This window comes from Sneathiella sp. (assembly GCF_036960985.1).
In the GTDB taxonomy this organism is placed as follows: Bacteria; Pseudomonadota; Alphaproteobacteria; order Sneathiellales; family Sneathiellaceae; genus Sneathiella.
In genome coordinates this window covers 1-52,025 of record NZ_JBALWD010000031.1, presented here as the reverse complement: position 1 = coordinate 52,025, position 52,025 = coordinate 1, and the positions used below count along the sequence as shown (strand labels likewise).

Genomic DNA, 52,025 nt, shown 5'->3' with positions numbered 1-52,025 from the left:
GTCACCGGTCGTATTGAAAGCGGCATTGTGAATGTTGGTGAAGAAGTTGAGATCATCGGTATCCGGGATACAACGAAGACCACATGTACAGGTGTTGAAATGTTCCGCAAACTTCTGGACCGCGGCGAGGCTGGCGATAACGTTGGTGTTCTTCTTCGGGGTACGAAGCGTGAAGATGTTGAGCGTGGCCAGGTTTTGGCGAAGCCGGGATCGATCACACCGCATACGAACTTCAAGGCAGAAGCTTACATCCTGACGAAGGATGAAGGCGGACGTCATACGCCGTTCTTTACAAACTATCGTCCACAGTTTTATTTCCGGACGACAGATGTTACCGGTGTTGTTTCCCTGCCATCTGGTACGGAAATGGTAATGCCTGGCGATAACGTAACAATGGACGTTGAGTTGATTGCTCCGATTGCCATGGATGAAGGCTTGCGTTTCGCTATTCGCGAAGGTGGCCGGACCGTCGGTGCCGGTGTCGTAGCCAGCGTTTCTAAATAAGACTATTTTTGCAGCCCTTCGGGGCTGCTTTGTTTCTCTTCTGGAGTGACCAGAGTAATGGAAAACCAAAATATCCGCATCCGCCTAAAAGCGTATGATCATCGTGTTCTTGATGCATCGACAGGTGAAATTGTTAATACGGCCAAGCGCACTGGCGCCCAGGTTCGTGGTCCAATTCCGCTGCCAACGCATATTGATAAGTATACGGTCCTTCGTGGTCCGCATATTGACAAGAAATCACGTGAGCAGTTCGAAATACGGACACATAAACGTCTTCTGGATATCGTCGAGCCGACTCCGCAGACGGTGGACGCACTCATGAAATTGGATCTCGCCGCCGGTGTCGACGTATCCATTAAGTTGTTGGGGTAAGTCAGATGCGTAGTGGATTGATCGCAAAAAAATTGGGAATGACCCGTGTCTTTTCAGAAGATGGCATGCATGTACCATGCACTGTTCTTGAAGTTGAAAATTGTCAGGTCGTTGCTCATCGTAAGATAGAAACTCATGGTTATAACGCCATGCAGCTTGGTGTCGGCAAAGCCAAAGTAAAAAATGTCAACAAAGCAATGCGTGGACATTATGCGAAAGCTGAAGTCGAACCAAAAATGAAACTGGCTGAATTTCGTATTCAGGATGACGCCTTCGTCGACGTTGGATCCGAGCTAACAGCAGAACATTTTGTTGCTGACCAGTTTGTTGATGTCGTCGGTACAAGTATCGGTAAAGGTTTTGCCGGTGCCATGAAGCGGCATAATTTTGGTGGAATGCGGGCAACACATGGTGTGTCTGTTTCTCATCGAGCCCTTGGATCTACTGGACAATGTCAAGACCCGGGTAAAGTCTTCAAAGGTAAGAAGATGGCCGGTCATATGGGTGCAGTTCGGGTAACAACCCAGAACCTGCGGATCGTGCAAACGGATGTTGAGCGCGGTGTTGTGCTGGTTCGAGGCGCTGTACCCGGTTCAAAAGGCTCTTGGGTCTTTATCGCTGATGCAATTAAGAAAGCCCGTCCTGACAATGCGCCGTTTCCGGCCGCTGTCGCGACATCTACCTCCGAAGCAGCTCCTGCGGAAGATGTAGCGCCTGCGGATACGCCGGTTGAAGAAACACCAGCAACCGATACAACGGCTGAAGAATAGGGAACGTTGGAATGAAGGTGAATGTAATTAACCTCGACAACAAGAAGGCCGGTGATATTGAACTGGCTGACGAGGTTTTTGGTCTAGCTCCGCGTGCGGATCTACTCCAAAGAATGGTAAAGTACCAATTGGCTGGACGCCGGTCGGGCACCCATAAGATCAAGGGTGTCGCCGAAGTTTCCGGTACAGGTGCAAAGCCATTTGCTCAAAAAGGTACTGGCCGAGCACGTCAGGGCCAAAAGCGGGCGCCGCATCAACGTGGTGGTGGTGTTGCTCATGGTCCAGTGTTGCGTAGCCACGCAATTGACTTGCCGAAAAAAGTGCGGAAGCTTGCATTGAAAACGGCGTTGTCTGCGAAACAAGCTGAAGGCAAATTGGTTATCATTGATGAGCTGAAAGCTAAAGACGTAAAGACGAAGGTCATGGCCGGAAAATTCAAAACACTGGGTTGGGATTCAACGTTGATTGTTGATGGCCTGGAAATGGATAAGAATTTCGCATTGTCAGCTCGCAATCTTCCTCGGATAGATTTGCTGACGTCAAATGGGGCAAATGTTTATGACATCCTGCGCCGTGATGTTCTTGTACTAACGAAAAGTGCAGTTGAAACCCTGGAGGCACGACTGAAATGAACCAGGAAAACTTATATGATGTCCTGCTTGCTCCTGTGGTTACTGAAAAGTCCACAATGGGTTCAGAATTTAATCAGGTCACGTTTCGAGTTGCTCTCGATGCGACTAAACCTCAGATCAAACAAGCTGTTGAAAAGCTGTTTGATGTCAAGGTTATGAACGTTAATACCAACCGGACTAAAGGTAAGGTTAAGCGTTTTCGGGGTCGCCTTGGTAAGCGGTCTGATTACAAGAAGGCAGTGGTCACTCTCGCTGAGGGCCAGGCCATCGATGTGACGACGGGGATATAAACAATGGCGTTGAAGAATTACAAACCGACGACTCCCTCGCAGCGTGGATTGATCCTTGTTGATCGTTCAGACCTGCATAAGGGAAAACCGGTCAAAGCCCTTACAGAAGGACTTTCGAGCTCCGGTGGTCGGAATAACTATGGTCGTATTACAGCGCGTCGGCGCGGTGGTGGGCATAAACGGTCTTACCGTCTCGTGGATTTCAAGCGTCGGAAATATGGCGTGTCGGCGACTGTTGAACGGTTGGAATATGATCCAAACCGGACAGCCTTTATCGCCCTAATCCGTTACGAAGATGGCGAGCAGTCCTATATTTTGGCTCCGCAACGTGTTTCTGCTGGCGATAAAGTGATCTCGGGCGAAAGCGCCGATATCAAGCCAGGCAATGCAATGCCGATGAAAAATATGCCGGTTGGTACGATTATCCATAACGTGGAAATGAAGCCAGGCAAAGGCGGACAGCTAGCTCGGTCAGCTGGAACGTATGTTCAGTTGATTGGTAAAGATGCCGGTTACGCGCAGCTGCGTTTGGCCTCCGGTGAGCAACGGATTGTTCCCGCGGAGTGCATGGCAACTGTTGGTGCGGTATCGAACCCGGATCAGAAAAACATAAAGCTTGCGAAAGCGGGCCGGAGCCGTTGGCTCGGAAGACGTCCGTCTGTTCGTGGTGTTGCTATGAACCCGGTTGATCATCCACATGGTGGTGGTGAAGGCCGAACTTCTGGTGGTCGCCATCCTGTTACACCTTGGGGTGTACCAACGAAGGGCAAACGGACACGTTCGAACAAGTCTACGGATAAAATGATCACGCGGCGACGTCCGCAAAAGCGGAAGAAGTAGGAGCGCCTAATGGCACGTTCAGTATGGAAAGGTCCCTTCGTCGATGGATATCTGCTCAAGAAAGCAGAGACCGCACGCGACAGTGGCAGAAAACAGATAATCAAGACTTGGTCACGCCGGTCTACAGTCCTTCCACAATTTGTGGGTCTGACTTTTGGTGTTTATAACGGCCATAAATTCATTCCAGTTCTTGTGGACGAAGATATGGTAGGGCACAAGTTTGGGGAATTTTCTCCCACGCGGACATATTACGGTCATACGGCCGATAAAAAGGCTCGGAGAAGTTAATCATGGGTAAACAGTCTATTCAACGGCAACTGAAAGACACGGAAGCGCTTGCTATTGGCAATCGTATTCGGGTTAGCCCGCAGAAACTTAATTTGGTCGCCGGACTTATTCGTGGCAAATCTGCGGAAGCTGCGCTTTCTGAACTTACTTTCTCGAAACGTGCAATTGCACGTGACGTGAAGAAAATTTTGCAGTCTGCGATTGCCAATGCAGAAAACAACCATCAGCTAGATGTTGATCAATTGTTTGTTGCTGAAGCACATGTCGGTAAATCATTAGTTATGAAGCGGATGAGACCACGGGGTCGGGGACGTTCAAGCCCAATCCTGAAACCCTTCAGCAATATCACGATTATTGTGCGTGAACGCGAGGAGCAAGAATAATGGGTCAAAAAGTAAATCCAATTGGCCTACGGGTCGGGATCAACCGTACTTGGGATTCCCGTTGGTATGCAAATAAAGATTATGCACAGTTGTTGCACGAAGATGTTCGTATCCGCGCATTTCTCGAAAAACAGCTGGAGCAGGCGGGCGTCAGTAAAATCATTATTGAGCGTCCGGCTAAAAAAGCACGCGTAACAATTCATTCGGCTCGTCCTGGTGTTATCATTGGCAAAAAAGGCGCTGATATTGAAAAACTTCGGTCAGCCATTGCCAAAATTACCGCTTCTGATGTTCATTTGAATATTGTTGAGATTCGCAAGCCTGAAATTGACGCGAAATTGGTTGCTGAAAATATCAGTCAGCAGCTGACACGCCGCGTTTCTTATCGGCGGGCAATGAAGCGGGCTGTTCAATCAGCTTTGCGGCTTGGTGCGGAAGGTATCCGTATCAATTGTGCAGGTCGTTTGGGCGGCGCAGAAATTGCCCGGACGGAATGGTATCGTGAAGGTCGCGTGCCATTGCATACATTGCGTGCGAACATTGATTATGGAACAGCGCGTGCGTTGACAACATACGGGATCATCGGGATCAAAGTGTGGATCTACAAAGGCGAAATCATGGAACATGATCCAATGGCCCAAGACAAGCTGCAAGAAAAACAACAGGCCGGTGGCCGCCCAGCGGGTAATCGTCCCGCCGGACGTCCCGGTGGTCGTCGGAATTAAGGTAAAGGGGTGATCTCATGCTTCAACCGAAGCGCACAAAATTTCGTAAAGCGTTCAAAGGACGCTTGAAGGGAGTAGCAACTTCAGGTACAACGCTGAACTTCGGAGCGTTTGGTCTGAAAGCTATTGAGCCCGGACGTCTTACTGCACGACAGATTGAAGCGACTCGTCGGGCAATTACACGTCATATTAAACGGGCTGGTCGTGTCTGGATTCGGGTGTTTCCGGATATCCCAGTGTCGAAGAAACCGACAGAAGTTCGGATGGGTAAAGGTAAGGGGTCTCCAGAATACTGGATGGTCCGTATTCAGCCCGGAAAAGTAATGTTTGAACTCGATGGTGTGCCGTTAGAGCTTGCCAAAGAGGCCTTCGAAAGAGGTGCGGCGAAATTGCCGATCAAAACTAAATTTATTACCCGTCTCGGTGAAGGGGATTAGTGGTGAAAGCACAGGAATTACTCGGCAAGAGTGCCGATGAACTGAAAGACGAGTTGTTACAGCTCAAGAAAGAACAGTTCAATTTGCGGTTCCAAGCAGCCAGCGGGCAATTGGAAAATACGACGCGTCAACGCCAGGTCCGTCGCGACATAGCCCGTATTAAAACGGTTATGTCCGCGAACGCGGCGACATAGGAGAAGATAGCGATGCCAAAGCGTATCCTGCAAGGGACAGTTGTAAGCGACAAGAACAGTCAAACTGTTGTTGTTAAAGTTGATCGTCAAGTGATGCATCGGCTTTACAAAAAATACATAGGCCAGTCTAAAAAGTACCATGCCCATGATGAGAAAGATCAGTTTAAGCAAGGGGATGTTGTCCGTATTCAAGAATGCAGACCATATTCGAAGCTAAAACGATGGGAAGTCTTATACGAGGTCGCCTAATAATGCGAGTTTGTACCAAACAAAGGTAAACGACTATGATTCAAATGCAAACCAACCTGGATGTTGCCGATAATTCCGGTGCGAGACGGGTGCAGTGCATTAAAGTTTTGGGTGGCTCCAAACGTAGGACCGCTTCTGTAGGAGACGTTATCGTCGTTTCCGTCAAGGAAGCTATTCCGCGTGGCCGCGTCAAAAAAGGTGATGTCCAACGGGCTGTCATCGTGCGCACTAAGAAAGAAATCCGCCGTGCAGACGGCACAGCGATCCGTTTCGATAGCAATGCAGCTGTTCTTGTGAACAAGCAGGGCGAGCCCGTCGGAACTCGTATTTTTGGCCCGGTTACACGTGAACTTCGGGGCAAAAATTATATGAAAATCATTTCTCTTGCGCCGGAGGTCCTCTAATGGCTGAAAAATTTGCTGTGAAAAAGGGTGACAAAGTAATCGTTCTTGCCGGTAAAGATAAAGGCAAGTCAGGCGAAATCGTTCGTATTGTACGCGAAGATCGTCGTGCTTTTGTTTCTGGTGTGAATATGGTTAAACGTCATACGAAACAGAGCCAGACTGAAACAGGTGGAATTTTGGAAAAAGAAGCCTCAATTCATCTATCAAATATTGCTTTGCTTGACCCAAAAGATGGCAAGGCAACTCGTGTTGGCTATAAGCAACTAGATGACGGTCGGAAGGTTCGCTTTGCTAAGCGCTCCGGCGAAGTTATTGATAGTTAAAGGAAAAGTCGATGACAGCGCCAAGACTTAAAACACTATATAACGAGGAGCTTCGTACGAAGCTTCAGGAAAAATTCAGCTACGCCAATCTGATGGAAATTCCAAAATTGGAAAAAATCGTCATCAATATTGGCTGTGGTGAAGCGGTGGCTGATTCTAAGAAGATCAAATCTGTAGAATCTGAGCTTTCAAAGATTTCTGGCCAGAAACCCGTTGTTACGGTCGCCAAGAAATCTATCGCGACTTTTAAACTTCGTGAAGGTATGCCTATCGGCGCGAAGGTTACGCTGCGCAAGAATCAAATGTATGAATTTCTTGATCGGCTTGTGAACATTGCATTGCCCCGGGTTCGGGATTTCCGCGGTGTTTCACCTAAGAGCTTTGATGGTCGTGGCAATTATGCCATGGGTCTGAAAGAGCAAATTGTGTTTCCGGAAATCCACTATGACGATGTCACGGATGTACGGGGAATGGATATCGTGATCTGTACCACTGCGAAAACAGACGAAGAGGCTCGTGAGCTTCTGTCTGGTTTCAGCGTGCCGTTCAAGATTAATTGATCCTAGGAGTTAATTGAAATGGCTAAGAAAAGTGCTGTTGAGAGAGATCTTAAGCGTCGTCGTTTGATCGACAAATTTGCCGCTAAACGGGCAGAGCTTAAGGCCATCAGCAAAGACGAAAATCTACCAGGGGAAGAGCGCTTTGCAGCGCGTCTGAAGCTGGCCGCCCTACCACGTAATTCTTCGGCAACCCGTGCTCGCAATCGTTGCGAACTCACTGGTCGCCCTCGTGGTGTTTATCGTAAATTGAAACTATCCCGTATCGGTCTTCGTGACATGGCATCTAATGGCCAGATACCGGGCATGGTTAAGTCGAGCTGGTAGGGAGATACAGATATGTCAATGAGTGATCCTATCGGCGATATGCTGACCCGTATTCGTAACGGTCAGCAAGCCCAGAAATCTTCCGTTAAGAGCCCATCTTCTAAATTACGTGTGAACGTTTTGGAAGCGCTTAAGCGTGAAGGTTACATTCGTGGTTACGAAGTTTCAGAACCTGAAAAAGGAAAGCCTGAACTTTCAATCGAATTGAAATACTACCAAGGTAAAGGCGTTATCGAATATGTCAGCCGGGTGTCAAAACCAGGCCGCCGTGTTTATTCAGGCGTTAAAGATCTTCCGACAATTCGGAATGGTCTTGGTGTCGCGATTTTGTCCACACCTAATGGTGTTCTTTCTGACAACGAAGCTCGCGATGCCAATGTTGGCGGCGAAATTCTCTGTCAGTTGTACTAGGAGGAATTATGTCTCGTATTGGTAAACATCCCGTGACGATCCCTTCTGGTGTTGATGTACAACTCGCAGAACGGGATATCACTGTTAAAGGCAGCAAAGGCGTCTTGTCGATGACGTTTGTTGATGACGTCGTGGTCTCACGTGAAGACGATAAAATCTGGGTAAAACCGCGTAATGAAGGCACTCGAAGCCGTCAAATGTGGGGAATGCAACGGACGTTGCTGAATAACTTGGTTGAAGGCGTTTCAGAAGGTTTCACAAAGAAACTTGAAATTGTCGGCGTTGGTTATCGTGCGGCCGTTCAGGGCAAAAACCTCAAGCTAAACCTTGGGTATAGCCATGATGTTGATTTTGCTATTCCAGACGGTATTGAAATTAAATGCCCGACGCAAACTAGCATTGAAGTTTCAGGTGCAGATAAGCAAAAGGTTGGCCAAGTAGCTGCTGTTATCCGGTCTTACCGGAAACCAGAGCCGTACAAGGGCAAAGGTATCAAATATGCGGACGAGTTTATCTTCCGCAAAGAAGGCAAGAAGAAGTAGGAACGGATCATGTCAAGCACAAAACAATTGTTCGAACGCCGTCGGCAGAGAAACCGGACCCGACTTCGCAAAGTATCTTCTGGCAATCTTCGTTTGTCTGTTCATCGCACGTTGCAGCAGATTTATGTACAGGTTATCGATGATGCGGCGGGTACAACGCTCGCGTCGGCCTCCAGTTTGGAAAAAGATGTTCGCAGTTCGCTGAAAAGCGGCGGCAATAAAGACGCTGCTGCTGCAGTTGGGAAACTGATTGCTGAGCGGGCACTTAAAGCCGGTGTAAAAGAAGTCGCGTTTGATCGCGGCGGGTATAAATTTCATGGCCGGGTCAAAGCCCTTGCCGAAGCCGCCCGCGAGGGCGGGCTGTCCTTCTAGGGGAATTGACAATGTTGAGACCTGACCAAAATGATAAAGGCGATTCAGAATTCGTCGACAAACTGGTTCACATTAACCGTGTGGCTAAAGTTGTTAAAGGTGGCCGTCGCTTTGGCTTTGCAGCCCTGGTGGTTGCTGGAGATCAAAAAGGCCGTGTTGGCTACGGCCATGGTAAAGCACGAGAAGTGCCTGAAGCCATCCGTAAAGCAACGGAAGCTGCTAAGCGCAACATGATCCGCGTTCCTCTTCGGGAAGGCCGGACACTTCATCATGACGTTAAGGGACGTTTTGGTGCAGGACGTGTTGTTCTGCGGTCGGCGCCTGCAGGTACCGGCATTATCGCAGGTGGCCCAATGCGTGCGGTTTTCGAAACTCTTGGTGTACAGGATGTTGTGACGAAATCCATTGGAACGTCCAATCCATACAACATGGTCAAGGCTACTTTTGAAGCCTTAAAAGAAATGAACTCTCCGCGGATGGTCGCTGCAAAGCGCGGCAAAAAAGTCTCTGACGTTGTAGGCCGCCGTGCTTCTGACGCCGGTGCAGACGCTGGAAAGGAAAAGGTTGATGGCTAAGGCAACAATCAAGGTTACTCAAATCGGAAGCCCAATCGGACGGCACAAGTCACAAAGGGCAACATTGGTTGGCATGGGTCTGAACAAGATGCATCGCACCGTCGAACTTGAGGACACTCCGTCAATTCGTGGCATGGTCCGCAAAGTCAGTCATCTGGTACAAGTTGAGGAAGCGTAAAGCTGCCTCTTCTTGTTTCGTTTAAGGAATATTGAACATGCGTTTAAATCAAATTGCCGACAATCAAGGCTCGACGAAAAATCGGATGCGGGTTGGTCGGGGTATCGGTTCCGGAAAAGGTAAAACTTCTGGCGCCGGTCAAAAAGGTCAAAAATCTCGTTCAGGTGTTGCCATTAAAGGTTTTGAAGGCGGGCAGATGCCTATTCATCGCCGTTTGCCGAAGCGTGGTTTCAACAATATTTTCCGCAAGGAATTTGCTGTTGCCAACCTTGGTAGAGTGCAACAAGCCATTGATGCCAAAAAATTGAACGCGAAAGAAACCATCACAATTGCGATGCTTCAAGAAGCGGGCGTTGTTGGTAAAGTTGTTGATGGCGTTCGGTTATTGGCCAAAGGCGAGCTTACTTCGAAAGTCTCTTTTGAAGTATCAGGTGCGTCTAAGTCAGCAATCGAAGCAGTTGAAAAAGCTGGCGGAACGGTTACTTTAACAGCTACCGAAACCGCGAAAAGCGAATAACAAACACAAACAGGATAGCAAAGCGTATTTTGCTTAATCTGGAGTATCTCTAAATGGCGTCTGCAGCAGAACAAATGGCTTCTACCATGAGTTTCGGTGCCTTTTCGAAGGCGACGGAACTTAAGAAGCGGTTATGGTTCACGCTCTTTGCTCTGGTTGTGTACCGGGTCGGGACATATATCCCTATTCCAGGTGTCGATCCGACCATTCTCGCGGACGTCTTTTCTCAGAATTCCGGCGGTATTCTGGGAATGTTCGACGTGTTTGCTGGTGGCGCCCTCGGGCGGATGACAATTTTTGCCCTTAACATTATGCCGTACATCTCGGCTTCTATCATCATGCAATTGATGACTTCAATATCGCCGCAAATGGCACAGTTGAAGAAAGAAGGCGAGCAGGGGCGCAAGAAAATAAATCAATACACCCGTTATGGAACGGTATTGTTGGCGACGTTGCAAGGCTACGGTATTGCCGCCGGACTAGAAGGAATGTCTTTGTCCACCGGTCAATCAGCAGTGATTGATCCAGGTATGGATTTCCGGATTATTACGGTTATCACCCTGGTGAGTGGCACAGTATTCTTGATGTGGCTCGGTGAGCAGATTACAGCACGCGGTGTTGGTAACGGAATTTCGTTAATTATCTTTGCTGGTATTGTCGCGGAACTGCCGAGTGCCTTAGTTGGAACTCTGGAGTTGGGCCGGACTGGCGCGTTGTCTTCCATAGTTATCTTGGTTTTGCTGATTATGTCAGTCGCCGTGATTGCCTTTATCGTATTTATGGAGCGGGCGCAGCGACGGGTTCTTATTCAGTATCCGAAACGGCAACGGGGCAACAAGACGTATGGTGGTCAGAATTCACATCTGCCCTTGAAGCTGAATACCGCAGGTGTTATTCCGCCGATTTTCGCATCGTCACTTTTGTTGATGCCAACCACGGTGGCGAGCTTTAGTGCAGGCTCCGGCCCGGAATGGCTGAACACCCTCACGGCTATGGTTGGTCATGGGCAGCCGCTATATATGATGCTGTACATTGCCGGTATCGTCTTTTTCTGTTTTTTCTACACGGCCGTTGTCTTTAATCCAGATGACACTGCTGACAATCTGAAAAAACATGGTGGCTTTGTGCCCGGCATTCGGCCAGGTAAACGGACGTCTGAATATCTTGATTACGTCTTGACCAGATTGACTGTTGTTGGTGCAGCCTATTTGTCTCTGGTTTGTATCTTACCGGAAATTCTTGTTGCCCAGTGGTCCGTTCCTTTTTACTTCGGTGGTACGTCTTTGTTGATTGTCGTTTCCGTGACTATGGATACGGTTGCGCAGATCCAAAGCCATCTGGTTGCCCATCAATATGAAGGCTTGGTGAAGAAATCCAAACTTGGGGGTCGACGGAAATGATTCTCATTCTTTTGGGTCCTCCAGGAGCGGGTAAGGGAACACAAGCGCAACGTCTTCATGACAAGCATGGTCTTGTACAGTTATCGACTGGTGACATGTTACGTGCCGCTGTGGCCGCTGGATCTGAAGTTGGCTTGAAAGCTAAATCAGTTATGGAAAGCGGTAAGCTGGTATCTGACGATATTATGACCGGTATCATTTCAGATCGGCTCGACCAGCCAGATTGTAAAAACGGTGTAATTCTCGACGGCTTTCCGCGGACTGAAGCGCAAGCCGTTGCCTTGGATAAGATGCTGAAATCCAAGGGTCTTGAGCTAAATGCCGTAATTGAAATGAAAACAGACGACAATATACTTGTAGAGCGCATTACGGGTCGCTATACATGTGCGAAATGTGGTGCCGGATATCACGATAGTTTCTTGAAACCGGCAAAAGAAGGTGTTTGCGATAAATGTGGTGGCAATGAGTTTACGCGCCGCAACGATGATAACGCAGAGACAGTTACTTCAAGGCTTGAAGCCTACCACAATCAGACGGCACCCTTACTTCCTTATTATCGGGAAAAAGGTATTTTGAAACAAGTCGATGGCATGGCAGGAATTGACGAAGTGACACAGCAAATGGAAGCTGCGTTACAAGCAATCTAAAGTGTTGACTAGGTAATACAAAATTATATAATCGCGCGCTTCCCGCAAGCGCCGGAGACGACGGGTCAGGACGACCCGAATTAGGTGATGAGGAGAGACAAGCGTGGCTCGTATTGCTGGTGTAAATATCCCGACGAATAAGCGGGTTGTGATTGCACTAACTTATATTCATGGAATTGGACCTGCAAAGGCCAAAGAAATCTGTGATACAGTTGGATTGGCGTCTGAATTGCGTGTGAACGCACTTAGCGATGCTGAAGTGGTAAAAATTCGCGAAACTATCGATAGCGAACATCTTGTCGAAGGTGATCTGCGTCGTCAGACTTCGATGAATATAAAGCGTTTGATGGATCTCGGTTGTTACCGTGGATTGCGTCATCGTCGCGGTCTGCCCGTTCGCGGACAGCGCACGCATACAAATGCCCGTACCCGTAAGGGTCCGGCGAAAGCAATTGCTGGGAAGAAGAAGTAATATGGCTCGGGAAAAAATACGCGTTAAACGCCGCGAACGTAAAAATATTATTTCTGGTGTCGCTCATGTTAGTGCGACCTTTAATAATACCAAGATCATGATCACGGATGCGCAGGGCAATGCAATTGCTTGGTCATCTGCCGGATCACAAGGGTTCAAAGGTTCTCGTAAATCCACACCTTTTGCGGCACAGATTGCTGCAGAGGATGCCGGCAAAAAAGCCATGGATCACGGGATGAAAACACTTGAAGTCGAAGTCAAGGGCCCTGGCTCCGGACGCGAATCAGCGTTGCGGGCACTCCAGGCTGTTGGATTCAATATTACATCCATTCGGGATGTATCGCCAATTCCTCACAATGGTTGTCGCCCTCCAAAACGCCGTCGCGTTTGAGTGCTGTTTCCTTGTGAAAACGGACCGTTAAGTCCGTTACGTTGAAATGAAGAAGTCGCATGTCCATGGTGGGCCTGCAAAGCTATGAGGTCAATGCCGTGATTCAGCAAAACTGGAAAGACCTAATCCAGGCTAATCTCTCCGTCGAGCAAGGAGAGCAGAGCGATCGGGAAGCTACAATTATCGCCGAACCTTTGGAAAGAGGATTCGGTTTGACATTGGGTAACGCACTGCGCCGCGTATTATTATCAAGTTTGCAGGGCGCTGCGATTACTTCAATACAGATCGATAATGTATTGCACGAGTTTTCATCTATTGCCGGTGTTCGTGAAGACGTGACGGACATTGTTTTGAATTTGAAAACACTTGCTATCCGAAGCCATGCCGAAGGACCACAGCGAATGGTTCTTAAAGCATCAGGCCCATGTGAAGTAACTGCCGGTATGATTGATACAGGTGCAGATATCGAAATTATGGACCCGGATCAGATTCTTATGACTCTGGACGATGGTGCAACGATTTCTATGGAAATGAATGTAGAAACGGGTAAGGGATATGTTGCTGGTGCAACAAACCGTCCTGAAGATGCTCCCATTGGTCTTATTCCAATGGATAGCTTGTACAGCCCGGTTCGAAAAGTTTCCTACAAAGTTGAAGCAGCCCGCGAAGGCCAGGTTCTTGACTATGACAAGTTGACTTTGAAAGTTGAAACAAACGGTACTGTGACTCCGGAAGATTCCGTCGCATTTGCTGCGCGTATTTTACAGGAACAATTCCAATTGTTCGTCAACTTTGATGAGCCAGAAGAGATCGTGGTCAAGGAAGAGCGCGAAGAGCCAGAGTTTAATCGGAACCTGCTTCGTAAAGTGGACGAGCTCGAGCTTTCTGTTCGGTCTGCAAACTGCTTGAAAAACGACAATATTGTTTATATTGGCGATCTCATTCAGAAGACGGAAGCTGAAATGCTGCGGACACCGAATTTTGGCCGTAAAAGCTTGAACGAAATTAAGGAAGTACTGGCCCAGATGGGTCTGCACCTTGGAATGGATGTGCCGAATTGGCCGCCTGAGAACATTGAAGACATGGCTAAACGCCTGGAAGAACCTTTTTAGAACAGCACCCTTTGCTGTGGAGTAAGAAAAATGCGTCATCGTAAATCTGGGCGGAAGCTCGGCCGGACATCCTCTCATCGTAAAGCGATGTTTGCCAACATGGCAGCGTCTCTGATCAAACATGAGCAAATCCAGACAACTTTGCCAAAAGCAAAAGATCTACGCCCAATTGTCGAAAAACTGATTACCTTGGGTAAACGCGGTGGGTTGCATGCACGTCGGCAAGCTTTGGCGGAACTGAACGAAAAGTCAGCTGTTGATAAACTGTTTACGACACTCAGTGAGCGGTATGCTGATCGGGACGGTGGTTATACTCGGGTCTTGAAAGCGGGTTTTAGAACAGGTGATGCGGCGCCAATGGGCGTGATTGAACTTATGGACCGCGATTTGGAAGCGAAAGGCCTGGATTCAGGACCTGACCAAAATGCGGATGAAGAAGAAGTTTTGGAAGCTGAAGCCGTCGCGTAGGCTTTCCCTAAATGAATAGGAAAAGGCAGCCTTCTGGCTGCCTTTTTTTTCGCAATTTTTGGTGAAGAGATGCAATGAATTGGCGGGAACTTGAAAACTGCGTTAAAATATTCACCTTAATGGAGATAGGCATATAAACATTTTGCCAGAATAAGTCGGATAACATGAAAAAGATCACGATTAATGCCACGGGATTATGCCTAGCTATATCATTGATGAGCTTTGGACCTGTTCTCGGTTTTGCCGAAGATGTGGTGCCGACAAGTCAAACCGAGGTTATGCTGTCCTTTGCGCCTCTGGTTAAAAAGGCGTCGCCTGCCGTGGTCAATATTTTTACTAAGAAACGTGTTACGCAATCCCGCCCGACACTATTTGATGATCCATTCTTTAAACGGTTTTTTGGGAAAAACTTTGGCCCACAAAAAAACCGGGAACAGGTACAGAACGCTTTAGGCTCTGGCGTTATAGTTGATGCTGCCGGTATTATTGTTACAAACTACCATGTGGTCGCGGGCGCCGACGAAATTACTGTGGCCCTACAGGATCGCCGGGAATTTGATGCAAGACTTGTTGTCAAAGACGAGCGAACCGATCTTGCGATTTTGAAGATTGAGCCGGAAGAAACTCCTTTTCCCTATTTGGAATTTACAGATTCTGACACACTAGAAGTTGGTGACCTTGTTATTGCGATCGGTAATCCTTTTGGCGTCGGACAAACGGTGACCAGCGGCATTGTTTCCGCCCTCGATCGAAGTGCCGGTGTCAGCAATGATATTCAATCCTTCATCCAGACTGATGCGGCCATTAACCCGGGGAACTCGGGCGGGGCACTGTTGACGATGGACGGTAAGCTGGCAGGCATAAATTCCGCTATATTTAGTAAAAGCGGTGGATCTTTAGGAATTGGCTTCGCTATTCCGTCCAATTTGGTCAGGGCAGTACTGAAAAACGGTTTAGCAACAGGCAAAGTCACTCGGCCATGGCTCGGGGCAATGGGGCAGGCGGTTACCAGTGACGTCGCTGATGGTTTGGGGCTTGAGAAGCCGGGCGGTGTCCTCGTAAATCGTGTCCATCCGCTTAGCGCAGCTCACGCCGCTGGTTTAAGAGTAGGGGACGTCATAATCGCCATCGATTCAAAACCGGTTTATAATCTCGATGCTCTTATCTTCAGGATATCTTCGAGCGAGCTTGGCAAGCCGACGGTTTTGGATATTTACCGAAGTGGCAAGCTTACGGATGTCACCATGCTTTTGCAGCCGGCACCAGAACAGCCGTCGAAGAATATTATTACGTTAAGTGGGCCCCAACCCCTCGCAGGCGCTGTCGTCGGTAATCTTTCGCCGGCCTATGCAATCGAGCTGGGAATGCCAGCTTTTGCGGACGGTGTGGTGGTGACATCCGTTAACCGGGGGAGTATTGCTGAACGCTATGGGCTGAAACCGCGAGATATTCTCCTCGCAGTGAATGGCCAGAAGATTACAGGGGTAAAGCAAGCTCAATCTGTCCTTTTATCAGAGAAAGACACCTGGGAAATACAGATCCGTCGTAAGGGCCGTACTTTATCATTTCGGGTAAGTTCGTGAGCTCACTGTTCGAACAGGCTGGCGACAACAAGGATGTTGGCCGCCCGCTAGCCGATCGATTACGACCTGCAAACCTTAATGAAGTGGTTGGTCAGGATCATCTGCTTAAAGGGGATGCTCCGCTTCGCCGGATGCTGGAGGCTGATTGGCTGGCTTCAATAATATTCTGGGGACCGCCGGGGTGTGGAAAAACCACCATCGCTCGACTACTCGCCCAGGAAGTGGATTTACATTTCGAACAGATTTCAGCGGTTTTTTCTGGCGTAGCGGATCTTCGTAAAGCTTTTGAAGCTGCGAAAATTCGGCGCCATAATGGCAAGCGGACGTTATTGTTTGTTGATGAGATACACCGATTTAATCGGGCCCAGCAAGACGGGTTTCTCCCCTATGTTGAAGACGGCACGATCACTTTGGTAGGGGCAACGACCGAAAACCCCTCGTTTGAACTGAATGGCGCTCTTTTATCGCGGTGCCAGGTGTTAGTGCTGGAGCGACATAATTCAGACTCGCTGGCAGCGTTGTTGGTGCGCGCCGAGGGGTTGGAGGAAAAACCAGTACCCCTAACCAAAGAGGCGAAAGAAGCTCTTGTTCATCTTGCTGATGGGGATGGGCGGTTCTTTTTGAACATGGTTGAGGCTGTCTTTCGTTCAGGAGATACGGAACTGGATGTTGAGGGCTTATCAAAAGTTATCTCAAAACGGGCCCCAGCATATGACAAAGACCGGGACGGGCATTATAATCTGATCAGCGCCTTGCATAAATCGCTGCGTGGCTCCGATGTTGACGCCGCTCTGTATTGGTTCTCCCGTATGTTAGACGGTGGAGAAGACCCCATGTATCTGGCCCGCCGTCTAGTCCGGTTTGCCGTTGAAGATATCGGTATGGCCGATCCTAATGCTTTAGTGCAGGCAAATGCCGCGAAAGACGCGTTCCAGTTTCTAGGATCTCCGGAAGGCGAGTTGGCCATTGCGCAGTCTGTCATCTATCTGGCTACGGCACCGAAATCCAATGCGGGTTATGCCGCTTACAAATTGTCACGGACTGCCGCGCGCAAATACGGCTCCTATATGCCGCCAAAACATATATTAAATGCGCCTACGGGCATGATGAAGGATCTGGGCTACGGGGCAGATTACGCCTATGATCATAATTCCGAGGAGGGGTTCTCGGGCCAGAACTATTTTCCTGAGGAAATGCCGCGGGAGAATTATTACGTACCGGTTGAACGAGGGTTCGAACGGGAAATTCAAAAGCGCCTGGAATATTGGTCGCGTCTTCGAGCTAGAAAACAGGCGAAGTAGACAATAGTATGAATATGTTTTTATCAGTCGCCCTTGGTGGGGCAATCGGAGCATGCGCCCGCTACGGCGTCGCGCAGATTATGCTGCGTTATATGGGCCCGGGCTACCCCTATGGTACAGTGTTCGTCAACGTATTCGGCTCCTTGCTCATGGGCGTCTTGATTGAGCTGATGGTTCTTCGCTGGTCGCCTTCGCCGGAACTTCGAGTTTTCTTGGTCACAGGCCTATTGGGAGCCTTTACAACTTTTTCCGCATTTTCATTGGACGTCGCGCTCCTTATAGAAAAAGGAGCAACTTTGTCCGCCGTCGGATATATATTGCTTTCCGTCATTTTATCTGTTGCCGGACTATTTGCCGGCCTCCATTTAGTTAGGTTGGTTGTTACATGAGTCGCGTACAGCATTTAGTCGTATCACAAGGTGAAGCCGACTTGCGGATTGATCGCTGGTTTAAAGCTCATTTTCCCGGCATGACCCATGCGCAGCTTGAAAAGCATTTGCGCAAAGGGGATATCCGCATTGATAAAAAACGGGCCAAGGCAAATCAGCGGCTTGAAGAAGGGCAAACAGTTCGCATTCCACCGTTGGATGATAGTATTTACAAGCCAATGGCCGCGAATTTCGCGGCGAAGGCCCGTGATACCGGGCCTTCGGACCGGGATATCGCTGAAATACGTAAGATGGTTCTCCATATGGATGACAGTGTCATTGTCCTCAATAAGCCAGCGGGTCTCCCCGTGCAGGGAGGCAGCGGGCAAAGCCGCCACATCGATGGACTGCTCACTGGATTACAATATGATTATGAAGAGAAACCACGGCTTGTCCATCGATTGGATAAGGATACCTCTGGTGTTTTGGTTATTGGTCGTACGCGATTAGCCGCGAAGTTTTTAACGGAAGCTTTCAGAAACCGTTCGACACGAAAAATATATTGGGCATTGGTTGCAGGTGTACCGAGGCCGCATGAGGCGACAATATCCTATAGCCTGCGTAAGATTGTGACGGCGAATGGCGAAAAAGTCGTTGTCGATCGTGAGGGTCAAAAAGCTGTTACAGACTATTCCGTTATTGCTGTGGCGGGACAGACAACCTCCTGGTTAGCGCTAAAACCGGTCACTGGCCGTACCCATCAGCTGCGGGTGCATTGCGTGGCTATCGAGACCCCAATTGTCGGTGACGGCAAGTATGGCGGGCCAGAGGCATTTCTGGACGGAGCAGTAAGTAAGAAAATGCATCTTCATGCCCGCGAAATTACTATTAGCCATCCAAGTGGCGGTGAGTTGAGTATTACGGCACCCCTTAGTCAGCATATGGCGGAAACTTGGAAGCTGCTTGATTTTCATGAAAACGACTATGAAGATCCTTTTGTGGCGCATGGTTTATAAGGCATAAAACAAACCGGAAAGATGCTTTAAGCTTGACTAATAGAGCGTAATGGATAAATTTTCATTCATGACAAATACAAGACGACTTATTGGCCAGCGACTTATTGGCCCGGCACTCTGAAAATGGTGCCGGGGCGAACGAAGTCCTATTCCCTAATTTGTCAGGTAGTCTAATGTATTTAAACAAGACCTATGGGTCGATCATTTCAAGAAATCAGAACAGCGGTACGCAGGAAGATTTATGCCTTACTTCCGGGAGGCTCTCTCGACTTCCAAGCGGTCGCAGAATTTGAGTGGCCTCCTGCGACCGTAATTGAGCTGCATTAACAATGAGTGATGAATTCCGCGCTTACAGCGCGAGCAAGAGACAAGAGGAAATTGAAATGACGTTTTTACCTGGCGATAAATATAAATCGTTCGCCCCCATCGACTTACCAAACCGACAATGGCCGTCTGTGGTCATCGACAAGGCTCCCATTTGGTGCAGCGTAGATTTGCGCGACGGCAACCAAGCGCTGATTGAACCCATGGGTCATGAAAGAAAACTCCGAATGTTCCGCCATTTGGTAGAGCTAGGCTTCAAAGAAATCGAGGTAGGGTTTCCTTCTGCGTCGCAAACTGATTTTGATTTTGTGCGGTTCCTAATTGACGAGGGGGAAATCCCTGATGACGTTAAAATTCAGGTTTTGACCCAAGCCCGCGAAGAATTAATTCGCCGTACCTTCGATAGTATTCGTGGCTCTAAACAGGCGATTGTTCATCTGTATAATTCGACATCTACCTTGCAGCGCCGGGTGGTGTTCGATCTCGATAAAGTCGGTATCAAGCAAATCGCTATAGAAGGCACGAAATTGGTACGCCAGTTGGCGGACGAAATGCCGGAAACTTATGTGCAGATGGAGTATTCTCCGGAAAGTTTCACCCAGACAGAAATGGATTATGCCTGTGAAGTTTGTACGGCGGTGATGAATATCTGGAAGCCGACAGATGATAATAAAATTATCTTCAACCTCCCGGCGACAGTCGAAGTGGCCAGTGCAAATATTTACGCCGACCAGATTGAATGGATGCATCGCAATCTGCCAGACAGGCATTTGATTTTGTTGAGTCTGCACCCTCATAATGACAGAGGGACCGGTGTTGCCGCAGCGGAATTTGGTATCATGGCAGGTGCCGATCGTGTCGAAGGTACCTTGTTCGGTAACGGTGAGCGAACCGGCAATGTGGATGTGGTTAATATTGCCATGAATATGTATACTCAAGGCGTTGATCCGGAACTTGATTTCAGCAACATCAATGAAGTCGTCCGGACCGTTGAATATTGCAATCAGCTTCCGGTTCATCCTCGTCATCCTTATGGTGGTGATCTGGTATTTACTGCTTTTTCTGGATCCCATCAGGATGCCATTAAAAAAGGGTTTTCGGCGCTTAAGAAATCCAATAGCGAACTATGGGAAATTCCATATTTGCCAATTGATCCCGCAGATTTGGGGCGTAACTATGATGCGGTCATCCGGGTGAATAGCCAGTCAGGCAAGGGTGGTATTGCTTATCTTCTAGAAGAAGATTACGGCATCGAATTGCCGAAGCTTTTGCAGGTGGAAATGAGCAAGGTTGTTCAAGGGATTGCCGATGCGACTGGGAAAGAGCTTTCCTCGGCGTCAATTTTCGAAGTTTTTGAAAATGAGTATCTCAAAGCGGCAGGTGATATTGAATTCATTGATCATCAGACGACCGTCGATCCAAAAACACCGGAACGGCGCAAATTGTCGGCAACGATAAAGCATGCGGGCACTGAAACAGTCGTTGAAGGAGTGGGGACAGGTCCCATCGATGCCTATATGTCAGCTTTGACAGAAAAGTATAATCTTGATCTCAAAGTTAATGATTATCGCGAACACACCACAGGATTTGGCGCTGATGCCGTGGCCGTTGCCTACGTGGAAATGCGGGGCAGTACTGATGAGCCGATTTTCGGCGTTGGACGTCACGCCAATATTGTAACCGCTTCTCTCAAGGCGATCACCAGTGCGGTTAATCGCGCAGCAAACTAAAACTTTGGTCGGCGAACTTGTTTCGCCGGCCGTTTTTCTTTTTGGAATTGTCTGATGACGGATAAACCTACCGTGACCCTAGTCGTCTTCGATTGTGACGGTACGCTGGTCGATAGTCAGCACAACGTTGTTGCAAGCATGAATGATGCGTTTGAGGCGCAGGGAATGCCCGCGCCGGATGAGCATTCTATTCGTAACTGTATCGGGTTGAACATCGATGAAGCCATTCTGCAGTATTTACCAGATCCGGCGGATACCAAGCTCCTTCATGCGCTGGTCGATGCCTATAAGGCCGCATATTTTAGGCGCCGACAACTTCCAGATCACGATGAGCCCCTATACCGGGGTACTTTAGAGACAATCAGAATATTGCATCGGCGCGGTGTAAAAATGGCAGTAGCCACAGGAAAATCAATGCGCGGTCTGAATGCAGTTATCGATCATCATGGACTTGAGGGATTTTTTATCTCATTGCAGACACCAGATCATAATCCTGGTAAGCCACATCCCCAGATGCTTGAAAAAGCTATGCTAGACGCCGGTGCAGATCCGGCGCGTACCTTTATGGTCGGCGACACCAGCTACGATATGATGCTGGCGCGAAACGCTGGTTGCACCGCGGTTGGTGTTTCCTGGGGATATCACGACGACCGGGAACTTCAGGAAAGTGGCGCGGACTATTTGATCGATGACTTTGAAGAATTAATAAACATTGTTTTGCCGCAGTAAAACGCAGTGTTTTCTTGCATTTTCCGACATAGCCGTTATAAAACCTAACGACTGTTAGGTTAGAGATGAGTGCAGGCGAGTATATGAAACGTTTTTATGAAAATGTGACCGTAGACAAAGCGGAGGCAGGATACGCGATCCGCCTTGACAAACGGCCCATAAAAACACCGGCAAAGGCCCCAGTGTTTCTACCGACCGAGGCGTTGGCAGAAGCAATTGCCGATGAATGGCGCTCCCAAAAAGACAAAGTTGAGCCCGCCGCCATGCCGTTAATGCAGGCCGCGGCGACGGCGATTGACCGCGTGATGACACAACGACAAAAAGTCATCGACGATATCGTCGCTTATGGCGGAACGGATCTGATTTGTTATCGCGCAACCTATCCTGCAAGCTTGATTTCAAAGCAGTCCGACGCATGGGATCCACTCATTGACTGGATAAAATCGCGACACGGCGCGCACCTGAAAACAACAAGTTCAATTGCGCATATTACGCAAGATGAAAGGCAGTTGGAGAAGCTGGCAGCTATTGTCGACGCACAGGAAGACATGACGCTCGCGCCGCTCTATAATATTACGGCGCTTTGCGGATCTCTGGTTATTGGTTTGGCGGTATTGGACGGGCATTTGTCCGCAGATGAAGCATTTGACGTAAGCGAATTGGACGAAACGCATGCCATCGAAAACTGGGGTGCAGATGACGAGGCGTTAATCCGCCGTAAAAATAATAAAGAAAGCCTAATGGCAAGCACACGCTTTTTGAAATTAAGCGGTATTTTAGTCTGAGGAGGGATTATGCAGGACATTATTCAGCAGCTGGAGGAAAAACGCGCCAAAGCCCGGTTGGGCGGCGGCCAGCGTAGAATTGATTCACAGCATGGCAAAGGCAAGTTGTCAGCGAGAGAACGTATCTTGCTTCTTCTTGACGAAGACTCCTTTGAAGAATGGGACATGTTTGTCGAGCACCGCTGTACCGAATTTGGCATGGAAAATGAGCCGGTTATCGGCGACGGCGTCGTCACCGGCCATGGCACCGTCAATGGCAAGCTCGTGTTCGTTTTCAGTCAGGACTTTACGGTTTTTGGTGGATCACTTTCTGAATATCATGCAAAGAAAATTTGCAAAGTTATGGACAAGGCTGTTCAAGTCGGGGCACCGGTGATCGGGATCAATGATTCCGGAGGGGCTCGGATCCAGGAAGGTATCGACAGTCTGGCAGGCTATGCAGAGGTTTTTCAGCGCAACGTTATGGCATCTGGTGTCGTCCCGCAAATTTCAGTCATTATGGGCCCTTGCGCAGGGGGTGCGGTATATTCTCCAGCCATGACCGATTTTATCTTCATGGTTCGGGATAGTTCCTACATGTTCGTGACCGGGCCGGATGTTGTAAAAACGGTGACCAACGAAACGGTTACGGCAGAAGAATTAGGCGGGGCGGGAACTCATACCAGTAAATCCTCGGTCGCAGACAACGCCTATGACAACGATGTCGAAGTGCTCAATGAAGTTCGGCGGCTTGTAGATTTCCTCCCCTCCAGTAATCTGGAAACCTCACCGGTTCGCAAAAGTTTCGATGATCCGGACCGGCGGGAAGCATCTTTGGATACGTTGATCCCCAATAACGCCAATAAACCCTATGATATGATGGAATTGGTGGAGAAGCTGGTGGATGAGGGTGATTTCTTTCAAATCCAACCTGATTTTGCCAAGAACATCCTTACCGGCTTTGGTCGGATGGAAGGACAAACTGTTGGTATTGTTGCCAATCAGCCTATGGTACTGGCGGGCTGCCTTGATATTGACAGCTCTCGCAAAGCGGCTCGATTTGTCCGCTTCTGTGATTGTTTTAATATTCCCATCGTTACGCTGGTTGATGTGCCCGGATTTCTTCCCGGAACGTCACAGGAATATGGCGGGATCATCAAACATGGCGCCAAGCTTCTTTATGCTTATGCCGAAGCGACGGTGCCCAAAATTACGGTCATTACACGTAAAGCATATGGCGGTGCCTATGACGTGATGTCATCGAAGCATTTACGCGGGGATGTCAATTACGCATGGCCATCAGCTGAAATTGCGGTGATGGGATCGAAAGGTGCGGTGGAGATTATTTTCCGCGCAGAGATCGGCGATGACGAAAAAATCCAGAAACGAACTGATGAGTACCAACAGCGTTTCGCCAATCCGTTTATCGCGGGGAACCGGGGCTTTATTGATGATGTGATCATGCCCAATAATACACGGCACCGTGTCGCGTCCTCGCTTAGAATGCTGAAAAACAAGCAACTAGAAAACCCGTGGAAAAAACACGGCAACATTCCGCTTTAGGTCTGTAGGGAAAAGGGAAAACAAATGTTCAAAAAAATCCTTATCGCCAATCGCGGTGAAATAGCCTGCCGGGTCATTCGCTCAGCGCAAGAAATGGGTATCAAAACCGTTGCCGTCTACTCTGAGGCGGATGATGGTGCGGTTCATATGCGCATGGCCGATGAAGCCGTACATATCGGGCCAGCGGCGGCCGCGGAAAGCTATCTGATCATCGACAAGATTATAGATGCTTGTAAGCAAACCGGGGCAGAAGCTGTGCATCCGGGCTACGGGTTTCTGTCTGAGAATCAAGCTTTTGCGGACGCGTTGGATGAAGCTGGAATTGCTTTTATCGGACCGGGTCAGAAAGCCATTGCCTCTATGGGCGACAAGATTGCCTCTAAGAAGTTAGCGTTGGGAGCTGGCGTAAGCACGGTTCCGGGCAATCTGGATCTGATTGAAGATGCAGAACATGCGGTCAAGATTTCAGGTGAAATCGGCTATCCGGTGATGATCAAGGCGTCCGCTGGAGGCGGTGGTAAGGGCATGCGCGTTGCCAACGATGATGACGAAGCCCGCGAAGGTTTTCAGTCGGCGAAAAATGAAGCTATCAGCAGCTTCGGCGACGATCGGATCTTCATTGAAAAATTTGTCGTCGATCCGCGACATATCGAAATTCAGGTTCTTGCGGATAAACATGGCAATTGCATTTATCTGGGAGAGCGAGAATGTTCGATCCAGCGTCGCCATCAAAAAGTCATTGAAGAGGCTCCGAGCCCTTTTCTGGATGAAGAGCTTCGTAAAGCCATGGGAGAGCAAGCCGTCGCGCTGGCACGGGAAGTGGACTACCATTCGGCGGGAACGGTTGAGTTTATTGTTGGCGCCGATCGGAGTTTCTATTTTCTGGAAATGAATACGCGGCTGCAAGTTGAGCATCCGGTAACAGAACTGATCACCGGTGTTGATCTGGTGGAACAAATGATCCGCATTGCCTATGGCGAAAAGCTGGAACTCCAACAGGCGGATGTTACCTTAACCGGATGGGCCGTGGAAAGCCGCCTCTATGCAGAGGATCCTTATCGGGGCTTCCTGCCGTCAATCGGCCGCCTGCGTCGGTATACCATACCTAAGGGAGAAAATGTCCGGGTTGATACAGGCGTGACAGAAGGCTCAGAAATCACCATGTTCTATGATCCGATGATTGCCAAATTGGTGACATATGGCGACACCCGCGAAGACGCCATCGAAGAGATGGGGCGGGCGCTGGATGCTTATGAAGTAAAAGGGATCGCCCATAACGTCAATTTCTTGAATGCTGTCTGCAACCATCCACGGTTTAAATCAGGTAATTTGACCACCGGGTTCATTGCCGAAGAATATCCTGATGGATTTACGGGTGTCGAGCTGGAGTCGGACATATATGAGAAACTGGCCGCGCTGGCTGTCCTGGTGCAGCTGCGCCATAGCGCCAGATCAAAAAAGAAGGTAGCCGAGCGTATCGGAGACAGCTGGATCGTCAGTGAGGGCAAAGAAAAATCGCTGGCAGTTCATGTAGAAGATATCAAAGGCGGTATAGATGCCGAAATTAATGGCGCCATTATTGCTGTGCGCAGTAAATGGAAGCCGGGTAAGCGTTTTGTCAAAGCCGAAATTAATGGGCGCAAGATGATTGCCCAGCTGGAACTGTTCCGTGGGATCGTGCAGCTAACGCATGCTGGCGCCATTCTTAAATTTGCTGTCCAGAGGCCGGCCGTTGCGGAGCTGGCGAAACTGATGCCGATTAAAGTCGCTCCGGATATGTCCAAATATCTGCTGTGTCCGATGCCGGGCATGATCGTTTCCGTGCAGGTGGAAGAGGGCGAGGAAATCAAAGCAGGCCAGACACTGGCCGTTGTGGAGGCCATGAAAATGGAAAATATCCTCAAGGCTGAAAATGATGGTGTGGTGTCAAAAGTAAATGCCGGCGCCGGTGATACACTTGCCGTGGATGACATCATTCTCGAATTTGAATAAAGACAAGGGGTCTAAGGGGTGATCGTCCCCTTGGCCCCGTCTTTTAAAAATATCTTTTCAAAACTGCAGCGAAGTTCAATATCGAACTCCGGCATGCCGACCGGTATTCCAAGATCAACTAGAGACGTCACCCCATGCTCAGAAATGCCGCAGGGGACGATACCACTATAATGGGAGAGGTCGGGATCAACATTGACCGAGATTCCATGAAAACTGACCCAGCGCCGTACGCGAACTCCGATGGCGGCAATCTTGTCTTCGCGAAATCCCCGATCGACCCAGACGCCGACCCGGCCTTCTCTTTTTTCGCCCTTAATCTGATATTGCGCGAGCACGTCGACAATCCAGTCTTCCATATCCTGGACAAACGCCCGCACATCGGCATTTCGCTTTTTTAGATCCAGCATCACATATGCCACGCGCTGGCCCGGACCATGATAGGTATATTGCCCGCCGCGACCCGCGTTATAGACAGGGAACCGATCCGGCGTGATCAAGTCGGCGCTGTCAGCGCTTGTGCCGGCCGTATATAGCGGGGGATGTTCGATAAGCCAGATAAGCTCTCTCGCATTACCTTCACGTATTTCCTTAACCCGTTGTTCCATAAAAAATATTGCCTCTTCATAAGGCACCGGAGTATCAGATATTTTCCATTCGATATCATGCATGGCTGATTTATAGCAGATACATCCAAAACAACAACATCAGCACCTACCGATTTACCCGATTGAGCCATTTCTCTTAAGAGCTTATTAACCCTGATTGCGCATACTGGTCACCATTAGTAACGGATCAATATGTGGAAATGTGATGGAAGATAAGGCAATTGAAGGTGTGGACGTGGAAATCTCAGTCGTACTGGGAAAAGCTGTCATGCCCATACACCAGCTTTTGAAGATGGGGCGCGGAGCCGTCATTGAACTGGATGCCGGTGCAGATGATGATGCGGTCGTTCTGGCAAATAATAAGCCAATCGCCTATGGCGAAATTATTATTGTCGATGACAATATTGGGATTTCGATCACCGATAATGTGAAAACCAACGCCCAAGAATTTTAATTCGACCAAATAACGAATTCAGTTGTTGCACGGCGGCCAAACATTTGTTATTCCCGGGCACCATTGTGCGGCCGTGGCGGAATTGGTAGACGCGCAGCGTTGAGGTCGCTGTCCGGTAACACGGGTGGAAGTTCGAGTCTTCTCGGCCGCACCAATATTCTACCAGATGATCATTTGCGAAAACCCGGGCGTCAGGCGTTTTCCATAAATGACAAAAAATCATTTTTTCATTAAAGTGAAACAGACGGCCTGCAGGGCTGATTATTTCCATATAATACTGTTTTTTAATAGCAAATTGGCGGCTTCTTCGCTAAACCCTTAGTCTGTCGGTATGGTCGAAGGGGTAGGGGATGGCGAAGGATATTTATCAAAAGGCAATGGATTATCACCGGTTTCCCAAACCGGGAAAATTGACGATTACACCGACCAAGCCCATGGATACGCAAACCGATCTGGCCATGGCCTACTCGCCTGGAGTCGCCCATCCATGCCTGGCGATTGCGGAGGATCCAAATCAAGCAGCGGAGTTGACGGCGCGCGGTAACTTGGTGGGGGTGGTGACCAACGGAACCGCCGTACTCGGGCTTGGGGCGATTGGCCCGTTAGCCTCGAAGCCTGTTATGGAAGGTAAAGCGGTCCTGTTCAAAAAATTTGCCGGGATTGATGTGTTCGATATAGAACTTGCACAAACAGACCCGGAAAAGCTTGTCGATATTATTGCCGCAATGGAGCCGACATTTGGCGGCATTAATTTGGAAGATATCAAGGCGCCGGAATGTTTCATCGTCGAAAAGCTGTGTCGGGAACGGATGAATATACCGGTCTTTCATGATGATCAACATGGGACGGCGATCTGTGTTGCCGCGGCGGTATATAGCGCCCTTCGAATAGTTGATAAAGACATTAGCGAGGTCCGGCTGACGGCGTGCGGTGCTGGCGCTGCGGCGCTTGCCTGTTTAAACCTCTTGGTAAGCTTGGGCTTGACGAAGGAAAATATCACGGTTTGTGATATCCATGGCGTCGTCTATGTGGGGCGCGAAGTCGAAATGGATCCTTATAAATCCGTTTTTGCTGTTAATACGGACAAACGGACGCTTTCTGACGCAGTTGTCGATGCCGATATCTTCCTGGGGTGTTCTGGCCCGGGGGCGCTGAAGGCGGAAATGATCGCGACAATGGCGGAGCAGCCTATCATTCTGGCGCTGGCCAATCCGACACCTGAAATCCTTCCCGAAGAAGTGAAGGCGGTGCGGCCCGATGCGATCATCGCGACCGGTCGATCTGATTATCCAAATCAGGTGAATAACGTCCTGTGTTTTCCATATCTATTTCGCGGCGCCCTTGATGTTGGGGCGACGGAAATCAATGAAGAAATGAAGATTGCCGCGGTTAAGGCCATTGCCGATCTAGCACAAGCAGAACAATCCGATATCGTCGCCAAGGCTTATGGGGGTGCGCAGGCGAGTTTTGGTCCTGAGTATTTGATCCCGACACCTTTTGATCCACGGCTCTATCTTGAAGTCTCCTTCGCAGTCGCCAAGGCCGCTATGGACAGTGGCGTTGCCAGCCGACCGATTGAAAACCTCGATTTGTATTATCAGGAACTCTCGAATTTCGTTTATCGCACTGGTTTCGTCATGAAGCCGCTGTTCGATCGGGCGCGCCAGAATATTATGCGGGTGGCCTATGCAGAAGGCGAAGAAGAACGGGTTCTCTCGGCCGCGCAGACGGTTGTTGATGAGGGGCTGGCCACACCGATCCTGATTGGCCGCCAGAAAGTCATCGAATATCGTATCGAAAAACTGGGGCTTCGTATTCGCGAAGGAACGGATTTCGAAATTGTTGATCCCGAGAATGATCCACGCTACCGCGAATATTGGCAGGCGTATCACAAGTTGCGCGAACGCTTTGGCGTCGATATCGAAACCGCGAAGGCCCGTATTCGCACCAATACAACAATTATTGGCGCCATGATGGTTCATCTGGGCCATGCGGATGCCATGATCTGCGGAACCTTCGGAAAATATGACCAGCATTACCGCAGGGTCTCCGATATCATTCCGTTCCGTGAAGGGGTCCGGGATGCCTCTGCGCTACATTTGTTGATTTTAGCTGATCGAACCCTGTTCTTTACGGATACTCAAATCAGTCATGAACACACGCCAGAAGAACTTGCAGAACTGGCTATTCTGTCCGCAGATGAGGTGCGCCGGTTCGGCATAGAGCCAAAAGCGGCGTTGTTGTCCTATTCGAACTTTGGATCGACGGATATGCCATCGGCGCGGCGTGCCCGTAAAGCGCTCGCCATTATCGAGAAGCTGGCGCCCGAACTGGAAGTTGAAGGGGAGATGAAAGCAGATACCGCCTTGATTCCGGCGATCCGCGAAGCCATTTTCCCCAATTCAAGATTACAGGGACCGGCCAACCTTCTGATTATGCCCAATCTCGATTCAGCCAACATCAGCTATAACATCGCAAAAAGCATTGGTAAGGGGATCGCTGTTGGACCAATTTTGATCGGTATGTCCAAATCAGTCCATGTGGCGGCGGCGTCCATCACGGTTCGGGGCCTTGTCAATATGACTGCTATTGCGGCGGTGGATGCCCAAGATCATCTTGACGGAAAAATGATGCCCAGTCCGGTTGCTCGCAAACAGCGTCTCATTGATGAAAGCTGAAAATCATGAACGACGAGCCAGTAGAAAAACTACAGTCTCCTTCTGAAGACGCAGAGGACGTAGTTGGTCAGTACGGCCTCAATGATGAGCTTGTCGAGGAAATCCAAACTGCCATAGACGAAGATCGTGCGGATCATGTACGGGCGTTGGTTGCGGATTGGCATTCTGCTGATATTGCCGACCTGATCGAACAGCTAAAGGCGAAGGATCGTACAACTTTTCTTTTGATAATGGGCGGCGCGCTTGATCCGGACGTCTATTCGGATCTTGACGAAAATGTCCGCGATGATCTTGTCGACGATATGGAGCCGGCTGAGATTGCGGCTTTCATCACGGAGCTGGAAGTTGACGATGCGGTCGACGTTCTGGAAGATCTGGAGGAAGACGAGCAGCGCGAGGTCCTGAATGAAATCCCGGCAGAGGATCGGACTGCGCTGGAAGAGGGGCTGGGCTACGAAGAGGATAGTGCGGGCCGTCTGATGCAGCGCGATTTGATCGCTGTCCCCGAGTTTTGGACCATTGGTCAGACAATTGACTATTTACGCGATACCGATGACCTGCCTGACGAATTTTATGAAATATTCGTGGTCGATCCAAGGCATTTCCCGATCGGTACCGTCCCGCTGGATCGCGCCATGCGCAGCAAACGCGATGTTAATGTCCGTGACATTATGGATACCGAGCAAAAACTGATTCCGGTCGATATGGATCAGGAAGAAGTGGCCTATCTATTCCAGCAATATCGCCTTACCTCAGCGGCCGTGATCAATCCCAGCGGCATGCTGATCGGGGTGATTACGGTTGACGATATTGTCGATGTTATCAGCGAAGAGGCCGAAGAAGATCTGTTGCTGCTGGCTGGTGTGTCGGAGGATGATCTCTTTGAAAATGTCCTATCGACAGCCCGTACCCGCTTTCCCTGGCTAATGGTCAATCTGGTCACGGCTACGTCTGCTTCGGTCGCCATTAGTATGTTTGATGCCACCATGGAAGCCATCATCGCGCTGGCTGTGCTGATGCCCATCGTCGCCAGCATGGGCGGCAATGCAGGCACGCAGACCCTGACCGTGGCTGTGCGTGCTCTGGCGACTAAGGAACTGACATCTGCCAATATGTGGCGTATCCTCGGCAAAGAGATGTTTGTCGCCGCCTTGAACGGATCTTTTTTCGCCGTCATGATCGGACTAATCACCTGGGGCTGGTTTGGAAACCCCCTTATCGGCATGGTGATCGCCATCGCCATGGTCACAAACATCCTTGTGGCTGGGACGGCCGGAATGCTGGTCCCCGTTACTTTGGACAAGCTCAATATCGATCCAGCGGTTGCCTCCAGTGTGTTTGTGACAACAACAACGGATATTATCGGGTTTGTTGCCTTCCTGGGCCTGGCGACTTTTGTCCTGCTTTAGCGGGCCCAATCCAGATTTTTTGCGGCTGTCCGGGCAGGACGCCATTCATTGCTCGCGGCGAAAAGCCGGAAAGACTGGATCAATTCATTATCGCGGGTGCCGTACCAGATAAGCCCAATAGTCCGTCCGATGTTTATCCCGTCGACCGGAACCTGAACCACATCCGGCGCCACATGTATATCCGGCATCATGCAAAGACCAAGACCGGCTCCGATCAGGGACAAGGCTTTGTTGTCTTGATCTGTTCGAAAAACGATATGCGGATTGACGCCGGCACTGACAAAGGTCCGGGTTAAATCTGTTCCGCTTTCGCAATGCGTGCGGTGAATAAAATCCAGCCTGTCCAGTCGCTTAAGGGGAACGGAGCTGCGGTTGGCGAAAGTATGGTCTGCTGGTACAGACAACAAAAATTTCCAACTGTAGAGCCGCTCAAACTCGCCCCCGTGCCCTTCATCCGGCGGGGTCGAAAAGGCAATATCGATGCGCTGTTCATCAAGCCATGAGTGCAATTGGGTCAGTGTCCCTTCTTTCAGGGAAGCTTGTACATCCGGATGTGATTGATTGAAATCGCGTAATAGCTTTGCCAGCCTGTTGGTGGGGAGCCCACGTAGAACGCCAATCTGCAATCGAAGAACCGGCGTCTTTCGGTTCACTTCCTGCTTTGCCGCGTTTACCTCATGAATGATGGTTCTCGCCCGTGGCAGAAATCGATGCCCGGCTTCCGTCAGGGTAATGGTGCGGGATTCTCGACTAAAGAGCTTCAGTCCAAGTTCTGTCTCCAGTTTTTTGATACCCGTCGACAACGTAGGCTGGCTGACGAAAGCCCGTTCCGCTGCCCGTGAAAAGTTATTTGTCTCGACCAGAGCGAGAAAATATCGAAGCTGATAAATATCCATACTATTGATACTATCAATACTTGCGATCGAAACAAATCATTTTATCTATCACTATTTTAGCCGTATATTTTATAAAACTAAAAGGAGAAGCTGATGTCTTATGAAGCCGTAGATTTTGACCTTAAAGGGAATGTTGCCGTTATCACCATGAACAGACCGCAAAGCGCCAACGCTTTGGATATGACCATGGGGAAAGAATTGATGGAATTGTCGATTGAATGCGATGAAAACCCAGAAATTCGCGCGGTTATTCTGACGGGGGCGGGTCGGTTTTTCTCCGCAGGGGGCGATTTATCAGGCTTTTCAGATGCCGGTGACAATATGTCCAAGATATTGAAAGAGCTGACCGTTTATTTGCATGCGGCCCTGTCGCGGTTCGCAAGAATGGATGCTCCGTTGATCACGGCGATCAATGGCATGGCGGCAGGCGCTGGTTTCAGTATGTCTGCCTGCGGTGATCTGGGGATCGCTTCGGAGGACGCGAAATTCACCATGGCCTACACGAAAGGCGGATTGGTACCGGACGGAAGCTCAACCTATTATGTGGCGCGCCATATCGGTTTGCGCCGGACGCAGGAATTGATGTTCACAAATCGTGTGCTTACCGCGCAAGAAGCTCTCGACTGGGGGTTAATCAACCGGGTCGTTCCGGCTGACAAGGTAATGGACGAAGCCATGAGCCTGGCGACTGATCTTGCGAACGGGCCGACAAAAACATACGGCCTTGTTAAGGATCTGCTTTTGAATACTTTCAGTGACAGCCTTGAAACGCAGATGGAAAAAGAAGCCAGAGGTATCGGCGCTGCGAGCCTGACAGAAGATGGCCGGGAAGGGATTACAGCCTTCCTTGAAAAACGCGCCCCGGTGTTCAAGGGAAAGTAGACGGATGACGATCGTGCAGGCCCAGAATCCAGAGTTTGATAAGGTGGTTGCCGACAGCTTTGCACGGCAACCTTTTATGCAAACCATCGGCGCGAAGATAAGCGCATTGGAGCCGGGAATTTGCGAAGTTAGCATGGATAAGAAGGACAACCTGACACAGCAACATGGTTTCATCCATGGTGGGCTTGTGGCGGCCGTTGCAGATTCTGCCGCCGGGTATGCGGCTTATTCACTCTTTCCCGCCGACAGCACCGTGCTGACCGTGGATTATAACGTAAAGTTTTTACGTCCGGCAAATGGCGCTAAGTTACGGGCACGGGCAGAAGTGGTGAAACCTGGAAGTTCTTTATATGTCGTCAAAGCCGATGTTTATGTGGGCGATGGCGCCAACGCGAGTCACTGCCTGACAGGACTTTTTACCATGATGTGCCTGATGGGTAAGCCGGACGCACAAAATCTCGGGCGGGAGCCCCATAAGATGTCGACGGATGCGAGATGAAGTACCATATAAATACCATACCACTCAATTGGCGAGCGCAAGCCAGATTACGAAGGACCTAGTATGTCAGCAATTCATTTTCCCAATTTGAACTTCGGTCTCGGGGAGACCGCCGATATGATCCGTGACACAGTCGCCAGTTTTGCTGAAGCTGAGCTCGCACCGCGCGCGGCGGAAATTGATGAGACCAATGAATTCCCGATGGATATGTGGGAAAAAATGGGATCGCTGGGCTTGCTTGGAATTACGGTAAATGAAGAATATGGCGGGGCCGGGCTCGGTTATCTGGAGCATGCCGTTGCCGTCGAGGAATTGAGCCGTGCTTCCGCGTCCGTCGGTCTGTCCTATGGCGCGCATTCAAACCTTTGTGTCAATCAGATACACCGCAATGGCACCGAGGCGCAGAAAACTAAATATCTCCCTAAGCTGATTTCCGGGGAGCATATCGGCGCGCTCGCCATGAGCGAACCGGCGGCTGGATCTGACGTCGTTTCCATGCGGCTTCGGGCGGACAAAAAAGGTGACCATTATATCCTCAACGGAAATAAATTCTGGATCACCAATGGGCCGGATGCGGATGTTCTGGTGGTCTATGCCAAAACAGTGCCGGACGCCGGCCCCCGCGGGATAACGGCCTTTATTATCGAGAAGGGGTTTAAAGGATTTTCGACGGCTCAAAAACTCGATAAGCTAGGTATGCGGGGGTCCAATACCTGCGAGCTGGTGTTTGAAGATTGTGAAGTGCCAGTCGAAAATGTAATGGGTCCGCTGAATGAGGGCGTTCGCGTCTTGATGAGTGGATTGGATTATGAGCGCGTTGTTCTGTCAGGTGGTCCGCTCGGGATTATGCAGGCCTGTCTGGACAATGTGATACCATATATTCATGACCGGGAACAATTTGGCCAGCCGATTGGAACTTTTCAGTTAATGCAGGGTAAAGTCGCGGATATGTATTCGACCATGAACGCTTGCCGTGCTTATGTTTATACTGTTGCGAAAGCCTGTGACCGCGGTGAGACCACGCGCAAAGATGCCGCGGGGGTTATCCTCTATGCCTCCGAGAAGGCGACCTTGATGGCGCTGGAAGCAATTCAAGCTCTGGGGGGCAATGGATATATCAATGATTACCCTACCGGGCGTTTGTTGCGAGATGCGAAGCTATATGAAATCGGAGCCGGAACCAGTGAAGTTCGTCGGATGTTAATTGGCCGAGAGCTTTTTAATGAAACATCTTAATAATAATAAATAACCTATTGAAAAATGGAGAATAATAATGAGTGATGATCCTATTGTAATTGTCGGTATGGCCAGAACACCGATGGGTGGTTTCCAAGGCGACTTGTCAGATGTTAAGGCAACGGAACTTGGCTCCATAGCCATTAAGGCGGCCCTGGATCGCGCGGGTGTGGCGGGCAGCGATATTGACGAAGTTATCATGGGCTGCGTGTTACCAGCTGGCTTGGGCCAGGCGCCGGCCCGACAGGCCTCTTTCGGTGCGGACATTCCAGACAGCGTTGGCTGTACAACGGTCAATAAAATGTGTGGCTCCGGCATGCGCGCCGCCATGTATGCATTTGACGCCATCAAAGCGGAAAGCAGTGACGTGATGGTTGCCGGCGGTTTTGAGAGCATGACCAATGCGCCGTATATTTTGCCGAAAGTTCGGGATGGATTGCGCTTAGGGCACGGGACTGTAAAGGATCATATGTTTCTGGATGGGCTGGAAGATGCCTATGAAGAAGGCCGTTTGATGGGCAGCTTTGCCGAAGAAACGGCGGGCCTGTACCAATTTACCCGCGAAGCGCAAGATGCTTACGCCATTGAATCTCTCGCGCGCTCCAAGAAAGCAACGGAAGACGGTAGTTTTGAAGCAGAAATTACACCGGTTACTTTTAAAACCCGCAAAGGCGATGTGACGATCGACAAGGATGAGCAACCCTTAAAAGGTAATCCGGAAAAAATCCCGACATTGCGCCCGGCGTTCGCCAAAGACGGCACTGTAACGGCGGCTAATTCTTCTTCCATTTCCGATGGAGGCGCCGCGCTGGTTATGATGAAACAAAGCGAAGCAGAGAAGCGCGGATTGAAGCCAATTGCCAAATTCCTGGCCCATTCAACCCACGCCCGCAAGCCGTCTGAATTCACCATGGCGCCTATCGACGCGATCCAGAAGGTGATGGATAAGGTCAACTGGACCAAAGACGATGTTGATCTGTTTGAAATCAATGAGGCGTTCGCCGTAGTTACCATGGCCGCAATGAAAGATCTTGGCCTGGATCACGACAAGGTCAACGTTCATGGCGGCGCCTGTGCATTGGGTCACCCTGTTGGCGCGTCCGGTGCCCGGATCGTTGTCACTTTGCTGTCGGCACTACAAAAATATGGCAAGAAGCGCGGTGTCGCAGCCCTTTGTATTGGCGGTGGTGAAGCAACGGCTATGGCGCTGGAACTATCTAGCTAAGGAAATCGGCAGGGATGCCAGACGAGGAGGGTGTGATATGATTTTATCGGAAGAACAGGCAATGATCCGCGATATGGCTCGGGATTTTGCTGCCAATCGTCTGGCCCCTAATTCTCTTGATTGGGAGGATTCACAGTCTGTTCCAGCTGAGGTATTTCAGGAAATGGGCAGTCTTGGCCTGATGGGCATGACGGTACCGGAAACTTATGGGGGGGCGGAAACCGACTTTATTTCCTACGCCCTGGCCCTGATGGAAATTGCCGGCGGAGATGGGGCCATCTCAACCGTCATGAGCGTCAATAACTCCCCCTGTTGTGCGGCCATCCTGAAAGATGGGACAGAAGCACAGAAGCAGGAATTTCTTGTTCCTCTTGCAAAAGGGGAAATGATTGGCGCTTTCTGTCTGACAGAACCGCAAGCGGGGTCGGATGCCTCCGCGTTGAAAACCAAAGCCCGTCGGGACGGTGATCATTTTGTAATCAGCGGAACCAAGCAGTTTATAACGTCCGGCAAAATTGGCGGCTTGGCGCTGGTCTTTGCGGTAACGGATCCGGCTGCGGGTAAGAAAGGCATCAGCTGTTTTATTGTCCCCACATCAACCGAAGGATATCGCGTTGTGTCGGTTGAAAAGAAACTGGGTCAGAAAGCCTCCGACACATGCCAAATCGCCTTTGATGACATGCGGATACCCGCCGCGAACATGCTGGGAGCAGAAGGTGCTGGTTACCGGATTGCGCTGGCCAATTTAGAGACAGGGCGTATCGGCATTGGCGCACAGAGTGTTGGTATGGCGGGGGCAGCGCTTGCCGCCGCTCTGGAGTATTCGAAAGAACGCAAGACCTTTGATCAACCGATAATCAATCATCAAGCCGTGGGCTTTCGATTGGCGGATATGGCCACAAAACTGGAGGCTGGCCGGCAAATGGTTCTGCATGCGGCCAGTTTGAAAGATGCGGGTTTGCCGTGTTTGACAGAAGCCAGCATGGCCAAACTGTTTGCCTCCGAAATGGCAGAGGAAGTTTGTTCTGGTGCAATCCAGACACTGGGCGGCAACGGCTATATCGCAGAGTATCTTGTGGAAAAGATTTATCGGGATGTGCGCGTCTGTCAAATATATGAAGGCACCTCGGATATCCAAAAACTGGTAATCGTCCGCAATCTGGCCGCGGCTTAAGGTAGATGGACTTGCCCACGCCCATCGACTTCTATTTCGATTTTTCGTCGCCTTATGCGTATCTTGGCAGCCATTTGATTGGCCCGGTTGCAAAGAAACATGGCCGTGATGTGCAGTGGCATCCGTTTATGCTGGGCGTGGCTATGAAGGGCGAGAAGACCTTTCCGCTGACACAGTATCCCAAGAAGGGTGAGTATTCGCGCATAGATTTTGACCGGACTGCCCGGCGCCACAATATTCCGTTCAATATGCCGACAGATTTCCCCAAGGCTACATTAGCGGCCTCCCGTGGATACCTGTGGATTGCGCAGGACGACGAGGCGGTTGCGGTAGCGTTTGCACAGAAGGTCTTTGCGGCCTATTTCGCGGAAAACCACGACATTTCTGATCCAGAGATCGTCGCGGATATCGCCAGCGATTGTGGTGTCGACAGATCGGCATTTCTAGAGGCTATTCAAAGCCCTGCCATCAAAGACGCGTTCAAGAATTCAGTCGAAGAGATTGTGTCCGGCAAGAAGGTTTTCGGAGCGCCATATTTCGTCGTTGATGGCGAAGCTTTTTGGGGAGCGGACCGGGTTGGCCAACTGGATGACTGGTTGGCGGAGGGGGGATGGTGATGCGCTCTGTTAATCTCAAGAAGATTTCCAGCTCCGGTTTCCCGAAGCTGGAAGCAGGTTGCGCACTAGAACAGGAAATAACCGCCGTCGATCAGGAAGCTGTCACCCGTGTGATAGGAACTGGCGTTGGACATGATATAAACCGCAATGGCGCCGAAATCTTCGGGCTGTCCCCAACGTTTTGCTGGAATGCGGGGTTTGACCGCATCCGAAAACTTTTGCCAGCCGATGGCATTTTCGGTCATCGCCGTTTCGATCCAGCCGGGCAGAATGGCATTTGCTGTAATACCTTTTCCGGCGAATTCAACGGACAGGGCACGGATCATGGATATGACGCCACCTTTGGTCGCCGCGTAATGTTCGTTCCGCGCGGCACCCGAAATCGCCGCCAGACTGGCCGTTGCAACAAGGCGCCCACCAGCATCGCCATTTTCGGCGCGCTCGACCATATGGCGCGTCGCTGCCTGAAGTGTGTAGTAGACACCATCAAGATTGACACCCAACATGCGATGCCATTCTTCGTCATCAATATCCAGAAAGGATTTTTTGCTGGAACTGATACCAGCATTGGCGAAACATCCGTCGACCCGTCCATACTGGGACAGGGTTTCGGCGAAGCAATCCTTGACTTCTTTTTCATTGGCGACGTTGCACGTCAAGGACGACACCTTCGTGCCATGTGCTTTCAGCTGTTCAACCGCCGCGGCATTTTTGGTCTCGTTAGTACCCCAAATGCAGACGTCGCCGCCGGCTTGTGCAATGGCGTCCGCCATACCAAGGCCAATGCCGCCATTGCCACCAGTGATGAGAGCGACCTTGCCGGTCAGGTCAAATGCGTTATAGGCCATTCCTGGCTCCTTCTTAATTTTTTGATCGGAACCAGATCCGTAACATACTGCAATTCAATCTCCAAGAGATCGATTGCAAAAATTGGGTTGTGTTCGCAGAACCCATCGACACTGATTTTTACTTGAAAGAGGGAAACACAAGTAGATGCCTGTTTTAAAAAGTAATTTGAATACGCGAAGCGATGACTTCAAGGCCAATGCGGCCCATATGCAATCACTTGTCGATGACTTGACCGACAAAGTGAATGTTATCAAGCAAGGTGGCGGCGAGCGGGCGCGTGACAAGCATTTGTCTCGCGGTAAGCTATTGCCTCGAGAGCGGGTCCGCAAACTTTTAGATCCGGGTTCGCCCTTTATGGAATTCAGTCAGATGGCCGCGTGGGACATGTATGGCGGTGATATCCACTCTGCTGGTCTGATTACTGGTATTGGTCGCGTTTCGGGCCGTGAATGCGTCGTTATCTGTAATGATGCAACGGTGAAAGGCGGAACGTATTACCCGCTTACTGTCAAGAAGCAGCTTCGAGCGCAGGAAATTGCCCAACAAAATCATCTTCCCTGTATTTATCTGGTGGATTCTGGCGGCGCAAATCTTCCCAATCAGCAGGATGTCTTTCCAGATCGGGAGCATTTCGGACGGAGCTTCTATAATCAGGCAAATATGTCGGCAATGGGCATTCCGCAAATTGCCGTCGTGATGGGGTCCTGTACAGCGGGTGGCGCCTATGTTCCGGCCATGTGTGATGAGAGTATTATTGTTCGTAATCAGGCGACGATCTTCCTTGCGGGACCGCCCTTGGTGAAAGCGGCAACGGGTGAAATAGTTTCTGCTGAGGACCTGGGCGGCGGCGAAATGCATTCCCGGACTTCTGGGGTGACGGATCATCTGGCTGAAAACGATACTCATGCGTTGGAAATTGCTAGAAATATTGTCGCTAATTTCAATCGTCCGAAACCCATGCCATTAGAAATTCGGACTCCGAAAGAGCCTCTTTATGATCCGAAAGAGATATATGGACTGATACCACCGGATATGCGGACACCCTTTGATGTGCGGGAGATTATTACCCGTTTGGTCGATGGCTCCGAGTTTGATGAGTTCAAGAAGAATTACGGTACGACGCTGGTGACTGGTTTCGCCCATCTGCATGGATATCCCGTTGGCATCATTGCAAATAACGGTATTCTTTTCTCAGAATCTTCGCTGAAGGGAGCTCATTTCATTGAGCTGTGTTGCCAGCGAAATATCCCGCTTCTGTTCTTGCAGAATATTACCGGGTTTATGGTGGGACAAAAATATGAAGCAGGGGGTATTGCCAAAGATGGCGCGAAGCTTGTGACGGCTGTGGCCACGGCTAAGGTCCCGAAATTCACCATGATATTTGGAGGCTCTTTTGGCGCTGGTAACTATGGCATGTGCGGCCGCGCTTATAGCCCGCGACTTTTATGGATGTGGCCCAATGCTCGCATTTCCGTTATGGGCGGCCCGCAGGCGGCCTCCGTTCTGGCGACCGTCAAGCGGGACGGCATGGAAGCACGAGGTGAAACCTGGAGTGCCGAGGAAGAAGCAGCATTTAAAACGCCTGTTGAAGAGCAATATGAGAAAGAGGGTCACCCGTATTTTGCGAGTGCCCGTGTCTGGGACGACGGTATCGTCGATCCCGCCCAAAGCCGGAGAGTATTTGGACTTGGTTTGTCCGCCTCCCTTAACGCCCCAATAGAGCCGACGAAATTCGGCATGTTCCGGATGTAGGAGAAAATTATGAGCGAAGAATCAGCAGTCCTCCATTTTTCAATAGATGGCATTGCCACTATCACCTTAAACCGCCCAGAGGTTCATAACGCCTTTAATGAGGAATTGATCGAACGCCTCGGCGACATGTTTGAAGATGTTGGAAAACAAGATGGAGTTCGGGCCGTGGTGGTTGCGGCCGCCGGGAAAAGTTATTGCGCAGGCGCAGATTTAAACTGGATGAAGCGCGCAGCCGGCTTCACAGAAGAAGATAACCGTGAAGACAGCCTCGCTTTAGGAAGGATGCTGAAAAACCTACATGCCATTCCCAAACCAACTATTGCCCTTATACAAGGACCAGCCTATGGCGGCGGCCTCGGGCTTGTTGCTGCGTGCGATATAGCGATCGGTGTCACGGCCGCGAAGTTTTGTCTCTCGGAAGTGAAGTTGGGCTTATTGCCGGCGGTGATTTCGCCTTATGTGGTTGAAGCCATTGGCATTCGGGCGTGTCGGCGGTATTTCCTGACAGCGGAAGTTTTCGACGCTGAAGAGGCCTATCGATTGGGATTGCTTCATGTCCTCGTAGACGATGTCCATAAACTGGCCGAGGCTCGAGATGTTATTTTGGCCCAGATTGGTGGTAATGCTCCTGGAGCGATGGCCGATACTAAGGATCTGATTTATACGGTGGCAGGGCGGCCTATTGCCCAAGAGGTCATTAATGAAACGGCTCACCGGATAGCGGCACGCCGAAAAACGGATGAAGCACGGGAAGGCATTGAAGCTTTTCTTGAAAAACGCAAACCCTCCTGGAAACTTTCCTAAAGAAGCGAGTAACTGCATCGTGTTTGAAAAAATTCTTATAGCAAATCGCGGCGAAATAGCCTGTCGGATCATAGATACAGCCCGTGCCCTTGGTGTTAAAACTGTGGCGGTCTATTCCGAAGCAGATGCGATGGCTCGCCATGTTGAAATGGCTGACGAAGCCGTGCTGATTGGCCCGGCAGAAGTTTCACAAAGCTATCTTAAAGCCGAGACCATCTTGGAGGTAGCGCGGAAAACAGGCGCTCAAGCTGTTCATCCGGGATACGGATTCCTATCGGAAAATGCGGATTTCGCAGAAAAATGCGCTGCCGCGGGTATTGCCTTTATCGGACCTCCGGCATCTGCCATTCGCGCGATGGGATTGAAAGATGCCGCAAAGGCCATGATGGTTGAAGCTGGAGTTCCGGTTGTTCCGGGTTATCATGAGGAAAGTCAGGATCCAGATCTGCTCGCCGCGGAAGCGGAGAAAATAGGTTATCCCGTATTGATTAAGGCCGTTGCTGGTGGGGGCGGTAAAGGCATGCGTCAAGTCGATCGGGCGGAAGAGTTCCCCGCAGGTCTGGCGTCAGCTATGCGGGAAGGGCAGTCAGCGTTCGGGGATGCGCGGGTGTTAATTGAAAAATACCTGACCAAACCGCGCCATATTGAAATTCAGGTCTTTGCAGATAGCCATGGTAATGCGGTGCATTTGTTTGAAAGAGATTGCTCGCTGCAACGGCGGCATCAGAAAGTTATCGAGGAGGCGCCTGCGCCAGATATGCCGCTCGCGATGCGAGAAGCGATGGGAGCCGCTGCTGTTGCGGCGACTAAAGCGATTGGATATGTCGGGGCCGGAACCATCGAATTTATCGCTGATGTTTCAGATGGTTTAAAGGAATATGCCTTTTATTTCATGGAGATGAACACGCGCCTACAAGTAGAACATCCAGTTACGGAAATGATCACGGGACAAGATCTTGTGCAATGGCAACTGCTGGTTGCCGCCGGAGAAGAACTCCCCTGTCGTCAGGAAGATCTCGGTATCTCCGGTCATTCCTTTGAAGTCCGGTTGTATGCGGAAGATCCGGCAAATGATTTTCTACCGGCCACCGGTACGTTGGTTCGCTTGCAGGAACCGTCAACAAATAAGACGGTTCGTATTGATACCGGCGTCCGTCAAGGGGATGTGATTAGTCCCTTTTACGATCCGATGATCGCGAAGCTGATTGTTTGGGATGAAAATCGAGATAAAGCCTTGCGCAAGTTGAGGTTGGCTTTGGCTGATTATCAAGTGGCGGGTGTTGCGACCAACCTGGATTTTTTGTCGAAAATATCCGCTCATCCGGCTTTCGCCGCAAAAGAACTCGATACAGGTTTTATCGATCGATTCAAAGAAGACCTGATACCAGGTCAGCCGTTGCCAACCGATGAGGATTTTGCACTGGCTGTCTTGCATATTTTGCTGACCCGGGATGCTGTCTCTTTACGTGAGCTTGCCGAGAGTTCCGATCCATATTCTCCGTGGAACGATCTCCATGGCTGGCGGCTCAATGACACGGGGCATGATGATTTTGTATTTAGTGTCGGAGATGAAGAGATCTCCCTCATTGTTTATTATGAAAAGACCGGGTTTCGACTGGCTTTGCCGTCGGGAGATTTGCAGGTTTCCGGATCCCTCCAACGAGACGGTACTCTTACGGCAATCATTGGTGATCACAAACTCACGGCTGCAGTTGCCGCCGTTGGATCAAAGCTCATTGTTATGCAGGCGGGTCGTCAGGTGGAAATAGTGCAGGTTGTTGATGACTTCGAAAATACTGGTTCTGAAGTCGGGGCTGGCGTTGTGACAGCACCAATGCCCGGAAAAGTCATCCAGCTTTTTACAGAATCTGGCGCCGCCGTCGCGAAAGGGGATCCCTTGATCGTCATGGAGGCCATGAAAATGGAACATACGCTTGTGGCTGCCGCAGACGGTGTAATTACCGACATTTTTCATGAGATCGGCGATCAAGTCGATGAAGGCACTTTATTGATTAGTATTGAAGTCGAGGGCGCGGAATGAGCTATCCAAGTCAAGTGAGGATTTTCGAAGTGGGGGCCCGGGATGGTCTTCAAAATGAAAAACAGATTGTGTCCGCAGATATAAAAGTGGAATTGATTGAGCGCCTTGTTGATGCGGGTGTTTCCGCTATCGAAACTGGCAGCTACGTGTCGCCAAAATGGGTGCCGCAAATGGCCGACACGGCGGAGGTCATGGCAAAACTAACCCGCCGCGTCGGGGTGACCTATGCTGTGCTTACGCCCAACATGAAGGGGTATGAAGGTGCTGTCGCCGCGAATGCCGATGAAATTGAGATTTTTAGTGCGGCCTCTGAAACTTTTAATCAGAAGAACATCAATTGCTCCATTGCAGAAAGCCTGGAGCGATTTGTACCGGTCACGGAGGCGGCACAGGCTCAAAATATTCCATACCGGGCGAGTGTTTCCTGCGCTCTTGGCAGCCCGTTTGGTGAAGAAATTTCGCCGCAAGCTGTCGCGGACGTATCTAAGAAACTCTACGATATGGGGGCGTATGAAATTTCCATTGCTGACACCATTGGCGTCGGCACCCCCGTAAAAACCCGACAAGTTCTGGAAGCTGTTGCACAGGTTATTCCGATAGACGTAATTGGCGTCCATTTCCATGATACATATGGACAAGCACTGGCCAATTACCACGCCGCATTGGAAATGGGCATATCCCGCCTTGACAGCTCCGTCGCCGGCCTTGGAGGATGTCCCTACGCCCCGGGTGCGACTGGGAATGTTGCGACTGAGGATGTCGTCTATATGTTGGACGGGATGGGCATCGAAAGCGGGATCGAATTACCCAAATTGGTCAAAACGGCTTGGTTTATTTCAGATCATTTAGGGCGGCCGCCCGTCTCCAGTGTGGCGCGGGCACTGAAAGACAAGATTCACTAGTTTTCAGCCATTGCTGGACAAATGGGGTCATAACAGGGTATTAGAACCCATGTCTGTAAATTTATTAATTGTAAGCGTCGGTATTACAACCGTCGATCAACTCCGGTCGAACCAATCCCGAAGACTTATCGCCGGGCCGCTTTGCCATGTGACAAAGCAGCGTCCCCAGCGGGAAGCAGAACTTCTGGATGGCGGATCTGTCTATTGGATTATCAAGGGCCATATTGCCGCCCGTCAAAAAGTTGTTGAACTGGAACGGTTGTTTGACCATGAAGGTGAAAAATGCGGCGTTATCCTGGATTCCGAATTAATTGAAACAGAGCTATTCTCCCGCGGTCCGCACCAAGGATGGCGGTATCTCGAAGTGGAAGACTCTCCACGAGATTTACGGGATTTAGTTGAAGAAGCCGAAAATGATGACGACAGCGAAGGTGAACTCTCCGAGGAGATGGCGGCCGAGCTTAAGTCATTGGGACTTCTTTAAATCTAACTACTTTCTGCTTTGATCCAAACCGCCGTGTCATGGAATACGGCGCCGCCAGCTGGTTTTCCAGCTTCGGAACTTACCAGAAGATTTATTCCAACTTTTTCAATAAAGAATTTGTTGGGCCAAATACCTTCAACGATCACTGTCCCCGGCTGTAATCCGTCAAATATCTGCACGTGAATAAGCAACGATCCCAACTGATTGCCCACGCGGACAATGGCACCTTCTTCTGTACCGATTTCTTCCGCCTGATCACTGCGCAGCATAATCGTTGGCCGTTTCTCTTTTTTCAATGATGACGGTGTTGCTGTAAATGAACTGTTGAGAAAATTTCGTGCAGGAGCCGTGACAAGACGGTAGGGATGCTCGGCGTCGGCCGTATCTATGACATCCCAATGATCGGGGAATTTCGGCATTCCGTGATGGTTCTTTCCAGCTTTTGCCCAATTTGGCGAGAAGTGGAATTTACCGTCACTATGACCAAATCCGTTTAGGAAATGAGCTTCTTCAAACGGGATCTGGCAATCATGCCATTTACTTTGTGTCAGGCTTTCCGCGTCCGGCCAGCCAGAATCTTTTAATTCGTGGTCGATCAGTTCCATAGCGGACATCGTAAATGAAGGGTGCTTTGCGCCAAGACGTTCCGCCAATGCCGAAATTACGTCATGGTTGGATCGGCATTCTCCAAGGGGCTCAATTATCTTAGGCCCCATATTAATGTGGTTTTGCCCGCCCGCCTGGTAAAAATCATCGTGCTCGACAAAGGTTGTCGCCGGTAAAACGATGTCTGCCATTTTGGCGGTTTCAGTCATGAATTGTTCATGAACACAGACAAATAGATCCTCGCGAGCAAACCCTTTATGAACCTTTCCCAGGTCTGGCGCGACATCCATTGGATTGGTATTTTGAATAAACAAAGCGGTCACAGGTGGACCATCCCCTAAATCGTCTTTGTCGCCCATCAGAACCGGCCCGATACGCGATTGATCTAGCTGTCGGACAGATCGATCCTTCTCATCCAGTCCTTCAATAAGCGTTTTGTTCCAGTGAAAAATGCCACCGTTCGTATGGAATGCACCGCCACCCTCATATTGCCAGGCACCAGTGACGGCCGCGAGGCAACTGGCGGCATGCATATTTACCGACCCGTTGCGACCTCGGGCGAACCCATATCCCAAACGCAAATAGGATTTCCTGGTTTGGCCATATAATCTGGCGAAAGCGTATATTTCTTCTACGTTTAATCCTGTTATCTCAGACGCCCATTCGGGTGTCCGGATTTGTAAATGTTCTTCAAGCCCTTCGAAATCATTCGTATATTTTGCCATATAGTCACGGTCTGCCATGCCTTCTGCGAACAGGATATGCATGACAGCGCAAGCCAAGGCGCCATCTGTTCCCGGCTTTACAGTCAAATGCATGTCGGCGGACATCGCTGTGGCATTTTTATAAGCGTCAATGACGACAATTTTTGCGCCGCGTTCCTTGCGTGCTTTCGTCGCATGGGTCATGACGTTGACCTGGGTATGAACGGCATTGGTTCCCCAAATGACAACCAGATCAGATTTTGCCATTTCACGTGGATCCGCGCCATGGAGGGCGCCGGCGCCAACCATCCAGCCTGTGCGTGCCAATGTTGTACAGATTGTTGAATGCTGGCCTGAGTATTTTTTTACATGGCGCAGACATTCGATTGAATCCCGTTGCAGCAAACCCATTGTGCCGGCGTAGTAATAGGGCCAGATGGTTTCAGCTCCATATTCCTTCTCTCGCTTCAAAAGCTCCGCAGCGACATGATCGAGTGCTTCATCCCAGGAGATGCGCTTCCATTGACCTGAACCTTTGGCTCCAACGCGCTTTTGTGGATACATCAGGCGGTCGGGATGATGCGTCCGCTCCGCATAACGTGCGACTTTTGCGCAAATAACACCAGCTGTATAGGAATTGCCTTCTGCACCTCGAACGCGACCAATTTGCTGCGGGCCCAATTTTTCGATTTCAAGTGAACAAGTTGATGGACAGTCATGGGGGCAGGCGGAGGCTTTTATTTCGATCACAGGTGCTGAAGACATTGGCTCACTATTTCTTTGCTGGATATAGAAGAGGTGGGTCGCGCCACTTGATTTGCAATGTAAGGTAATAAGTTAATGCATTTATCGCAATTCAAATAATAGGAAAAAACGCAGTTTTAAGCCAATTAGGTGTTTGCGCTATCGGATTTTTGGCAATTACGCTGGAATTGACATCAAGGGCAAGATATATCGGGTGATACATGCGGTTGCGGTTAGGTTTTGATGAATTGTCTGTAGTTAAAAAAATATTGAAAAGTAATGGGGCGAAAGCGTTTATAAGTTTCGTTGCTGCGGGCTATATCTGGCTTGTCTATCTAACCAGCCGATGGCAGGTGATAAACGGGGAGGAGCCACATCGCCTTATGACGGATAACAAGCCGTTTATTGCGGCTTTCTGGCATGGCCGGTTGTTAATGATGCCCTTTTCCGTACAGAAGACGACTAAAGTACATACCATGATTTCACATCACGGCGACGGAGAAATTATTTCCCGAACCATTAAACATTGGGGGCAGGATAGTATTCGTGGATCAGCGTCAAAGGGTGGAAGTTCAGCTATTAAACAAATGCTGAAAGCCCTCAAATCCGGTGAGGCTGTTGTGATTACGCCGGATGGGCCGCGCGGCCCGAGAATGCGAGCCCATGAAGGAGTTGTCAGATTGGCGGCAATGTCGGGTGTGCCCGTCTTTCCCATTAGTTTTTCTGCGACACGAGGAAAGATATTGAACAGCTGGGACCGGTTTTTTGTTGCGGCACCGTTTAGTCGCGGTGTCGTGGTATGGGGGGATGCCATTCACGTACCGCGGCGGGACGAGAACGGGGCGTATGAAAAGAGCTTGTCGGAAATTGAAAATGGAGTAACAGCTGTTACTCATAGAGCAGATGAGCTTTGTGGCCGAGAAACCGTGCAGGCTGAAAGTCGGGACAAGCCCGTGAAACCTCATAAAAAGCAGACAGAAATCTGATGTATATGTCGCTTTACAATGGCGTGCTTTGTCTCGCCAGTCCGGTAATCTCGCGGCACATGAATAAGCGCCTGCAATCTGGCAAGGAAGACATAGCGCGCTATGGTGAACGCCTTGGAACGCCGTCTATCGCGCGGCCGGAAGGCGAGCTGCTCTGGATACATGCCGCGTCAGTGGGAGAAGCGATTTCTGCTCTTTCGTTGGTTGCCGGCTTACTGGAATCGGCGCCCGATCGGTATATTTTGGTGACAACGGGAACGCGCACCTCCGCCGAGATTATGCGCGAGCGGTTACCGGCACGCGCATTTCATCAGTATGTGCCGATCGACAAAAAGGATTATGTGAGCCGTTTCCTCGACTATTGGCGACCGGATATCGGGTTGTGGATGGAATCGGAAATCTGGCCCAATCTAATTCGAGAAACGGCGGCGCGCCAGATACCCAGCATGCTTGTGAATGCGCGGATAACCGAAAAATCCTTTAAGAACTGGCGACGGTTTAGCGGTCTCTCCAGGTTGCTGTTTGGCAGCTTTGATAGTTGTACAGCGCAATCGGAAGCTTCTGCGACGCGGCTGCGCTCTTTGGGTGCGCGCGAAGTGGACTATTTGGGAAACTTGAAATTTGCAGCCGATCCTCTGCCTGTCGATGTAAAGGCGTTGTCTGCTTTGACTGAAGCTACCCAGGATCGCCAGATCTGGCTCGCGGCGAGTACCCATCCAGGCGAAGATGAAAAAATTGTCGAAGTTCATAAAATACTGTCTCAGGTCATGTCGGATCTATTGACTATAATTGTCCCGCGCCATCCTGAACGCGGGGATGACATTAAGAAGATGGCAGTCCGGGAAAACTTCAATGTTTCGGTGCGATCTAAAGACGAGAAGCTGACCGTTGCCACGGATATCTATGTTGCAGATACCTTATCGGAGCTCGGGCTTTTCTATCGGCTTGTAGATGTTGTCTTTATTGGCGGGTCGTTTGTGGAAAAGGGCGGGCAAAACCCGATGGAAGCCGCGCGGTTGGATTGCGCCATTTTCTTTGGCCCGCATATGGAGAATTTTTTAGAAGTTGCGGAAGAATTTAAATCGGAAGCTGGCGCCATTGATGTGAAGAATGCTGCGGAACTAGCTCAAGCCGTAGCGAAATATCTTTCCAATAAGGCAAAGCGCGAGAAAATTGCCGGGAACGCCAAGAATGTTGTTTTCAAAGGGAACGAGATTTGTGCCGCTATAATTACCAGGGTCAATGAGCTCCTGAAAGCGAGGGCCTCTTGAAAGCTCCGGATTTTTGGCGTGACGATGCGAAGGCCAGCTTGATGCCGGCGTTATTAACACCTGTTAGTTGGCTGTATCGCGTTATCGATCAGATGAACCGCGGTTTTCAGACCACAAAACAAGTGAGCATCCCGGTTATCTGCGTGGGGAATGTTGTCGCAGGCGGAGCGGGGAAAACGCCGGTTGCCATCGCCATTGCAAAATTCTTTCTGAGTAGGGGGCTGAAGCCGCATTTTCTCTCCAGAGGGTATGGCGGACGATTGCGCGGTCCGATACGGGTTGTTCTGGATGTCCATACATACGCAAATGTCGGCGATGAGCCGCTTCTTCTCGCAGAGACGGCACCGGTCTGGGTTTCGCGCGATCGGGGAAAAGGCGCTGAAGCCGCTGAAGCCGCTGGCGCCGATCTTCTTATCATGGATGACGGGTTTCAAAATCCCGGCCTTCAAAAAGATTTGTCCTTGCTTGTGATTGATGGTGACTATGGGATCGGGAACGGAAGGTTATTGCCAGCCGGTCCTTTGAGAGAGCCGATCGATAATGCGCTGGCGCGGGCGCAGGCAGTCGTTCAAGTCGGCGGGGCCGCAGACTCTCTTGCGGCCCTTGGTATAAAGCAAGATCTGCCGTTGTTCAAAACCCATCTCGTGCCGGATCCAAAGGCAAAGGTCATAACTGCCGACCGCGTTGTCGCTTTCGCCGGCATTGGACGGCCAGAAAAGTTCTACGATAGTTTGCGACGTTCCGGCTGTGAGTTGATAGAAAGCTTCAGCTTTGCCGATCATCATGTTTATACTGCCGACGAATTGATGAAAATGGTAGAGGCGGCGACATCCCAGGATGCCGCCCTTGTCACAACCCGAAAAGATTATGTCCGGCTGTCCAGCGAGGCGAAAATGATGGTCGCTGTATTTGACATTGAACTCAATGTTGAAGCGCCAGATGCGTTTCAGCAATTTTTATTGTCAATTATTCCGAAGGCGCCTTAATACATGGAAAATATTTCCCTGCGGTATCGGGTTGAATATGCGGCGCTGCGGTCCGTGTTTTGGATCTTTGAACGATTGGGGCAGAAAAAAGCCTCGACTTTCGGTGGGTGGCTTGCCCGCAAAATCGGAACGCGCCTTTCTGTACATCAGCTTGCCTATGATAACATGAAACAGGCATTGCCAAATCTCAGTGAAACCGAACGGCAAGTTGCCTTGGTGAAAATGTGGGATAACCTGGGGCGCAATATTGCGGAAATACCCTATTTGCAATCCCTTCTGGATAATCCGGAAGCAGTTGAGATTGTCGGGGCTGAATTTATGGATGCGCAAGTGGCCAGCGGAAAATCAGCATTTTTTGTGACGGCACATTATGGACCTTGGGAATTGGTTCAAGTCGTCGGAAAACACATCAAGAACCATTCGGTTGTTTTGTATAGGGCGGCAAACAACCCGTTGGTGGAAGCGTATTTCCAGGCTATGCGCCTGGATCCAGACAATCAGTTTTACTCAAAAGGGCGGGAAGGGGCCAAGGCAATGTTGCGGGCCGTCCGAGATGGCCGCGCCATTGGGTTGCTCAATGACCAGAAGCTCAATGGGGGTATTGCCGTTCCTTTTTTCGGGCGGGACGCCATGACGGCGCCGGCGATTGCTGAAATTGCCCGTAAAATGGAAATCCCAATTTATCCGATGAAGGTTGAACGGTTGGAAAATGGTCACTTCAGGGCGACCGTTTCGCCGGCTCTGGAATTGTCAAAAACCGATGATCGGGATGCCGATATCTATGAGATCTTGAAGCAAATAAATGAAGTCTACGAAGACTGGATAACGGAACGCCCTGATCACTGGTTCTGGGTTCATAATCGCTGGCCATAAGACCGGGACTAGCGGCAGGCGTGTTAGCCTGCCATCGCCAGTTGACTATTCTCGATTTTCACTTTTTCGATGCGCTCAATGGCAATACGATCGGCAACATCTGCCGTCGAAATATTTTGCTGCTCCGCCCGTTTGAAGATCTTGATCGACGTATCATAGATGCCGGCGATGTCCTTCATCGCCTTCTTCTTATTGTAATCCGGCCCTTCGTGACTGATGACGATAATCCCGCCGGCGTTGATCGCGTAATCCGGGGCGTAAAGAATGCCTCTGTTCATCAAGTCCGATGCATGGCGGGCTTCGGCAAGCTGGTTGTTGGCGGCGCCCGCAACAACCTTTGCCTTCAGTTTGGGGATCGTTTGATCATTGAGAACAGCCCCAAGTGCACATGGCGCAAAAATATCGACGTCTTGATGAAAGATATCATCACTATAAACCGCTTTGGCGCCGAGTTTCTGGACGGCCTTCTCAACAGATGGTCCATGGATATCCGTAACAATGAGCTCTGCACCGGCCTTGGCAAGATGCTCGCATAATCCGTAACCAACATTTCCCAAGCCTTGTACGGCTACCTTCAGGCCATGTAGCGTATCTTTTTTGTATCTGTAATGAGCCGCTGCTTTTAGTCCGTTAAAGACACCCCACGCCGTCGCTGGGGAGGGGTTGCCAACGTTTCCTTCGCTGATACCGGCAATATGGGGCGTTTCCCGCCGAGCGATTTCAAGATCTTCGACCGTTGTTCCCACATCTTCGGCGGCAATGTAACTGCCGTTGAGTTGGTGAACAGCACGACCGAAAGCCACAAATAAATCTTCAGACTTATGCTCTCGGGCGTTGCCAATGATGACAGATTTTCCGCCGCCGAGATTAAGGCCAGCCAACGAGGATTTGTACGTCATGCCGCGTGAGAGACGTAAAACGTCATCAATGGCGTCTTCTTCGCTGGCATATTCCCACATCCGGGTGCCACCAAGAGCAGGACCTAAAGTAGTATCGTGAACGGCAATGATGGCTTTTAAATTTGATTTTTTGTCATGGAAAAACAGGACGCTTTCATGATCGTCAAATTCTCGAGGAGTAAAAATTGCCATATCAATTCCTATTTCTTTCAATTGCATAATAGACCGTTAATAATGAATTTTTCCTAAATACGAGAAAAAGCAATTCAAATTTGACGTGATTTTGAAATTCGCAGGATACTTGCGTGGAACCCTGGTTGCGTGGAAAAAACACGTCAAATAATGGCTTGCTCACGCAATAAAAATTCCAGGATAATTTAGGACCGGAGCGGAATTATTCGCATTTCGGCGATTCAGAGGCGGTTCGACTTAACCAATAGATCCGTTACGACGTCGCCAATTTTCAAACTGGAAGTAAGACCTGGGCTTTCCATTCCGAACAGATTAACAAGGCCCGCCAAGCCGTGAATATGCTCATCCTCAATTTGAAAATCTTTCATTCCATCTGTTGGAGATTGGGTTTTCGGCCGGATGCCAGCATAGGCGGGAATGAGACTATTAACAGGAAGTGCTGGCCAGTATCGCCGGATCGCATCATAGAAACCGTCGGCCCGAGCGGGATCAACTTCGTAGTCAATA

The 52,025-nt window shown here is 50.0% G+C and carries 61 protein-coding genes and 1 tRNA gene; 56 read left to right on the top strand and 6 right to left on the bottom strand.

Annotated features, from left to right (window positions below; translation table 11 throughout):
* From V7723_RS15800 to V7723_RS15620, 37 genes are all read left to right on the top strand, one after another.
* Positions 1-504 (top strand): EF-Tu/IF-2/RF-3 family GTPase (locus V7723_RS15800; protein WP_335685451.1); only part of this gene is annotated, 504 nt, incomplete at its 5' end.
* A 57-nt stretch (positions 505-561) separates the two neighbouring features.
* The gene (gene rpsJ / locus V7723_RS15795; protein ID WP_161315724.1) at positions 562-876 is read left to right on the top strand and encodes a 30S ribosomal protein S10; all 315 of its coding nucleotides are present in this window, start codon (positions 562-564) and stop codon (positions 874-876) included.
* A gap of 5 nt (positions 877-881) precedes the next feature.
* Positions 882-1,646: a 50S ribosomal protein L3 gene (gene rplC, locus V7723_RS15790; RefSeq protein WP_443024240.1), complete on the top strand. Its 765-nt coding sequence runs from the start codon at positions 882-884 to the stop codon at positions 1,644-1,646.
* A gap of 11 nt (positions 1,647-1,657) precedes the next feature.
* Positions 1,658-2,278, top strand: a complete 621-nt coding sequence (gene rplD, locus V7723_RS15785) for a 50S ribosomal protein L4 (RefSeq protein ID WP_335685450.1) — start codon at positions 1,658-1,660, stop codon at positions 2,276-2,278.
* A complete protein-coding gene (locus tag V7723_RS15780; protein ID WP_251933090.1) occupies positions 2,275-2,568 on the top strand; it encodes a 50S ribosomal protein L23 in 294 nt (97 codons plus the stop codon). Before rplD ends, V7723_RS15780 begins: the two co-directional genes overlap by 4 nt.
* Before the next feature lie 3 nt (positions 2,569-2,571).
* Entirely contained in the window at positions 2,572-3,408 is an 837-nt protein-coding gene (gene rplB / locus V7723_RS15775; RefSeq protein WP_335685449.1) for a 50S ribosomal protein L2, read from the top strand.
* Positions 3,409-3,417: 9 nt separating this feature from the next.
* Positions 3,418-3,696, top strand: a complete 279-nt coding sequence (gene rpsS / locus V7723_RS15770) for a 30S ribosomal protein S19 (RefSeq protein ID WP_335685448.1) — start codon at positions 3,418-3,420, stop codon at positions 3,694-3,696.
* Positions 3,697-3,698: 2 nt separating this feature from the next.
* The gene (gene rplV, locus V7723_RS15765) at positions 3,699-4,079 is read left to right on the top strand and encodes a 50S ribosomal protein L22 (RefSeq protein ID WP_335685447.1); all 381 of its coding nucleotides are present in this window, start codon (positions 3,699-3,701) and stop codon (positions 4,077-4,079) included.
* On the top strand, positions 4,079-4,804 hold the full coding sequence (gene rpsC / locus V7723_RS15760) for a 30S ribosomal protein S3 (RefSeq protein WP_335685446.1): 726 nt from the start codon (positions 4,079-4,081) through the stop codon (positions 4,802-4,804). Before rplV ends, rpsC begins: the two co-directional genes overlap by 1 nt.
* A 17-nt stretch (positions 4,805-4,821) precedes the next feature.
* Positions 4,822-5,241 carry a 50S ribosomal protein L16 gene (gene rplP / locus V7723_RS15755; RefSeq protein ID WP_335685445.1) on the top strand — a complete coding sequence of 140 codons (420 nt, stop codon included), beginning with the start codon at positions 4,822-4,824 and terminating at the stop codon, positions 5,239-5,241.
* Positions 5,242-5,243: 2 nt separating this feature from the next.
* The gene (rpmC, locus tag V7723_RS15750) at positions 5,244-5,435 is read left to right on the top strand and encodes a 50S ribosomal protein L29 (protein ID WP_335685444.1); all 192 of its coding nucleotides are present in this window, start codon (positions 5,244-5,246) and stop codon (positions 5,433-5,435) included.
* Positions 5,436-5,447: 12 nt separating this feature from the next.
* Positions 5,448-5,684, top strand: a complete 237-nt coding sequence (gene rpsQ / locus V7723_RS15745) for a 30S ribosomal protein S17 (protein ID WP_335685443.1) — start codon at positions 5,448-5,450, stop codon at positions 5,682-5,684.
* Positions 5,685-5,719: 35 nt separating this feature from the next.
* A complete protein-coding gene (gene rplN, locus V7723_RS15740) occupies positions 5,720-6,088 on the top strand; it encodes a 50S ribosomal protein L14 (protein WP_335685442.1) in 369 nt (122 codons plus the stop codon).
* Positions 6,088-6,411, top strand: coding sequence for a 50S ribosomal protein L24 (gene rplX, locus V7723_RS15735; protein ID WP_335685441.1), 324 nt, complete (start codon positions 6,088-6,090; stop codon positions 6,409-6,411). Before rplN ends, rplX begins: the two co-directional genes overlap by 1 nt.
* An 11-nt stretch (positions 6,412-6,422) precedes the next feature.
* A complete protein-coding gene (gene rplE, locus V7723_RS15730) occupies positions 6,423-6,971 on the top strand; it encodes a 50S ribosomal protein L5 (protein ID WP_335685440.1) in 549 nt (182 codons plus the stop codon).
* 18 nt (positions 6,972-6,989) lie between these two features.
* The gene (gene rpsN / locus V7723_RS15725) at positions 6,990-7,295 is read left to right on the top strand and encodes a 30S ribosomal protein S14 (RefSeq protein ID WP_335685439.1); all 306 of its coding nucleotides are present in this window, start codon (positions 6,990-6,992) and stop codon (positions 7,293-7,295) included.
* Positions 7,296-7,307: 12 nt separating this feature from the next.
* Positions 7,308-7,706, top strand: coding sequence for a 30S ribosomal protein S8 (gene rpsH / locus V7723_RS15720; RefSeq protein WP_335685438.1), 399 nt, complete (start codon positions 7,308-7,310; stop codon positions 7,704-7,706).
* An 8-nt stretch (positions 7,707-7,714) separates the two neighbouring features.
* Positions 7,715-8,248, top strand: a complete 534-nt coding sequence (gene rplF, locus V7723_RS15715) for a 50S ribosomal protein L6 (RefSeq protein ID WP_335685437.1) — start codon at positions 7,715-7,717, stop codon at positions 8,246-8,248.
* A gap of 9 nt (positions 8,249-8,257) precedes the next feature.
* Positions 8,258-8,620, top strand: a complete 363-nt coding sequence (gene rplR / locus V7723_RS15710; protein ID WP_335685436.1) for a 50S ribosomal protein L18 — start codon at positions 8,258-8,260, stop codon at positions 8,618-8,620.
* A gap of 11 nt (positions 8,621-8,631) precedes the next feature.
* On the top strand, positions 8,632-9,195 hold the full coding sequence (gene rpsE, locus V7723_RS15705; RefSeq protein ID WP_251933068.1) for a 30S ribosomal protein S5: 564 nt from the start codon (positions 8,632-8,634) through the stop codon (positions 9,193-9,195).
* Positions 9,188-9,373: a 50S ribosomal protein L30 gene (rpmD, locus tag V7723_RS15700; protein WP_335685435.1), complete on the top strand. Its 186-nt coding sequence runs from the start codon at positions 9,188-9,190 to the stop codon at positions 9,371-9,373. The genes rpsE and rpmD overlap by 8 nt, the downstream gene beginning before the upstream one ends.
* Positions 9,374-9,410: 37 nt before the next feature.
* A complete protein-coding gene (gene rplO / locus V7723_RS15695; RefSeq protein WP_335685434.1) occupies positions 9,411-9,890 on the top strand; it encodes a 50S ribosomal protein L15 in 480 nt (159 codons plus the stop codon).
* Positions 9,891-9,943: 53 nt separating this feature from the next.
* Positions 9,944-11,290, top strand: a complete 1,347-nt coding sequence (gene secY, locus V7723_RS15690; protein ID WP_443024239.1) for a preprotein translocase subunit SecY — start codon at positions 9,944-9,946, stop codon at positions 11,288-11,290.
* Positions 11,287-11,937: an adenylate kinase gene (locus tag V7723_RS15685; RefSeq protein ID WP_335685433.1), complete on the top strand. Its 651-nt coding sequence runs from the start codon at positions 11,287-11,289 to the stop codon at positions 11,935-11,937. Before secY ends, V7723_RS15685 begins: the two co-directional genes overlap by 4 nt.
* 103 nt (positions 11,938-12,040) lie before the next feature.
* Positions 12,041-12,409: a 30S ribosomal protein S13 gene (gene rpsM, locus V7723_RS15680; RefSeq protein ID WP_335685432.1), complete on the top strand. Its 369-nt coding sequence runs from the start codon at positions 12,041-12,043 to the stop codon at positions 12,407-12,409.
* Position 12,410: 1 nt separating this feature from the next.
* Positions 12,411-12,800, top strand: coding sequence for a 30S ribosomal protein S11 (gene rpsK, locus V7723_RS15675; RefSeq protein ID WP_335685431.1), 390 nt, complete (start codon positions 12,411-12,413; stop codon positions 12,798-12,800).
* Between the two features lie 65 nt (positions 12,801-12,865).
* Entirely contained in the window at positions 12,866-13,912 is a 1,047-nt protein-coding gene (locus V7723_RS15670) for a DNA-directed RNA polymerase subunit alpha (RefSeq protein WP_443024241.1), read from the top strand.
* Positions 13,913-13,942: 30 nt separating this feature from the next.
* Entirely contained in the window at positions 13,943-14,380 is a 438-nt protein-coding gene (gene rplQ / locus V7723_RS15665) for a 50S ribosomal protein L17 (RefSeq protein ID WP_335685429.1), read from the top strand.
* A gap of 164 nt (positions 14,381-14,544) precedes the next feature.
* Positions 14,545-15,963: a DegQ family serine endoprotease gene (locus V7723_RS15660; RefSeq protein ID WP_335685428.1), complete on the top strand. Its 1,419-nt coding sequence runs from the start codon at positions 14,545-14,547 to the stop codon at positions 15,961-15,963.
* A complete protein-coding gene (locus V7723_RS15655) occupies positions 15,960-17,264 on the top strand; it encodes a replication-associated recombination protein A (protein WP_335685427.1) in 1,305 nt (434 codons plus the stop codon). The genes V7723_RS15660 and V7723_RS15655 overlap by 4 nt, the downstream gene beginning before the upstream one ends.
* An 8-nt stretch (positions 17,265-17,272) precedes the next feature.
* Positions 17,273-17,653: a fluoride efflux transporter CrcB gene (crcB, locus tag V7723_RS15650; protein WP_335685426.1), complete on the top strand. Its 381-nt coding sequence runs from the start codon at positions 17,273-17,275 to the stop codon at positions 17,651-17,653.
* Complete coding sequence (locus tag V7723_RS15645) at positions 17,650-18,648, top strand: RluA family pseudouridine synthase (protein WP_335685425.1); 999 nt, start codon at positions 17,650-17,652, stop codon at positions 18,646-18,648. The genes crcB and V7723_RS15645 overlap by 4 nt, the downstream gene beginning before the upstream one ends.
* 383 nt (positions 18,649-19,031) lie before the next feature.
* Positions 19,032-20,702: a 2-isopropylmalate synthase gene (gene leuA, locus V7723_RS15640; protein ID WP_335685424.1), complete on the top strand. Its 1,671-nt coding sequence runs from the start codon at positions 19,032-19,034 to the stop codon at positions 20,700-20,702.
* A 54-nt stretch (positions 20,703-20,756) separates the two neighbouring features.
* Positions 20,757-21,431, top strand: a complete 675-nt coding sequence (locus tag V7723_RS15635; protein WP_335685423.1) for an HAD-IA family hydrolase — start codon at positions 20,757-20,759, stop codon at positions 21,429-21,431.
* Between the two features lie 83 nt (positions 21,432-21,514).
* The gene (locus tag V7723_RS15630) at positions 21,515-22,216 is read left to right on the top strand and encodes an ATP12 family chaperone protein (protein WP_335685422.1); all 702 of its coding nucleotides are present in this window, start codon (positions 21,515-21,517) and stop codon (positions 22,214-22,216) included.
* Positions 22,217-22,225: 9 nt separating this feature from the next.
* Complete coding sequence (locus V7723_RS15625) at positions 22,226-23,758, top strand: acyl-CoA carboxylase subunit beta (RefSeq protein WP_335685421.1); 1,533 nt, start codon at positions 22,226-22,228, stop codon at positions 23,756-23,758.
* Between the two features lie 24 nt (positions 23,759-23,782).
* Positions 23,783-25,750: an acetyl/propionyl/methylcrotonyl-CoA carboxylase subunit alpha gene (locus tag V7723_RS15620; RefSeq protein ID WP_335685420.1), complete on the top strand. Its 1,968-nt coding sequence runs from the start codon at positions 23,783-23,785 to the stop codon at positions 25,748-25,750.
* 11 nt (positions 25,751-25,761) lie between these two features.
* Here the strand turns inward: V7723_RS15620 and lipB are convergent, their stop codons facing one another.
* On the bottom strand, positions 25,762-26,418 hold the full coding sequence (lipB, locus tag V7723_RS15615) for a lipoyl(octanoyl) transferase LipB (RefSeq protein WP_335685419.1): 657 nt from the start codon (positions 26,416-26,418) through the stop codon (positions 25,762-25,764).
* A gap of 142 nt (positions 26,419-26,560) precedes the next feature.
* Between lipB and V7723_RS15610 the strand changes: the two genes are divergently transcribed.
* From V7723_RS15610 to mgtE, 4 genes are all read left to right on the top strand, one after another.
* Positions 26,561-26,809: a FliM/FliN family flagellar motor switch protein gene (locus V7723_RS15610; RefSeq protein ID WP_335685418.1), complete on the top strand. Its 249-nt coding sequence runs from the start codon at positions 26,561-26,563 to the stop codon at positions 26,807-26,809.
* A gap of 67 nt (positions 26,810-26,876) precedes the next feature.
* Positions 26,877-26,963 (top strand) — tRNA-Leu (locus tag V7723_RS15605).
* Positions 26,964-27,159: 196 nt separating this feature from the next.
* On the top strand, positions 27,160-29,487 hold the full coding sequence (locus V7723_RS15600; RefSeq protein ID WP_335685417.1) for an NADP-dependent malic enzyme: 2,328 nt from the start codon (positions 27,160-27,162) through the stop codon (positions 29,485-29,487).
* A gap of 5 nt (positions 29,488-29,492) precedes the next feature.
* The gene (gene mgtE / locus V7723_RS15595; protein WP_335685416.1) at positions 29,493-30,896 is read left to right on the top strand and encodes a magnesium transporter; all 1,404 of its coding nucleotides are present in this window, start codon (positions 29,493-29,495) and stop codon (positions 30,894-30,896) included.
* Here the strand turns inward: mgtE and V7723_RS15590 are convergent.
* Positions 30,893-31,792, bottom strand: coding sequence for a LysR family transcriptional regulator (locus tag V7723_RS15590; RefSeq protein WP_335685415.1), 900 nt, complete (start codon positions 31,790-31,792; stop codon positions 30,893-30,895). The genes mgtE and V7723_RS15590 overlap by 4 nt on opposite strands.
* A gap of 93 nt (positions 31,793-31,885) precedes the next feature.
* Between V7723_RS15590 and V7723_RS15585 the strand changes: the two genes are divergently transcribed.
* The 6 genes from V7723_RS15585 to V7723_RS15560 all read left to right on the top strand — a co-directional run bounded on the left by V7723_RS15585 (position 31,886) and on the right by V7723_RS15560 (position 37,425).
* Positions 31,886-32,674 carry an enoyl-CoA hydratase/isomerase family protein gene (locus tag V7723_RS15585; RefSeq protein ID WP_335685414.1) on the top strand — a complete coding sequence of 263 codons (789 nt, stop codon included), beginning with the start codon at positions 31,886-31,888 and terminating at the stop codon, positions 32,672-32,674.
* Between the two features lie 4 nt (positions 32,675-32,678).
* On the top strand, positions 32,679-33,173 hold the full coding sequence (locus V7723_RS15580; protein WP_335685413.1) for a PaaI family thioesterase: 495 nt from the start codon (positions 32,679-32,681) through the stop codon (positions 33,171-33,173).
* A 63-nt stretch (positions 33,174-33,236) separates the two neighbouring features.
* Positions 33,237-34,409 (top strand): isovaleryl-CoA dehydrogenase, encoded by a 1,173-nt coding sequence (locus V7723_RS15575; RefSeq protein ID WP_335685412.1) that lies wholly within the window; start codon positions 33,237-33,239, stop codon positions 34,407-34,409.
* Between the two features lie 37 nt (positions 34,410-34,446).
* On the top strand, positions 34,447-35,634 hold the full coding sequence (locus V7723_RS15570; RefSeq protein ID WP_335685411.1) for an acetyl-CoA C-acyltransferase: 1,188 nt from the start codon (positions 34,447-34,449) through the stop codon (positions 35,632-35,634).
* Between the two features lie 37 nt (positions 35,635-35,671).
* Complete coding sequence (locus tag V7723_RS15565; RefSeq protein WP_335685410.1) at positions 35,672-36,808, top strand: acyl-CoA dehydrogenase family protein; 1,137 nt, start codon at positions 35,672-35,674, stop codon at positions 36,806-36,808.
* Positions 36,809-36,813: 5 nt separating this feature from the next.
* Positions 36,814-37,425, top strand: coding sequence for a 2-hydroxychromene-2-carboxylate isomerase (locus V7723_RS15560; RefSeq protein ID WP_335685409.1), 612 nt, complete (start codon positions 36,814-36,816; stop codon positions 37,423-37,425).
* A gap of 65 nt (positions 37,426-37,490) precedes the next feature.
* On the opposite strand, the gene V7723_RS15555 is transcribed toward V7723_RS15560, so the two are convergent.
* Positions 37,491-38,273, bottom strand: coding sequence for an SDR family NAD(P)-dependent oxidoreductase (locus V7723_RS15555; RefSeq protein WP_335685408.1), 783 nt, complete (start codon positions 38,271-38,273; stop codon positions 37,491-37,493).
* A 145-nt stretch (positions 38,274-38,418) separates the two neighbouring features.
* On the opposite strand from V7723_RS15555, the gene V7723_RS15550 reads away from it, so the two are divergent.
* Genes V7723_RS15550 through V7723_RS15530 form a run of 5 tightly spaced genes read left to right on the top strand, consistent with a single transcriptional unit; the run spans position 38,419 to position 44,257 of the window.
* A complete protein-coding gene (locus tag V7723_RS15550; RefSeq protein WP_335685407.1) occupies positions 38,419-40,026 on the top strand; it encodes a carboxyl transferase domain-containing protein in 1,608 nt (535 codons plus the stop codon).
* Positions 40,027-40,035: 9 nt separating this feature from the next.
* Complete coding sequence (locus V7723_RS15545) at positions 40,036-40,830, top strand: enoyl-CoA hydratase-related protein (protein WP_335685406.1); 795 nt, start codon at positions 40,036-40,038, stop codon at positions 40,828-40,830.
* A gap of 19 nt (positions 40,831-40,849) precedes the next feature.
* Complete coding sequence (locus V7723_RS15540) at positions 40,850-42,871, top strand: acetyl/propionyl/methylcrotonyl-CoA carboxylase subunit alpha (protein WP_335685405.1); 2,022 nt, start codon at positions 40,850-40,852, stop codon at positions 42,869-42,871.
* Positions 42,868-43,773: a hydroxymethylglutaryl-CoA lyase gene (locus V7723_RS15535; RefSeq protein ID WP_335685404.1), complete on the top strand. Its 906-nt coding sequence runs from the start codon at positions 42,868-42,870 to the stop codon at positions 43,771-43,773. The genes V7723_RS15540 and V7723_RS15535 overlap by 4 nt, the downstream gene beginning before the upstream one ends.
* 49 nt (positions 43,774-43,822) lie before the next feature.
* On the top strand, positions 43,823-44,257 hold the full coding sequence (locus V7723_RS15530) for a DUF1489 family protein (protein WP_335685403.1): 435 nt from the start codon (positions 43,823-43,825) through the stop codon (positions 44,255-44,257).
* Positions 44,258-44,259: 2 nt separating this feature from the next.
* Here V7723_RS15530 and V7723_RS15525 read toward each other — a convergent pair whose 3' ends face one another.
* Positions 44,260-46,332 carry a molybdopterin-dependent oxidoreductase gene (locus V7723_RS15525; protein ID WP_335685402.1) on the bottom strand — a complete coding sequence of 691 codons (2,073 nt, stop codon included), beginning with the start codon at positions 46,330-46,332 and terminating at the stop codon, positions 44,260-44,262.
* Between the two features lie 200 nt (positions 46,333-46,532).
* Here V7723_RS15525 and V7723_RS15520 point away from each other — a divergent pair, with 200 nt between their 5' ends.
* The 4 genes from V7723_RS15520 to V7723_RS15505 are packed head-to-tail and all read left to right on the top strand — an operon-like array spanning position 46,533 to position 50,427.
* Positions 46,533-47,297 (top strand): lysophospholipid acyltransferase family protein, encoded by a 765-nt coding sequence (locus V7723_RS15520; protein ID WP_335685401.1) that lies wholly within the window; start codon positions 46,533-46,535, stop codon positions 47,295-47,297.
* Positions 47,297-48,568, top strand: a complete 1,272-nt coding sequence (locus V7723_RS15515) for a 3-deoxy-D-manno-octulosonic acid transferase (RefSeq protein ID WP_335685400.1) — start codon at positions 47,297-47,299, stop codon at positions 48,566-48,568. Before V7723_RS15520 ends, V7723_RS15515 begins: the two co-directional genes overlap by 1 nt.
* Complete coding sequence (lpxK, locus tag V7723_RS15510) at positions 48,565-49,554, top strand: tetraacyldisaccharide 4'-kinase (RefSeq protein WP_335685399.1); 990 nt, start codon at positions 48,565-48,567, stop codon at positions 49,552-49,554. The genes V7723_RS15515 and lpxK overlap by 4 nt, the downstream gene beginning before the upstream one ends.
* Before the next feature lie 3 nt (positions 49,555-49,557).
* Positions 49,558-50,427, top strand: coding sequence for a lysophospholipid acyltransferase family protein (locus V7723_RS15505; protein WP_335685398.1), 870 nt, complete (start codon positions 49,558-49,560; stop codon positions 50,425-50,427).
* A 23-nt stretch (positions 50,428-50,450) separates the two neighbouring features.
* Here V7723_RS15505 and V7723_RS15500 read toward each other — a convergent pair whose 3' ends face one another.
* Both V7723_RS15500 and V7723_RS15495 read right to left on the bottom strand, forming a co-directional pair.
* Positions 50,451-51,518, bottom strand: coding sequence for a Leu/Phe/Val dehydrogenase (locus V7723_RS15500; protein WP_335685397.1), 1,068 nt, complete (start codon positions 51,516-51,518; stop codon positions 50,451-50,453).
* A 221-nt stretch (positions 51,519-51,739) separates the two neighbouring features.
* The coding region (locus V7723_RS15495; RefSeq protein ID WP_335685396.1) for an FAD-dependent oxidoreductase at positions 51,740-52,025 on the bottom strand (286 nt) is incomplete at its 5' end.

Coding starts and splice junctions, on each gene's coding strand:
- rpsJ (WP_161315724.1), top strand. CDS start 562: ATGGAAAACCAAAATATCCGCATCCGCCTAAAAGCGTATGATCATCGT.
- rplC (WP_443024240.1), top strand. CDS start 882: ATGCGTAGTGGATTGATCGCAAAAAAATTGGGAATGACCCGTGTCTTT.
- rplD (WP_335685450.1), top strand. CDS start 1,658: ATGAAGGTGAATGTAATTAACCTCGACAACAAGAAGGCCGGTGATATT.
- V7723_RS15780 (WP_251933090.1), top strand. CDS start 2,275: ATGAACCAGGAAAACTTATATGATGTCCTGCTTGCTCCTGTGGTTACT.
- rplB (WP_335685449.1), top strand. CDS start 2,572: ATGGCGTTGAAGAATTACAAACCGACGACTCCCTCGCAGCGTGGATTG.
- rpsS (WP_335685448.1), top strand. CDS start 3,418: ATGGCACGTTCAGTATGGAAAGGTCCCTTCGTCGATGGATATCTGCTC.
- rplV (WP_335685447.1), top strand. CDS start 3,699: ATGGGTAAACAGTCTATTCAACGGCAACTGAAAGACACGGAAGCGCTT.
- rpsC (WP_335685446.1), top strand. CDS start 4,079: ATGGGTCAAAAAGTAAATCCAATTGGCCTACGGGTCGGGATCAACCGT.
- rplP (WP_335685445.1), top strand. CDS start 4,822: ATGCTTCAACCGAAGCGCACAAAATTTCGTAAAGCGTTCAAAGGACGC.
- rpsQ (WP_335685443.1), top strand. CDS start 5,448: ATGCCAAAGCGTATCCTGCAAGGGACAGTTGTAAGCGACAAGAACAGT.
- rplN (WP_335685442.1), top strand. CDS start 5,720: ATGATTCAAATGCAAACCAACCTGGATGTTGCCGATAATTCCGGTGCG.
- rplX (WP_335685441.1), top strand. CDS start 6,088: ATGGCTGAAAAATTTGCTGTGAAAAAGGGTGACAAAGTAATCGTTCTT.
- rplE (WP_335685440.1), top strand. CDS start 6,423: ATGACAGCGCCAAGACTTAAAACACTATATAACGAGGAGCTTCGTACG.
- rpsN (WP_335685439.1), top strand. CDS start 6,990: ATGGCTAAGAAAAGTGCTGTTGAGAGAGATCTTAAGCGTCGTCGTTTG.
- rpsH (WP_335685438.1), top strand. CDS start 7,308: ATGTCAATGAGTGATCCTATCGGCGATATGCTGACCCGTATTCGTAAC.
- rplF (WP_335685437.1), top strand. CDS start 7,715: ATGTCTCGTATTGGTAAACATCCCGTGACGATCCCTTCTGGTGTTGAT.
- rplR (WP_335685436.1), top strand. CDS start 8,258: ATGTCAAGCACAAAACAATTGTTCGAACGCCGTCGGCAGAGAAACCGG.
- rpsE (WP_251933068.1), top strand. CDS start 8,632: ATGTTGAGACCTGACCAAAATGATAAAGGCGATTCAGAATTCGTCGAC.
- rpmD (WP_335685435.1), top strand. CDS start 9,188: ATGGCTAAGGCAACAATCAAGGTTACTCAAATCGGAAGCCCAATCGGA.
- rplO (WP_335685434.1), top strand. CDS start 9,411: ATGCGTTTAAATCAAATTGCCGACAATCAAGGCTCGACGAAAAATCGG.
- secY (WP_443024239.1), top strand. CDS start 9,944: ATGGCGTCTGCAGCAGAACAAATGGCTTCTACCATGAGTTTCGGTGCC.
- V7723_RS15685 (WP_335685433.1), top strand. CDS start 11,287: ATGATTCTCATTCTTTTGGGTCCTCCAGGAGCGGGTAAGGGAACACAA.
- rpsK (WP_335685431.1), top strand. CDS start 12,411: ATGGCTCGGGAAAAAATACGCGTTAAACGCCGCGAACGTAAAAATATT.
- V7723_RS15670 (WP_443024241.1), top strand. CDS start 12,866: ATGGTGGGCCTGCAAAGCTATGAGGTCAATGCCGTGATTCAGCAAAAC.
- rplQ (WP_335685429.1), top strand. CDS start 13,943: ATGCGTCATCGTAAATCTGGGCGGAAGCTCGGCCGGACATCCTCTCAT.
- V7723_RS15660 (WP_335685428.1), top strand. CDS start 14,545: ATGAAAAAGATCACGATTAATGCCACGGGATTATGCCTAGCTATATCA.
- crcB (WP_335685426.1), top strand. CDS start 17,273: ATGAATATGTTTTTATCAGTCGCCCTTGGTGGGGCAATCGGAGCATGC.
- V7723_RS15645 (WP_335685425.1), top strand. CDS start 17,650: ATGAGTCGCGTACAGCATTTAGTCGTATCACAAGGTGAAGCCGACTTG.
- leuA (WP_335685424.1), top strand. CDS start 19,032: ATGACGTTTTTACCTGGCGATAAATATAAATCGTTCGCCCCCATCGAC.
- V7723_RS15635 (WP_335685423.1), top strand. CDS start 20,757: ATGACGGATAAACCTACCGTGACCCTAGTCGTCTTCGATTGTGACGGT.
- V7723_RS15630 (WP_335685422.1), top strand. CDS start 21,515: ATGAAACGTTTTTATGAAAATGTGACCGTAGACAAAGCGGAGGCAGGA.
- V7723_RS15625 (WP_335685421.1), top strand. CDS start 22,226: ATGCAGGACATTATTCAGCAGCTGGAGGAAAAACGCGCCAAAGCCCGG.
- V7723_RS15620 (WP_335685420.1), top strand. CDS start 23,783: ATGTTCAAAAAAATCCTTATCGCCAATCGCGGTGAAATAGCCTGCCGG.
- lipB (WP_335685419.1), bottom strand. CDS start 26,418: ATGCATGATATCGAATGGAAAATATCTGATACTCCGGTGCCTTATGAA.
- V7723_RS15610 (WP_335685418.1), top strand. CDS start 26,561: ATGGAAGATAAGGCAATTGAAGGTGTGGACGTGGAAATCTCAGTCGTA.
- V7723_RS15600 (WP_335685417.1), top strand. CDS start 27,160: ATGGCGAAGGATATTTATCAAAAGGCAATGGATTATCACCGGTTTCCC.
- mgtE (WP_335685416.1), top strand. CDS start 29,493: ATGAACGACGAGCCAGTAGAAAAACTACAGTCTCCTTCTGAAGACGCA.
- V7723_RS15590 (WP_335685415.1), bottom strand. CDS start 31,792: ATGGATATTTATCAGCTTCGATATTTTCTCGCTCTGGTCGAGACAAAT.
- V7723_RS15585 (WP_335685414.1), top strand. CDS start 31,886: ATGTCTTATGAAGCCGTAGATTTTGACCTTAAAGGGAATGTTGCCGTT.
- V7723_RS15580 (WP_335685413.1), top strand. CDS start 32,679: ATGACGATCGTGCAGGCCCAGAATCCAGAGTTTGATAAGGTGGTTGCC.
- V7723_RS15575 (WP_335685412.1), top strand. CDS start 33,237: ATGTCAGCAATTCATTTTCCCAATTTGAACTTCGGTCTCGGGGAGACC.
- V7723_RS15570 (WP_335685411.1), top strand. CDS start 34,447: ATGAGTGATGATCCTATTGTAATTGTCGGTATGGCCAGAACACCGATG.
- V7723_RS15565 (WP_335685410.1), top strand. CDS start 35,672: ATGATTTTATCGGAAGAACAGGCAATGATCCGCGATATGGCTCGGGAT.
- V7723_RS15560 (WP_335685409.1), top strand. CDS start 36,814: ATGGACTTGCCCACGCCCATCGACTTCTATTTCGATTTTTCGTCGCCT.
- V7723_RS15555 (WP_335685408.1), bottom strand. CDS start 38,273: ATGGCCTATAACGCATTTGACCTGACCGGCAAGGTCGCTCTCATCACT.
- V7723_RS15550 (WP_335685407.1), top strand. CDS start 38,419: ATGCCTGTTTTAAAAAGTAATTTGAATACGCGAAGCGATGACTTCAAG.
- V7723_RS15545 (WP_335685406.1), top strand. CDS start 40,036: ATGAGCGAAGAATCAGCAGTCCTCCATTTTTCAATAGATGGCATTGCC.
- V7723_RS15535 (WP_335685404.1), top strand. CDS start 42,868: ATGAGCTATCCAAGTCAAGTGAGGATTTTCGAAGTGGGGGCCCGGGAT.
- V7723_RS15530 (WP_335685403.1), top strand. CDS start 43,823: ATGTCTGTAAATTTATTAATTGTAAGCGTCGGTATTACAACCGTCGAT.
- V7723_RS15525 (WP_335685402.1), bottom strand. CDS start 46,332: ATGTCTTCAGCACCTGTGATCGAAATAAAAGCCTCCGCCTGCCCCCAT.
- V7723_RS15520 (WP_335685401.1), top strand. CDS start 46,533: ATGCGGTTGCGGTTAGGTTTTGATGAATTGTCTGTAGTTAAAAAAATA.
- V7723_RS15515 (WP_335685400.1), top strand. CDS start 47,297: ATGTATATGTCGCTTTACAATGGCGTGCTTTGTCTCGCCAGTCCGGTA.
- V7723_RS15505 (WP_335685398.1), top strand. CDS start 49,558: ATGGAAAATATTTCCCTGCGGTATCGGGTTGAATATGCGGCGCTGCGG.
- V7723_RS15500 (WP_335685397.1), bottom strand. CDS start 51,518: ATGGCAATTTTTACTCCTCGAGAATTTGACGATCATGAAAGCGTCCTG.